The 57,671-nt window shown below is 69.0% G+C and carries 48 protein-coding genes and 1 pseudogene (1 of these 49 cut by a window edge); 25 read left to right on the forward strand and 24 right to left on the reverse strand.

What is annotated here, in order from left to right; all coding sequences use genetic code 11:
- The 3 genes from J8M50_RS46200 to J8M50_RS46210 form a co-directional block, all read right to left on the reverse strand.
- On the reverse strand, positions 1-880 hold the 5' portion of the coding sequence (locus tag J8M50_RS46200) for a rhamnogalacturonan acetylesterase (protein WP_010360821.1). Its footprint begins 149 nt before the window's first position; only the first 880 of its 1,029 coding nucleotides appear in the window; its start codon is at positions 878-880; its stop codon lies off the left edge, out of view.
- A gap of 111 nt (positions 881-991) precedes the next feature.
- The gene (locus tag J8M50_RS46205) at positions 992-2,050 is read right to left on the reverse strand and encodes a glycosyl hydrolase 53 family protein (protein ID WP_010360820.1); all 1,059 of its coding nucleotides are present in this window, start codon (positions 2,048-2,050) and stop codon (positions 992-994) included.
- Positions 2,051-2,753: 703 nt separating this feature from the next.
- Positions 2,754-3,944 carry a glycoside hydrolase family 5 protein gene (locus tag J8M50_RS46210; RefSeq protein WP_199849172.1) on the reverse strand — a complete coding sequence of 397 codons (1,191 nt, stop codon included), beginning with the start codon at positions 3,942-3,944 and terminating at the stop codon, positions 2,754-2,756.
- Positions 3,945-4,026: 82 nt separating this feature from the next.
- On the opposite strand from J8M50_RS46210, the gene J8M50_RS46215 reads away from it, so the two are divergent.
- On the forward strand, positions 4,027-4,794 hold the full coding sequence (locus tag J8M50_RS46215; protein WP_029183378.1) for an IS5/IS1182 family transposase: 768 nt from the start codon (positions 4,027-4,029) through the stop codon (positions 4,792-4,794).
- Between the two features lie 320 nt (positions 4,795-5,114).
- Here the strand turns inward: J8M50_RS46215 and J8M50_RS46220 are convergent, their stop codons facing one another.
- Positions 5,115-5,441: an alpha/beta hydrolase gene (locus J8M50_RS46220; RefSeq protein WP_010360818.1), complete on the reverse strand. Its 327-nt coding sequence runs from the start codon at positions 5,439-5,441 to the stop codon at positions 5,115-5,117.
- A gap of 524 nt (positions 5,442-5,965) precedes the next feature.
- The gene (locus J8M50_RS46225) at positions 5,966-6,934 is read right to left on the reverse strand and encodes a PaaX family transcriptional regulator (RefSeq protein WP_029184721.1); all 969 of its coding nucleotides are present in this window, start codon (positions 6,932-6,934) and stop codon (positions 5,966-5,968) included.
- Positions 6,935-7,276: 342 nt separating this feature from the next.
- Here J8M50_RS46225 and J8M50_RS46230 point away from each other — a divergent pair, with 342 nt between their 5' ends.
- Positions 7,277-7,963 (forward strand): helix-turn-helix transcriptional regulator, encoded by a 687-nt coding sequence (locus J8M50_RS46230; protein WP_010360814.1) that lies wholly within the window; start codon positions 7,277-7,279, stop codon positions 7,961-7,963.
- A 195-nt stretch (positions 7,964-8,158) separates the two neighbouring features.
- Here J8M50_RS46230 and J8M50_RS46235 read toward each other — a convergent pair whose 3' ends face one another.
- From J8M50_RS46235 to J8M50_RS46250, 4 genes are all read right to left on the reverse strand, one after another.
- Positions 8,159-9,913, reverse strand: coding sequence for a DUF5605 domain-containing protein (locus J8M50_RS46235; protein ID WP_010360813.1), 1,755 nt, complete (start codon positions 9,911-9,913; stop codon positions 8,159-8,161).
- A gap of 199 nt (positions 9,914-10,112) precedes the next feature.
- Positions 10,113-10,280 (reverse strand): hypothetical protein, encoded by a 168-nt coding sequence (locus J8M50_RS46240; RefSeq protein WP_010360810.1) that lies wholly within the window; start codon positions 10,278-10,280, stop codon positions 10,113-10,115.
- Positions 10,281-10,498: 218 nt separating this feature from the next.
- Positions 10,499-12,058 carry a glycoside hydrolase family 43 protein gene (locus J8M50_RS46245; RefSeq protein ID WP_010360809.1) on the reverse strand — a complete coding sequence of 520 codons (1,560 nt, stop codon included), beginning with the start codon at positions 12,056-12,058 and terminating at the stop codon, positions 10,499-10,501.
- The gene (locus J8M50_RS46250; protein WP_010360808.1) at positions 12,051-14,894 is read right to left on the reverse strand and encodes a family 78 glycoside hydrolase catalytic domain; all 2,844 of its coding nucleotides are present in this window, start codon (positions 14,892-14,894) and stop codon (positions 12,051-12,053) included. The genes J8M50_RS46245 and J8M50_RS46250 overlap by 8 nt, the downstream gene beginning before the upstream one ends.
- Positions 14,895-15,251: 357 nt before the next feature.
- On the opposite strand from J8M50_RS46250, the gene J8M50_RS46255 reads away from it, so the two are divergent.
- From J8M50_RS46255 to J8M50_RS46305, 11 genes are all read left to right on the forward strand, one after another.
- Positions 15,252-16,259: a LacI family DNA-binding transcriptional regulator gene (locus J8M50_RS46255; protein ID WP_010360806.1), complete on the forward strand. Its 1,008-nt coding sequence runs from the start codon at positions 15,252-15,254 to the stop codon at positions 16,257-16,259.
- Between the two features lie 413 nt (positions 16,260-16,672).
- Positions 16,673-18,172: an ABC transporter substrate-binding protein gene (locus J8M50_RS46260; RefSeq protein WP_029184719.1), complete on the forward strand. Its 1,500-nt coding sequence runs from the start codon at positions 16,673-16,675 to the stop codon at positions 18,170-18,172.
- 31 nt (positions 18,173-18,203) lie between these two features.
- Positions 18,204-19,145: an ABC transporter permease gene (locus J8M50_RS46265; RefSeq protein WP_029184718.1), complete on the forward strand. Its 942-nt coding sequence runs from the start codon at positions 18,204-18,206 to the stop codon at positions 19,143-19,145.
- Positions 19,142-20,917 carry a dipeptide/oligopeptide/nickel ABC transporter permease/ATP-binding protein gene (locus J8M50_RS46270; RefSeq protein ID WP_010360801.1) on the forward strand — a complete coding sequence of 592 codons (1,776 nt, stop codon included), beginning with the start codon at positions 19,142-19,144 and terminating at the stop codon, positions 20,915-20,917. Before J8M50_RS46265 ends, J8M50_RS46270 begins: the two co-directional genes overlap by 4 nt.
- A gap of 1 nt (position 20,918) precedes the next feature.
- Complete coding sequence (locus J8M50_RS46275; protein WP_010360799.1) at positions 20,919-21,776, forward strand: ABC transporter ATP-binding protein; 858 nt, start codon at positions 20,919-20,921, stop codon at positions 21,774-21,776.
- A complete protein-coding gene (locus tag J8M50_RS46280) occupies positions 21,773-23,866 on the forward strand; it encodes a PKD domain-containing protein (RefSeq protein WP_010360797.1) in 2,094 nt (697 codons plus the stop codon). Before J8M50_RS46275 ends, J8M50_RS46280 begins: the two co-directional genes overlap by 4 nt.
- A gap of 455 nt (positions 23,867-24,321) precedes the next feature.
- Positions 24,322-24,630 carry a hypothetical protein gene (locus J8M50_RS46285; protein WP_178865683.1) on the forward strand — a complete coding sequence of 103 codons (309 nt, stop codon included), beginning with the start codon at positions 24,322-24,324 and terminating at the stop codon, positions 24,628-24,630.
- A gap of 124 nt (positions 24,631-24,754) precedes the next feature.
- Positions 24,755-25,423, forward strand: coding sequence for a (2Fe-2S)-binding protein (locus J8M50_RS46290; RefSeq protein ID WP_029184717.1), 669 nt, complete (start codon positions 24,755-24,757; stop codon positions 25,421-25,423).
- 12 nt (positions 25,424-25,435) lie between these two features.
- Positions 25,436-26,416, forward strand: a complete 981-nt coding sequence (locus tag J8M50_RS46295; RefSeq protein ID WP_010360794.1) for an FAD binding domain-containing protein — start codon at positions 25,436-25,438, stop codon at positions 26,414-26,416.
- Positions 26,413-28,617, forward strand: coding sequence for a xanthine dehydrogenase family protein molybdopterin-binding subunit (locus J8M50_RS46300; RefSeq protein ID WP_010360793.1), 2,205 nt, complete (start codon positions 26,413-26,415; stop codon positions 28,615-28,617). Before J8M50_RS46295 ends, J8M50_RS46300 begins: the two co-directional genes overlap by 4 nt.
- A 139-nt stretch (positions 28,618-28,756) precedes the next feature.
- On the forward strand, positions 28,757-29,908 hold the full coding sequence (locus tag J8M50_RS46305) for an XdhC family protein (RefSeq protein ID WP_010360792.1): 1,152 nt from the start codon (positions 28,757-28,759) through the stop codon (positions 29,906-29,908).
- A gap of 37 nt (positions 29,909-29,945) precedes the next feature.
- Here the strand turns inward: J8M50_RS46305 and J8M50_RS46310 are convergent, their stop codons facing one another.
- Both J8M50_RS46310 and J8M50_RS46320 read right to left on the reverse strand, forming a co-directional pair.
- The gene (locus tag J8M50_RS46310) at positions 29,946-30,833 is read right to left on the reverse strand and encodes a helix-turn-helix domain-containing protein (protein WP_162947185.1); all 888 of its coding nucleotides are present in this window, start codon (positions 30,831-30,833) and stop codon (positions 29,946-29,948) included.
- Between the two features lie 845 nt (positions 30,834-31,678).
- Entirely contained in the window at positions 31,679-33,274 is a 1,596-nt protein-coding gene (locus tag J8M50_RS46320; protein WP_010360788.1) for a phytoene desaturase family protein, read from the reverse strand.
- An 84-nt stretch (positions 33,275-33,358) separates the two neighbouring features.
- Between J8M50_RS46320 and J8M50_RS46325 the strand changes: the two genes are divergently transcribed.
- The gene (locus J8M50_RS46325; protein WP_010360786.1) at positions 33,359-33,874 is read left to right on the forward strand and encodes a winged helix-turn-helix transcriptional regulator; all 516 of its coding nucleotides are present in this window, start codon (positions 33,359-33,361) and stop codon (positions 33,872-33,874) included.
- Positions 33,875-34,477: 603 nt separating this feature from the next.
- Here the strand turns inward: J8M50_RS46325 and J8M50_RS46330 are convergent.
- Both J8M50_RS46330 and J8M50_RS50350 read right to left on the reverse strand, forming a co-directional pair.
- Entirely contained in the window at positions 34,478-35,023 is a 546-nt protein-coding gene (locus J8M50_RS46330; protein WP_075692307.1) for a protein kinase family protein, read from the reverse strand.
- The gene (locus J8M50_RS50350) at positions 34,956-35,192 is read right to left on the reverse strand and encodes a protein kinase domain-containing protein (RefSeq protein ID WP_078481544.1); all 237 of its coding nucleotides are present in this window, start codon (positions 35,190-35,192) and stop codon (positions 34,956-34,958) included. Before J8M50_RS50350 ends, J8M50_RS46330 begins: the two co-directional genes overlap by 68 nt.
- Before the next feature lie 825 nt (positions 35,193-36,017).
- Between J8M50_RS50350 and J8M50_RS46340 the strand changes: the two genes are divergently transcribed.
- Complete coding sequence (locus J8M50_RS46340; protein WP_010360784.1) at positions 36,018-36,275, forward strand: hypothetical protein; 258 nt, start codon at positions 36,018-36,020, stop codon at positions 36,273-36,275.
- A 709-nt stretch (positions 36,276-36,984) separates the two neighbouring features.
- Here the strand turns inward: J8M50_RS46340 and J8M50_RS46345 are convergent.
- The 3 genes from J8M50_RS46345 to J8M50_RS46355 all read right to left on the reverse strand — a co-directional run bounded on the left by J8M50_RS46345 (position 36,985) and on the right by J8M50_RS46355 (position 40,733).
- Positions 36,985-38,124, reverse strand: coding sequence for a pyridoxal-phosphate dependent enzyme (locus J8M50_RS46345; protein WP_010360783.1), 1,140 nt, complete (start codon positions 38,122-38,124; stop codon positions 36,985-36,987).
- A gap of 69 nt (positions 38,125-38,193) precedes the next feature.
- The gene (locus J8M50_RS46350; protein ID WP_010360782.1) at positions 38,194-39,207 is read right to left on the reverse strand and encodes an asparaginase domain-containing protein; all 1,014 of its coding nucleotides are present in this window, start codon (positions 39,205-39,207) and stop codon (positions 38,194-38,196) included.
- 50 nt (positions 39,208-39,257) lie between these two features.
- Complete coding sequence (locus tag J8M50_RS46355; RefSeq protein ID WP_010360781.1) at positions 39,258-40,733, reverse strand: amino acid permease; 1,476 nt, start codon at positions 40,731-40,733, stop codon at positions 39,258-39,260.
- Between the two features lie 320 nt (positions 40,734-41,053).
- Between J8M50_RS46355 and J8M50_RS46360 the strand changes: the two genes are divergently transcribed.
- From J8M50_RS46360 to J8M50_RS46375, 4 genes are read left to right on the forward strand one after another with little or no spacing between them, the layout of a single operon-like run.
- Positions 41,054-41,746, forward strand: coding sequence for a helix-turn-helix transcriptional regulator (locus J8M50_RS46360; RefSeq protein ID WP_010360780.1), 693 nt, complete (start codon positions 41,054-41,056; stop codon positions 41,744-41,746).
- Positions 41,747-41,751: 5 nt separating this feature from the next.
- Positions 41,752-42,189, forward strand: coding sequence for a RidA family protein (locus J8M50_RS46365; RefSeq protein WP_010360779.1), 438 nt, complete (start codon positions 41,752-41,754; stop codon positions 42,187-42,189).
- Complete coding sequence (locus J8M50_RS46370) at positions 42,173-43,150, forward strand: ornithine cyclodeaminase family protein (RefSeq protein WP_010360778.1); 978 nt, start codon at positions 42,173-42,175, stop codon at positions 43,148-43,150. The genes J8M50_RS46365 and J8M50_RS46370 overlap by 17 nt, the downstream gene beginning before the upstream one ends.
- Positions 43,147-44,340 (forward strand): alanine racemase, encoded by a 1,194-nt coding sequence (locus tag J8M50_RS46375; protein WP_010360777.1) that lies wholly within the window; start codon positions 43,147-43,149, stop codon positions 44,338-44,340. The genes J8M50_RS46370 and J8M50_RS46375 overlap by 4 nt, the downstream gene beginning before the upstream one ends.
- Here J8M50_RS46375 and J8M50_RS46380 read toward each other — a convergent pair.
- Positions 44,327-44,527, reverse strand: coding sequence for a hypothetical protein (locus J8M50_RS46380; protein WP_178970221.1), 201 nt, complete (start codon positions 44,525-44,527; stop codon positions 44,327-44,329). The genes J8M50_RS46375 and J8M50_RS46380 overlap by 14 nt on opposite strands.
- A 166-nt stretch (positions 44,528-44,693) precedes the next feature.
- Between J8M50_RS46380 and J8M50_RS46385 the strand changes: the two genes are divergently transcribed.
- A complete protein-coding gene (locus tag J8M50_RS46385) occupies positions 44,694-45,098 on the forward strand; it encodes a putative type II toxin-antitoxin system PemK/MazF family toxin (protein ID WP_010360776.1) in 405 nt (134 codons plus the stop codon).
- 297 nt (positions 45,099-45,395) lie between these two features.
- On the opposite strand, the pseudogene J8M50_RS50500 reads toward J8M50_RS46385, so the two are convergent.
- From J8M50_RS50500 to J8M50_RS46410, 4 genes and pseudogenes are all read right to left on the reverse strand, one after another.
- Positions 45,396-46,248 (reverse strand): annotated as a pseudogene (locus J8M50_RS50500) (IS701 family transposase); the annotation flags it as partial.
- Between the two features lie 171 nt (positions 46,249-46,419).
- Positions 46,420-47,246, reverse strand: a protein-coding gene (locus J8M50_RS46400; RefSeq protein WP_370516800.1) for an IS5 family transposase whose coding sequence is annotated in 2 segments (ribosomal slippage) — positions 46,420-46,887 and positions 46,890-47,246 — 825 coding nt in all. Because the reading frame shifts where the segments join, the coding sequence is not laid out codon by codon here.
- Positions 47,247-47,957: 711 nt separating this feature from the next.
- Positions 47,958-48,383, reverse strand: a complete 426-nt coding sequence (locus J8M50_RS46405) for a pilin (protein ID WP_223786444.1) — start codon at positions 48,381-48,383, stop codon at positions 47,958-47,960.
- Positions 48,383-49,321, reverse strand: a complete 939-nt coding sequence (locus J8M50_RS46410; RefSeq protein ID WP_010360944.1) for a hypothetical protein — start codon at positions 49,319-49,321, stop codon at positions 48,383-48,385. Before J8M50_RS46410 ends, J8M50_RS46405 begins: the two co-directional genes overlap by 1 nt.
- Positions 49,322-50,997: 1,676 nt before the next feature.
- Here J8M50_RS46410 and J8M50_RS46415 point away from each other — a divergent pair.
- Genes J8M50_RS46415 through J8M50_RS46435 form a run of 5 tightly spaced genes read left to right on the forward strand, consistent with a single transcriptional unit; the run spans position 50,998 to position 55,841 of the window.
- Positions 50,998-52,257 carry an NAD(P)/FAD-dependent oxidoreductase gene (locus J8M50_RS46415; protein WP_040838879.1) on the forward strand — a complete coding sequence of 420 codons (1,260 nt, stop codon included), beginning with the start codon at positions 50,998-51,000 and terminating at the stop codon, positions 52,255-52,257.
- Positions 52,254-52,982: a DUF1365 domain-containing protein gene (locus tag J8M50_RS46420; protein WP_010360942.1), complete on the forward strand. Its 729-nt coding sequence runs from the start codon at positions 52,254-52,256 to the stop codon at positions 52,980-52,982. The genes J8M50_RS46415 and J8M50_RS46420 overlap by 4 nt, the downstream gene beginning before the upstream one ends.
- Positions 52,979-54,259 carry a class I SAM-dependent methyltransferase gene (locus J8M50_RS46425; protein WP_010360941.1) on the forward strand — a complete coding sequence of 427 codons (1,281 nt, stop codon included), beginning with the start codon at positions 52,979-52,981 and terminating at the stop codon, positions 54,257-54,259. Before J8M50_RS46420 ends, J8M50_RS46425 begins: the two co-directional genes overlap by 4 nt.
- Entirely contained in the window at positions 54,256-55,029 is a 774-nt protein-coding gene (locus tag J8M50_RS46430) for a class I SAM-dependent methyltransferase (protein WP_010360940.1), read from the forward strand. The genes J8M50_RS46425 and J8M50_RS46430 overlap by 4 nt, the downstream gene beginning before the upstream one ends.
- Positions 55,026-55,841 carry a DUF1295 domain-containing protein gene (locus tag J8M50_RS46435; RefSeq protein ID WP_010360939.1) on the forward strand — a complete coding sequence of 272 codons (816 nt, stop codon included), beginning with the start codon at positions 55,026-55,028 and terminating at the stop codon, positions 55,839-55,841. Before J8M50_RS46430 ends, J8M50_RS46435 begins: the two co-directional genes overlap by 4 nt.
- A 66-nt stretch (positions 55,842-55,907) precedes the next feature.
- Here the strand turns inward: J8M50_RS46435 and J8M50_RS46440 are convergent, their stop codons facing one another.
- From J8M50_RS46440 to J8M50_RS46450, 3 genes are read right to left on the reverse strand one after another with little or no spacing between them, the layout of a single operon-like run.
- On the reverse strand, positions 55,908-56,492 hold the full coding sequence (locus J8M50_RS46440) for a hypothetical protein (protein ID WP_010360938.1): 585 nt from the start codon (positions 56,490-56,492) through the stop codon (positions 55,908-55,910).
- On the reverse strand, positions 56,492-57,466 hold the full coding sequence (locus J8M50_RS46445) for a DUF6286 domain-containing Asp23/Gls24 family envelope stress response protein (protein ID WP_010360936.1): 975 nt from the start codon (positions 57,464-57,466) through the stop codon (positions 56,492-56,494). The genes J8M50_RS46440 and J8M50_RS46445 overlap by 1 nt, the downstream gene beginning before the upstream one ends.
- Positions 57,463-57,648, reverse strand: coding sequence for a hypothetical protein (locus tag J8M50_RS46450; RefSeq protein WP_029184736.1), 186 nt, complete (start codon positions 57,646-57,648; stop codon positions 57,463-57,465). Before J8M50_RS46450 ends, J8M50_RS46445 begins: the two co-directional genes overlap by 4 nt.
- Positions 57,649-57,671: the final 23 nt, after the last annotated feature.

The following is a 57,671-nucleotide window of genomic DNA, read 5'->3' on the forward strand; positions in this document are numbered from 1 at the left end:
ACGCGCCGAGGGACTCGACCAGCGTCTTGCTCTTGGTGGTCAGATCGATCACTGGGACGTTCTGCGCAGTGCCGACCGCTCGCATCTCGGCGGGCAGGTCCACTCCGAGGCCGTTGACGTGCAGTGCTGTGGGCGTGAGTCGGCTGCCGTCGAACTGTCGGCGGACCGGCGGGGTCACCAGAACCGGGACGCCGCCCTTCGCACGGACCTGCGTGATCATGGAGGTGAGGTTGCTCCGGAAGGCTGACGCGCTGGTCTGCTTGTCGTTGTGGCCGAACTGGATGAAGACCGCGTCGTTCGCCTTGACCTTCGGCAGCAGCGCCGGGAAGAGCGCCGAGTTCCTCAGGAAGCTGCCCGAACTCTCCCCCGAGTCAGCGTAGTTGGCGACGGATGCGCCGGGACCCACCGTCGGCGTGATCATCTGGCCCCAGCCCGTGTACGGGGCCACGGGCTGGTCGCACACGGTCGAGTCACCGACCAGGTAGGCGACCAGCGGCTGGGCCGCCGGTTTCACGGAGACGGCCGAAACCTGCGGGTTGGTCCCCGCGAACCGGATGTCCAGGCCGGGGTTCCCGGTGCCGCCCTGGCCGGTCGGCTGCCCCTCCGGCTGGCGCACGTTGACCGTGAACGAGTACGTGGCGGCGGCACCGGCCGCTGTCTTCGTCGCCGGAAGCATCAGGCGCCGGGCCTCCACCCACATGTCGGTCGCGGCGGCAGTGGCACCACCGATGGAGACCGTCACGTCGTAGTTGCCGGGTGAGACCGCGTAGTGACACTTGATCGGCGCAGTGCCGGAACAACCGGCCGGCAGTGCCTGCGTCGCGGCATCGGCATGCGCCGCACCGGTGCCGACCAGTGTCGCAAGGGTCAGCAGACCCACTGCTCCCAGCCTGACCCCGTGCCCTTCCAGGCTCAATGTCATGCCCATTACAATCACCAATCCCAGTTCTCGACCGTAGAGTTGCCCGGGTTGAGGTCCATGGCCAGTTGCTCAGGCCTGGGTGAAGCCGTTCATGATCGCGGTGGGCCGCCCGGTGGCGGAGTCCCAGGCGCCCATGTTGTAGCCGGTGAACGGGGACATGCACTCCGGCTCCCAGTAGAAGATGCCCTGCCCACCGTTGGCCTTGAGCGCCTTGATGTAGGCGACCAGGGACGCCCGGGTGGCGGAGACACGGTCCGCCCGGCCCCCGAACTCGCTCTGCAGGAACGGCTTTCCGTACTGCGCGGAGATCCTCTTCATGTTCGCCACGATCCCGGGAGCGAGATCGGCGCTGCCGTAGGAGGAGAACACCGACATGTCCCACTTGCCACCGCCCGCGGCGAAGCGGCTGAAGAACGTCGTCATGACGTCGTACTTCTGCGGCTGCGCCAGGTGAATGCACACCGTCGAGCCCGGCGACACCGCCTTGACCTGGGTGTAGGCGGCGTTGAGCAGTCCGGTCATCTGCGCCCCGTTGGAGACGCTGCCGACGGGGCGGCAGATCCCGCTGTTGATCTCGTTGCCGATCTGCACCCAGGTGGGTAGCACGGCGTTGTTCTTCATGACCGTCATGGTCTGGTTCACGTACGCGCTCATCGCGGTGAGCATCTGGCTGTAGCTCATGGTCCGCCAGGCGGCCGGAGGGTTCTGCACGCCGACGGAGTTCCAGGTGTCGCCGAACATGTAGTCCAGCATGACCGACATCCCAGCGGCCTTGACCCGCTTGGCGAAGGCGGCGACCTCGTTGATGCCGCAGTGCCCGTCGGTCGGGCTGCTGGACGGGTTGACGAAGGTGCGCAGCCGTACGGCGGTGATGCCGTAGCCCTTGAGGATGGTCAGCAGGTCCTGCGTCTGCCCGCCCGCGTTCTTCCACGAGTAGCCGCGCGCCTCCATCTGCGGCGCCCAGCTGATGTCCACGCCGTTGATGAATCCCTCGGCGGCCTCGGCCGGTGGCTGGAGCTCGGCGAAGGCGGCGGCGGTGGCGATCGCACCGGCCGTCGCGGTGGTGGCCCTGAGCAGGGTCCGGCGGGTGATGCGCCCGGCAACTGGTGTGGGGGGTTGCGGAAACATGGTCGGTCCTTTCCTTCTGTCGGCCGCGGGTGCGACGCCGCGGGCGGCGGAGAGAGGGGCAGTGAGAGACCTCCAGGAGCGAGGCGGGTGCTTGGGGCAACTGGCGCTCAGGCCCATGGAGTTCGTGTAGCTGCGCGCGATCCCAGCCGATGCGCCTCCCTCGGAGTGGCAACAACTGAGGCTGGAGTGCTTACGAGTGGCACGTGTCGGAGGGGGCGGCCTTGGCGTGCCAGGGCGCTCCCTCCAGGTCGTGACTGTGAGCGTTCACAGAGGGGGTACATCACGCAGCTTCTCGATCGGGCACGAAGCTGTCAACCATTCCTCACCATCCATGGAAGAAGAAGTGCGCCCCTGTGGGTCGAGGGCTCGCCGTGCCTCGGCCGTGAGCTGCCTGAAACGGCGGGAGTCGGCCCAGTTCAAGTGCCCTTTCAGGGGGAGTGCGACGACGAGGGCGGGGCTGTGCACGGGACCTCTCGCTGGCCCACATCCGCACACGCTCGAACAGAAAGAGCCAACAGAATGGAGGCACTGCTGTCGTCCGTTTGTCGAACGTGCTCCCGGACGTGGAGCAGCGTGATTTCTCCGGCTGGTCGGCGCGCAGTTGATGAGATGACACACCGTGCCGCTTCGCCATCCTGCCCGACTGCGCGCCCACGAGGTATCTAGATAGAGGTACGTACTCGTCGCCGAGATTCGGGTCCTGCTACGTGCCGGACGCAAGGCCGGAGCCGGCAACACGGCCGCTGACGCCATTCATGATGGCGTTGATGATGCCCTGTTGGGTGACCGTGAGGGAGCGGCGGTTGAACAGCCCGAACCCGTACCGATCGGTTGCACCGTTGTCCCAGTAGACGGTGGCCGCGCCGTATTTCTTGGCAGTGGCCACGACGGCCCGTGCGAAGTCCGCGCGATACCTGTTGTTCGACGAATCGAACGATGACTTGTCGATGGCGCCGTATTCGCCCACCACCACCGGATACCCTTTCGAGACGAACACATCGCGCATCATCTTGAGCTGCGCGTCCAGATAGTCTTCCTGTCCCCAGGTCGACGTCCTTGATGGGGTGGTCGCTGCTCGGCCCCATTGCGTGATGGTGCCGTTTTCCTCTCCGGCGAAGTCCCAGGGGCTGTAGTGATGAACGGAGATCATGATCCGTCGCTCATTCGCGGGGATGGAGAGGGAGCGGTACTGGTCGGACGGAAGCGCGAAGCCATAATTCCCTGCGGTGTAATCGATGTTCGTGTTCCAGCCGGCCACGAGCAGCCACCGCGAACTGTTGTTTCCGCCCGTTTTCCGCACGGTGTCCACGAAGATCTGGTTGTAGCTGTTGATGTTCGAGTAGCACGGTTGGGTCGGGCGGCCGTACTGCCCGTCGAACTCCTCGTTCATGGACTCCAGGATCAGGCGCTGGTCGTAGTTCTTGAACCTGTTCGCGATCTGCTGCCAAGCTTTCTCGTACTTGGCCTTGATCGTCGACTGGGAAGGTGAATCACAGATCAGCCAGGAGCCGTTGACGGTCTTGTATCCGTCGCCGTGCATGTTGATCAGCACATGCAGGCCCCTGTTGTAGGCGTAGTCGACGACTTCTTGGACTCTGTTCAGCCAGGAGGCGTTGATCGTGTAATTCGGGCCGGGCCCTATGTATCCCAGGTAGGAGACCGGGATCCTGATCGTCTTGAACCCTGCCGCCCCCACTTTGTCGATGAGGGCCTGGGTCACCGTCGGCTGGCCCCATGCTGTTTCGCTGGGGTATCCGTTGGTGGTGGCTTCGAGTTGGTTCCCCAGATTCCATCCCGCGCCCATGTCGGCCACGATCTGTGAAGCGCTGGACTGTGTCGCGGTATCGGCCGATGCCTGATGCGCCGCGCCGTAAACCGATGCGGTAACTGCCAACAGGACGGCAAGGAAAATGACTCTGATCTTCCCTGCTAAGGGCTGTCCCGTAACTGCTGGTCACGGGTGAGATGATCTTGATGTGTCTGGTGTGATCACGGCGTCGGAGCCGTCCTGGATAGCCCCGTTCACCGGGCTGAGCCCCCGCCTGTTCGGCAAGCTGGTGACCGTACTGCGGCGCGAAGGTGCGGATGCGGTCCGCAAGGGCCGGCCGTGGAGCCTCCCGCTGGAGGACCGGGCTCTGCTGGTCGCGGCGTACTGGCGCACGAACTTGACGATGCGCCAGCTCGCCCCGCTCTTCGGGGTGTCCAAGTCGGCAGCCGACCGCATCATCGACCACCTCGGGCCGATGCTCGCGCTCCAGCCCCGCAAGCGGTTCGCCAAGGACACCGTGCTCATCGTGGACGGCACCCTGGTCCCCACCCGGGACCACACGGTCGCGGAGCAGTCCAAGAACTACCGGTACTCGACCAACCATCAGGTCGTCATCGACGCCGACACCCGCCTGGTCGTCGTGGTGGGCCGGCCTCTCGCCGGAAACCGCAACGACTGCAAGGCGTGGGAGGAATCCGGCGCCAAAGCCGCTGTCGGCAAGACCATGACGATCGCCGACGGCGGCTATCCCGGGACCGGGCTCGTCATGCCCCACCGCCGGCGCAAGGGCGAAGACCTTCCGGACTGGAAGGAAGCACACAACAAGTCCCACAAGCAGGTCCGCGCCCGCGTCGAGCACGTCTTCGCCCGCATGAAGACCTGGAAGATCCTCCGCGACTGCCGCCTCAAAGGCGATGGCGTCCACCACGCCATGCTCGGCATCGCCCGGATACACAACCTCGCCCTCGCCGGATAGACGAGCGGCCCGCACGACGGCCAACCACGCCCGAGACAGCTCGAAGATCATTTACGGGACAGTCCTTAGTGAAACCATGAGCTTTCCTCTCCTGCGTCCTTGAGGGCGTCGGGCCCTCAAGCGGATCCATCTGTGCGTGTGGGAGCGGCCGGAACCGCAGGCTGTTCGGGCGGTGGCGTCCACGCCGGTGTGGAAACGAGCACAGTCGATTGCGCAGCGGCTGACCTCACGGGTGTCCGTGGGTGGCCACGCGTCCTGCACGGCCCGGATGCACGGCGAGCACGGCAGACGCACGCACCCGGGCCGTGCGTGGTTGCTCCTCAATTCAGGGCGGATTCCCAGGTGGTCGTGGGGGAGGTGGCGTCGGCGCGAAGGCGGTCGCGGGCCGCGGAGTCGCCGTACAGACTCCACCGCGTCCAGTCCACGAAGGTGTTGACGATGCGGGAGTCGCCGAAACGGTTGCTGTGGTTGGCGCCGCGAAAGGTGAGGAACTCCATGGCAGCGGTCAGTTCTCGGTACGCCTGGCGGGCGGAGGAGATCGGGCACGTTCCGTCCCGGTCGCCGTGCGTGCGCAGGACCCTGGCGCGGCCCACGCTCGCGGCTCCGGCTGCGCTCAGCATCACGAAACTACGCCGTTGCATGGTCATGAAGACTCCTGGTGGGGGGTGCGGAGCGCTGTTCGGTCAGGTGCCGGGGAGAGGCGTGGGTGATACCGCGGCGGTGAGACTGACCTAGGTGGTGGGGGGAGTTGGTGGTGAGGGTGGTCGGGTCGGTGAATCGCGCACGGTGGAGGACGTTCCGGTCCTGCCCGTGGTGGTCATCGGCGTGGTGTGGCCCTGCCCGAAGAGACGTGGCTAGCCGCTGAACACTGGCCGGACCGTGACTCGTTGAGGGAGCAGTTCCTTGGCGCCCACCCGCTCACCTAGCTGACAGGAGGTGTCGATTCCGCGGAAACGGCGCAGGGGTGCCTCTCCTTCCGCTCGTCGTGCGCTACGCCTCTGGGAGCGTTCCCACATGTCTTTCAACAGGTACATTCCCGATCGGGTGCCGATCTGTCAATCATTGGCGCTCAACTCTGTTGTCTTCGACGCACATTCGACAGATCGCAGGCGCAGGAGGCACGGTGTGACGTCTTCGGGGCCCGCCCGATCACACTCGCGGCGGCCCGCCGTCAGCTGTGGCCGATACCCGCACTCATGCCGGCGATCGTATGGGCCCTGATGTCGGGGTGAGGTCCCTGCGCGAATCGGGTTGCCACGGAGCGGACGTGGTCCTGGGCCGGCTGGAGTAGACCGTCGTACACTGCGACGCAGACTTCCCGCGCCCGTGACCGTGGCCAGCCCGGCGGCAGAAGCCCGATGGGGAGCAGCGGGTCCAGAATGGGGAAATGGCGGTAGGCGTGCATGACCTCGGTCCGTGCGCGCACCGCATCGGCACCGGTGACGCGGTCGGCGCTGATGTGTGCAAGCAAGCCGCTCCAACGATCGATGAAAGCCTGATAGTGCTCGGTAATGCCGGGCAGGTCCCACGCCTGGACCGGGTTGCGGTCGGCCTCCGTGTCCAGTTCCTCCTGCCGCGCGCGGAATACAGTCACCGCTCCCCGCGCCAGGTCGGCCACCTCGATCCGCCCCTTGGGGGTCAGCGGGTGCGGCGACACCCAGAGCGCGTCGTACAGCGGCGCGAATCCGCGCCAGCGCAGCGCGGTGCGCAGTGCGCGCCGCCGCGTGCTCTCCTGTTCCGGGACGGAGAAGGCGATCAGTGTCCACCGACCGTCCCATGAGTCGGGTTGGGTGGTGAAGGTGGCGATCGAGCTGGCGCCGCTCCACAGGTCGACGGCGGCCTCCCGTGTCAGCCGGTAGGAGGTATACCGTCCTTGGCGGCTGCTCTCCAGCACCCCACGGCGCATCAGCCTGCTGATCGTCGTACGGGCGGCGCCCGCGGTCACGTCGAACTCACCGAGCAATGCCACGATCGCCGCCGACGGTAACCACGCCCGGACGGGGAACGTGTAGTCGGCGATCAAGGTCACCGTGAGTCCCTGCGGCGAGACGTTGCTTTGCCAGCCGGGCGATCGCACGGGGCTGACGGCGCCGTCACCCTCGTCGGAGAAGATCTCCTCGAGGTGGGACAGGTTCGGCAAGGTGGGCTCCGGCGCGGTGGACAGGGGCGGCATCACTGTAACGGCAAGCTCGTCGATGACGTGTGGGGGGCCTGCCTCGTGCCGTTGCCTAGCCGCTGCTTCCTGACCGCCTCAACGGCCGTCGTGACTTGGAAGACGCACCCGAAGGTGACTGTTCACGTCCGGCTCATCCCTGCCGGTTCCTGGTCGACGTGCTCACGGGTGCCGATGGTTCGGAGCCCGGTCTGCTCGTACCCCCTAGGTGTGACCGCTCGCGTGGGCGGGGTTGGACACGGCTCGGAGAACGCCTTAGCATTCCTGTCCAAAGATTGAATGCCAGTCCAGTTCATGAGGAGGCGGTTCATGGAGCACCCCGTGACTGGCGGGCCGCAGAACGACACCAAGGGCCCCCGTGCCGCCGCTTCGGACGAGGCCGATGAGCATCTCATCCGCGAAGCGGAGAAGATCGCTGTGGCGTTGGGCCGTATGTTTCCCGGGCTGTGCGAGGTGGTGCTGCACGATCTGCGGGATCCGCAGCAAGCGATCCGGGTGATCGAGAACAACCTTTCCGGCCGGAAGGTTGGGGATTCGGCTACGGAGCTGGGCCTGGCACGCATCGAGGATCCCCGCTACCCGAGCGTCATCCAGAACTATCCCAACCAATTTCCCGACGGTCGGCCGGTGAAGAGCACGTCGATCGGCATCAAGAACGCCGAGGGCCGGTACGTCGCGGCCCTGTGCCTGAACCTTGATGTATCCGTTCTGTCGCCCGTGACGCTGGCGTTGTCGAACCTCGTGGCCACCGACGTCGAGCACCGTGAGCAGCCACTGGAGAACCTGCGGGACCGCAACATGCGCGAGCTGCGCCGGACGGTGGAGGCGCTGGCCGCGGAGCGCGGCGCCACTCCCCGGTCGCTGAGCCGGGACAACAAGAAGGCGCTCGTACGGAAGCTGCAGGGCGAGGGCTACTTCGATCACCGAGAGGCCGCACAGACCATCGCGGACCTGCTCGGCGTGTCCCGGGCCACCGTCTACAACTACGCCAAGTAAGCGGGACACGCACCGACACCGGACCCGCTGCACACCCCGCGCCGGCCTCTGCGTCCGGCCGCGGCCCGCAGCCGGACTCAGGCCGTGGCCTGCTGTTCATCCCCGAAGAGCAGACGGCTGCGCTTGTGGACGAGGAGCCGGCTCTGGATCCGCCGGGCCGGTCCTGGTGGCCGCGGCCCATTTCCTGTAGTGACGTCACTCGCTCCTGTCGTCCACAGCCCTCAGTCGGACCGCGATGTACGGTCGCCCCGGCAGCGTGAGGGTGAACTCGCCCTCATAGGTGCCGGGCAGCTCGGTGACCGTCATGTTCCAGGTGTCGATGATCTCGGCCCGGTAGGTGGTTCCCGGTCGGAGTGTGAAGGAGCGAGCACCGGGCTGCGCCGCGCCGAAGTAGGTGAGGTGGTAGCGGCCCTCGACCCCGCCGGCTGGGAAGTCGGACTCCGAAGGCAGCGGGTCGATGCCGGCGTCCTGGGGGGTCTGCTCCAGGATCGTCCGCAGGAACTCCAGGCGGGGTGTGCTGTCACCCTTCAGAGTGCCGCCCTTCGCCCACCACAGGACGTCGCCGTCGGCCAGGTAGCACTCCCCGTGGGTGACGTATCCGCCGCGGACCACACCGTCCCAGCAGAGGCGGACCATCTCCTGGGGTGTGAGGTTGCCCCAGCCCGCGTCGATGTTCCCTTCGTAACCCATCTCGTCGAGGGTGACGGGCTTGCCCCACTGCTCGCGCCAGGCACGGGTGTCCTCGGGACCGCGCTGGATGCTGGAGTGGGTGACCCAGTAGGCACCGTTTTCGTAGAGCTCCATCCAGTTGTGCACGCTCATGAGGTGATCGTGGGGGTCCCGTTCGCGGATCACGGCAGCGGAGCGGGGCCAGTGGGCGGCGTCCTTGGAGAACATGCAGTCGTATTCATTGGCGAGCGACCACCAGACGTTGGCGTGGGCGCAGAGCCGGGCGACCACGTAGCGCAGATACCGGTTGTCGGCGGCCGGACCCATGTCCGAGAAGCCCCAGCGGTCGTAGGGATGGAACAGGATGAGGTCGGCCTCGACGCCCAGGTCGCCGAGCTGCTCGATGCGCTGCTCGAGGTGGCGGAAGTAGGCGGGGTCGGGTCGCTGGAAATCCCAGCCGGTCTCCGGCGAGCCCTCGAAGGGATAGCGGGGCGGCTCGTTCGTGCTGTGGACGAACGACTTGGGCAGGACGCACATTCTGATCTTGTTGAACGGGCTGTCCGCCAAGGTCTGCAGGGTCTGCTTCTCCAGGTCGTCACCCTGGTTGGTCCAGGCGTAGGCGGTGGTCCCCAGCGGGAGGATCCGGGTGCCGTCGGCGTGGCGGAAGTGGAAGCGGTCGTGCACTCGGACCGGACCGTGGTCGTCAGGACCCGCCGCATCACAGGTGAAGCCGCCCGTGATCCCGTCCAGCGAGCGGGCGTTGCTCAACGTCCGGAAGGACCAGTCGCCTTCCTCGTCCGGCATGAACCGGATCCGGTACACCCCGTCACCGTCGTAGAAGCCGTACGCGGTCAGCGTCCGCTCCCCGAGCCGGAAATCGGCCCGTAGATCGACCTCGGTGAACGGGTTTCCGTGTGCCGGGCCGTGCAGTTCCAGCTCGAACGCCCGCCACTGCCGGACCGTGCTGCGCTGGACGAGCCGGGCGCTGCCGGTCGGCACGTCGGCGGACTCGTAGTCGGGGGACGGCACCACCTCCAGCTCGGCGGGCGGCTCCTCGACCGCCGTCTCCTCCACCGCCGCCAACTCGGCGTAGAAGGCCTCGCGGGCGACGGGGTCGACCCGGAGGGGCCGCACCATGGCGGTCACCAGCTCCAGGCGTCCCCGCAGGAGGGTTGCCCGCATCGGTTCGTTCTCGACGCCGGGCATGTACGTGCGGATCACGGACGCGGCCTGCGGGTTGCGCAGTACATCGGCGAGAACGGATCGGGGTCCGTAGGGCATCTGGAACTCCTGAGGTTCGACCGGGATCGGGCGTCGGGGGCCCGGCCTCGTGGGACGGTGGTCGCAAGGTCCTGCGAGGCCGGCCGAGGAGCGCCGCACGGACGATGTACTGGACGGCCATGGCGTCGTGCGAGCTCTGAGGGCACGCAGGGCAGTCGGGCGGCCTTTGTCGTCGAGGGCGCGCAGGGGTGCCGACGGACTACCCGGTGGAGGGCCCTTCGCTGTCCGTGGCGGAGCGCGGCAGCGACAGAATGGCGTCGTGCGGGAGCGTGACGGGTCGCGCGGCGGTGTCTTTGCCCATGAGGTCGGTGAAGCCGCTGACCTTCGGCTTCACCGACCAGTCGGCGTTGAAGGGTATGCCCGTCATGGTGGCCTTTCTGTCTGACGGGGACGCGGGTGGGGTGCTGACCCATGTGCCCCGGCCTCGGCCGTGACGTCGGCTGGTCACGGTCGGCCGGTGGCCGAAGTGGGGGTGTGGTCCAAGCGACGAGGGCCTCGGCGTCGTCGGCGATGAGACCGGTCGCCGTCGCGTCTTCGGCCAGCCGGAGCGGCCTGCCGGCGTGGCACGGACCGGGATGTTGCCGGTCATGTGCCGCCCTCCCCGTGGTAGCTGAAGTCGGCGAAGTGCACAGTGCCGTGCTCGGCGAACATGCCGGTGACACGGCCGGTGAAGGGCACAGCGGTCTCCACCGACCAGAACCGGCCGTCGCACTCGGCCAGCCGTGTCTCGACGCCCCCGGCATCCACGACGCCGAGCCGGATGGTGTCGCCGGACGGCAGCCAGGGCGCCCTGCCCTCCTCGGGAGCCTCGGTGGCGATACGGAGCACGACCTCGTCGCCGGCCACCTCGGTGCTCCAGGTGCTGACCAGCGTCGGCAGTGCCGCCCGGGCCGTGATCCGGATCCCGTTCCCGGCCGGTGCCCGCTCGGCGACCAGAGCGATGGTGGACTCCTCCTCCAGACGGATACCGAGTCCGCCACGGCCGTCGGCCGGGGCGATCCGGGTCTCCACGACACTGGTCACATGGCGCTGACGGCGACCTACGAAGTCCGGACGGAAGGCGTCGATGCCCCCTGACTCCGCGCTGAGGGTGAGATGGCCGGGGCGCCGCCCGAGGGATGCCACCGACTCCAGTGCCCGGCCCACCGCCAGCCAGCCGGGATCCGCCAGGGCCGCCGGATCGGTGAATACGAAGTGCTCGTCGAGCGGTTCGGTACGCGGGGCGAGGGGAACGGGAGCCGCGTACGGCCAGCCGTCGGCCCACTCCACGGTGGTCACATAGGTCTCCCGGCCCAGTGGGGAGGTGCGTCCCGCCGTCCGGGTGCCGAGCAGTACGAGCAGGTCCTCGCCGTGCGGCCCCCGGACCAGGTCGGCATGGCCGGTGCACTGGACGGGCCGGGCGGTGCCGGAGGCACTGAGGACCGGGTTGTGAGGGGCGCCCTCGAAGGGCCCTTCGATGCCAGGGCCGCGCGCGACGCTCACCGAGTGCCCGTAGCCGGTGCCGCCCTCGGCGATCAGTAGATACCACTGGCCGCCACGGTGGTAGAGATGCGGCGCCTCGGGCGCGACCAGGCCCGTGCCGGACCACAGCTCGCGTGGCTCCTCCAGCATCCTGCCCGTCACCAGGTCGACCCTCGCCTGGAGGATGCCCCGGTTCGACACCACCCGGACGCCGTCCAGGTGCAGGCCGCTGAAGGTGACGTACGCGGTGCCGTGCTCGTCCCACGCGAGGTCGGGGTCGATGCCGTGGATGCCGTCGAGGGAGACTCCGTCGCTCCACTGGCCCGCCGGGTCGGCCGCGGTGAACACGACGCAGCCACGCGGACTGGCGGTCACGGTGACGATGACGTGGAAGTGCCCCTCGTGGTACCGGATGGTGGGAGCCCACACGCCCGCGTTCGAAGGGGTGCGCGCGAGCCGGACCTGCTCCTGGCGAGGGGCGACGTTGCCGATGTGCTCCCAGGCGACGAAGTCGGTGCTCCGGTAGACCGGCAGCGCCGGCAGGTACTCGAACGACGAAGTGACCATGTAGTACGTGCCGTCGACGAGGACGCAGCTGGGGTCCGGGTTGAAACCCGGGACCAGGGGGTTGGGCAGGTCCACGAGGAGTTCCTCGGGGGTCGGTACGGCTTCCCGGTCAGACACGTTCGATCCCATCCGAGAGGAAGGACCGCCGAACCGGATCCAGGATCGTGTGCACGGCCCGGTGGAAGGTCTCCGCGCCGGGATGCGGATCCTGCGGAACGAGTGCCTCGGCGATCTCGGCCGCCGGAGCGTCGAGCCGGCCGGCGAGCGCTGCCGCCACCTGGGTCTCGCCCCGCGGAGCCAGCCCGGTCTCCACCGCGGCGCCGACCACCGCCGCCCAGACACCGGGATCATCCAGCACGTCACGGACCGTGCGGTCGGCCCGCGGCCCGGCCGACGGCCCGGCGGGATCGGGCACCACCCACTGGTGCCAGCCCTGGCCCACCAGGATCGGATCTGCACCACCGGGCAGATGCACCTCGGCGGACGCTCCCACCGGCACCCGCACGTCCAGCCGGAACTCGCCGTCGGCCCGCTCCCAGTCGACGTCGGCCTCTCCGTACGGGGTGAGGTGCCGCGCCGACGCGGAGGTGAGCGCTCCCCATGGGCGCGGTCGCACCAGTATCTTGCGGTAGCCGGGCGCGGCCGGGGCGAGACCAGCCACCTGGCGGTGCATCCAGTCCGCGACAGCGCCGAGCGCGTAGTGGTTGAACGAGGTCATCTCACCGGGGTTGATGCTGCCGTCGGGCAACATGCTGTCCCAGCGTTCCCACACGGTCGTCGCCCCCATGGTGACCGGGTACAGCCACGACGGGCAGCCGGTCTGCAGCAGCAGGCGGTAGGCGACGTCGACGTGACCGGTGGCCGACAGCGCATCGGTGATCAGGGGGGTTCCCACGAAGCCGGTGCTGATCCGGAAACCGCCGGCGCGTATCAGGTCGGCGAGCCGCTGACCGGCCCGCTCGCGCTGCGCCGCGTCGGGCAGCAGGTCCCAGGCGATCGCGAGGGCGTACGCGGTCGGCGCGTCGGACAGGACACGGCCGGTGGAGGTGACGTAGGCGCGGTTGAAGGCCCGCCGTACCTCCTCCGCCAGTGTCGCGTACCGGTCGGCCTCGTCCTGCCGACCCAGCACTCGGGCGGCCTCGGCCACCAGCTGGGCTGAGTGCGCCAGATGTGCGGTGGCGACCACGTCGGGGTCCGCCTTGCCGCGGCCCGGCGCATCCGGAGGCGCGGACGGGTCGAGCCAGTCGCCGAACTGGAAACCGCCGGTCCACAGCCGGTCCGGCCCGGCCAGGGACGCCGCCTTGTCGACCCAGGCGCGCATACTGGGCAGCTGGCGCTCCAGCACGCCTTGGTCGCCGGTGCGCTGATACAGCGCCCACGGGACCACCACGGCGGCGTCTCCCCAGGCGGCCGCGGCCGGCGAGGCGTCGTGCAGGACGTCCGGAATCACGAAGGGCACCGAGCCGTCCGGCCGCTGTTCGGCGGCGAGGTCTGCCAGCCAGGAGTTGAGGAAACCGCCGACGTCGAAGAGGAAGGCCGCGGTCGGCGTGAAGATCTGGATGTCACCGGTCCAGCCGAGCCGCTCATCCCGCTGGGGGCAGTCGGTGGGCACGTCGACGAAGTTGCCGCGAGTGCCCCACACCACGTTCTCGTGGAACCGGTTCAACAGTGCGTGGGAGGAGCGGAACCAGCCTGTGCGCCGCAGGTCCGACGAGATCACGACGGCCTCGATGTCCTCGGGGCGCAGACCGGGGACCCCGGACACCTCCGCGTACCGGAAGCCGTGGAAGGTGAGCAAGGGTTCGAGCTCCTCCTCGCTGGTGCCCGCCACGAGGTAGCTGTCGGTCGCCCCGGCCGTGCGCAGGGGCCGGGTGCCGAGCTCCCCGTGCTCCAGCACCTCGGCGTGCCGGACGACGACCTCGCTGCCGGCCGCCAGGCCACGGACGCGCAGTCGCACCCACCCCACGGCGTTCTGCCCGAAGTCGACCAGGGTGCGTCCGGTGGGGGAGGTCCACACCTTCTGGGCCGACAGCATGTGGGCGACCCGGATGGGTGGTCCCTCCGGTGCGACGAGCCGGTTCAGGTCACTTTCCACCACCTCCACCGAGCCGGTGGCAGGGCGCCAGTCACGGCCCCGGCGGCGCAGATCGGTGCGCTGGCCGTCGTAGAGGTCATCGGTCAGGACCTCGCTCTCGCGGGCCGTCCAGGAGCCGTCCGTGGCCAGGACGTGCACCTGGCCGTCGGTGGTCGTGACCTCGAGCTGGGCCAGCAGCGCGAGTCGGTCGCCGTACTGCGCTCGCTCGCCGCGGAAGCCGAGGCGGCCCCGGTACCAGCCGTTGCCCAGCAGGACGTCCAGCGTGTTGTCGCCGCTGCGCACCAGCTCCGTCACGTCGTGCGTGTGATAGCGGAGCCGGTGGGCGTACGCCGTCCAGCCAGGGGTGAGCACGGCGTCCCCGACCCGCAGACTGTTGACCGTGCCGGCGTACAGGCCGTGCGCGGTGACGTACAGGCGGGCCTTGTGCACATCGCCGGGCACATGGAGGGTGCCGGAGAGCACGGGCGCCGGCATGTGCAGTCCGCCGACACCGACCGGGCTGATGAAGGAAGCGGTCCAGTCCCCTCTCTCGAGGAGGCCCGTCTCCACTACGGCGCGTCCGCTCCAGTGGCTCCACTCCTCCTTGTGGGCGACGCGCACGCGTACGGCCGCGAACTCCCGGGACGCCAGCGGCCGTGCGGGCCAGGGCACGAGAATCTGCTCGGTGCTGTCGACCCGGTACCTCTCGGCGGTCCCGCCCAGGGTCACCTCGACCTCGTACGCGGTCTGCTCGTAGCCGAAGTCCGCGTGGGGGACCGACCAGGACAGACGGGGAGAGCCGGTTCCGACGCCGCGTACCGGAGAAGCGTCGGTGAAGTGTTCGAAGCGAGGCGGGGAGGGGGCGGCAGCCACGACCATGCGGGTCTCCAGATGTCTCATGCGCTTGGTGACCGGGCCCGAAGCGGATGATCATGCGCTCTGCTCGGGAACGCCCGCACGCCTCTGATGGGGTGGCGTGACAAGCCGGTTGTGTGCAACGTTCTACGAATGGGAGCGTATGGAGCGCCCCGAACCCATGTCAAGGACCTGGTGACGCGTCGAAGGGCACCGATCCGTGAGGCAGCGATCTACAGATGCGCTTGTAGCATGGCGTGAATGGACAACAGCTCTGCTGACGCCGGCCCGCGGGGCGACATGAACAGTTCAGGCGAGCGGCAGACGCAGCCGAAAGTCGTACAGGCCGCGGACAGGTCGCGATCCTCCGGTACTCGACGCGTGACGATCCAGGACGTGGCGAAGGACGCGCGCGTCTCGATCTCCGCCGTGTCGAAGGTTCTCCGCGACGCCTATGGCGTCAGCCCCGAGATGCGGGCCAAGGTCACCGAGGCCATCGAACGGCTGGGATACCGCCCCCAAGCAGGTGCGCGCGCCATGCGCGGCCGCTCCTACACCGTCGGCGTGATGCTCGCGGCGCTCTCGCACCCCTTCCAGCCGGAGATCGTCGAAGGCATCACGGACGAGCTGGAGCCCGGCCCGTACCAGGAGATCCTGATCACCGGGGGGCTCGCCGCCCCGCGCCAGCAGCGAAGCATCGAGGCCCTGGCGGACCGGCAGGTCGACGGACTTGTGATCATCACGCCGGAGATCGGCACGGACTGGCTGGAGCAGCTCGGCGCGGAGCTTCCGGCCGTGGTGGTGGCGCGACACGGTGGTGCCGTCCACTTCGACACCGTTGTCGACGACGACCGCGGCGGCGCCCGGCTCATGGTGGACCACCTGGTGGGCCTGGGGCACCGGAGCATCGTGCACACCAGCCATCCCACGGGGAGCCTGGAGAGGCCCTTCGTCCTCTCGCACACGGCACGCCGTGACGGCTACGTGGCCGCCATGAAACGGCATGGCCTGGAACCGGACGTCATCGAGACCTCCTATACGGAAGAGGGCGGATTTCTGGCGGCGGTAGAGGCCCTCGACCGGCCGAGTCCGCCGACCGCGATCTTCGCGGGGGCCGACATCGCGGCCGTCGGTGTCCTGCGGGCGGCGGAGGAGCGCGGCCTGCGGGTTCCCGAGGACCTCACCGTGACGGGCTACGACAACATCAACGCCTCGGCGATCGGCCGGGTCGCCCTCACCACGATCGACCAGTCCGGCCACCTGACCGGCCAGATGAGCGCCCGGCTGCTGCTGGAGCGGCTGACTGGCCGCACTCGGCCGGTTCACTACGTCGTGGCGCCACGCCTGGTCGTGCGTGCCACCAGCGCGGTGCCCTCGCGGCGCAGGTGAGGGCCATGGACGCAGGACGCGGGGCGTTGTGTGCAACGGTGCACTGCCTGTCTTGAACGGGTGGTGAAGGGCCGGTGTCATGCCGAACGCCGGCCGGTGTGCCGACAGCCGAGGCTCGGTCGGCCCGGAAGAGGTAATGGCACGTCAGATGGGTGGCCGGCGGTTAATCTGAAAGACGAGGCTACGGGCGCGTTGCGGAACTGTTACCTGAGAGGGTCCGTGCGTTCCCTTGACTGATTCTCGCGCCCTCCGTACGTTGCGACGTAGAACGTTGTACACATCACTTCGTCCGGTTCGCGCTCCTTCTTCTGGGCGCCCGCGACATCTCTCCTCCGGCCGGCAGCTGCCAGGGCCGCACTTCCTTCGCATCCCAAGGAGTCCCGATGCGGCGCACCACTCGATCCGCTCTCGCAGTGACCACGACCATGAGCCTTGCCGGTCTCGCAGCCCTCACCGGCTGCACCAACGCGGGCACCACCTCCGGGGGCCAGGGCGGGGCCAGGACCACGCTCACTCTCGGCATGACGCAGGACATCCAGGGCTGGGACCCGACGGGCCAGCCCTCCTACCAGGGCTGGGCGGCGTCGGCGGTGTACGACGGCCTCATGCGCTGTGGCGTGAACGGTCAGCCGGAACCGGATGTGGCGACGTCGTGGTCGTTCGCGCCGAACAACATGGGCGTCACGGCCCGTCTGCGGTCGGGGATGAAGTTCTCGGACGGCAGCCCGGTCGACGCGGCCGCGGTCAAGGCGAACTTCGAGTACGCGAAGAAGCACGGCGGCAGCGCCGCCCGCTTCGCGGACATGAAGGTCACCACACCCGACAAGTCGACCGTGAAGATCACCCTGTCGAAGCCGAACCCCCTGCTCACCGCGCGGTTGTGCGAGGTGCGCCTGGGCAGCCCCGAGTTCCTCGCGAGCGGCCGGACGAACAAGGCGCCGGTCGGCTCGGGCCCGTACACGCTGGATGCGTCGGCGACGACCGCCGGTTCGGTGTACGCCTTCACCAAGAACGACGCGTACTGGGATTCCAAGCGCTTCCCGTACAAGAAGCTCGTCATCAAGGTGATCACCAGCGAGACGGCGGCGATCAACGCGCTCAAGACCGGGCAGATCGACGGCTCGCTCATCACGCAGGCGACCTACAGCCAGGCCGAGGCGGCCGGGCTGAAGGTCCAGTGGCAGAAGAGCGAGGTCACCCGTCTGCTGATCACGGACCACCTGGGCAAGCAGGTCCCGGCGCTGGGGAAGGTGGACGTGCGCCGGGCGATGAACAGGGTGTTCGACAAGGACGCCATCGCCAAGAACCTCTACCGCGGCCTGGCCTCCCCGACCGCGCAGATCTTCCGTGCCGGCACCGAGGCTCGTATCGATGACCTCAAGGATCCCTACCCCTACGACGTGACCGCCGCGAAGGCGCTCATGGCGAAGGCGGGATACGCCAACGGATTCACCTTGGAGATGCCCTACTTGCAGGGCCAGGGCCTCGACGCGCTGATGCCGGTGGTCAAGCAACAGCTGGGGCTGATCAACATCAAGGTCAAGCAGGTGACCCTGTCCGGGCCGAACGCCATCGGGGATCTGCTCAGCGGCAAGTACCCGGTGCCCATGTGGGCGCTCGGGAACTACGCAGACTCCCGGCAGGACATCTCCGACTACGTCCTGCCGGACGGCATCTGGAACGTCAAGCACCAGCAGGACGCAACGGTGAACGAGCTCTGGAAGAAGATCGCCGGCGAGACCTCGGAGCAGTCCGCCAAGGATCAGCAGGCCCTCAACCGGTATGTCATCGACCAGGCATGGTTCGTGCCCATGGTGGACACGGGCACGATCTACGCCTCCAACCCCAAGGTCAAGATCAACGAGTCGACCGACCCTTCCGGCCTGCACCCGCAGCTCTGGGACTTCCAGTAGCCCCTGCTGGCATGAGCGATTGGAGCCACGGGTGTTGGTATCTGTACTGAGGAAGCTGATACGCGCAGTGGCCGTACTGCTGCTGGTCAGCTTCGCGACCTTCACACTGATGTACGGCAACGGTCCGGGCATCGCCCGGGCCGTGCTGGGCACACAAGCCACCGATGCCACCGTCCGGGCCGAGGTGGTCGAGCTCGGCCTGGACAGACCGCTTCTCGTGCAGTACGGGGACTGGCTCAAAGGAGTCGTCACCGGCGACTTCGGGGACTCCTTCTTCACGGGGCAGTCCGTCTCGTCGGCCCTGTCGTCCCGGGTACCGGTAACACTCACCCTGATCGTGCTCACTATGCTGCTGACGGTGGTGGCGAGTGTCCTGATCGGTGTCGCCGCCGCCGTCCGCGGCGGGTGGATCGACCGGGTGGTGCAGTTCCTGTCGGTCGTGGGAGCCGCCGTACCGCCCTTCATCGTCGCGATCGGCCTGGTCTTCGCCTTCGCGGTCTCCGTCAGGGCTTTCCCTGCCACTGGGTACGTCTCACCGGACCAGAGCCCCACCGGATGGATCGGATCGGTCACGCTTCCGGTGCTCGCCCTTCTCGCGGGAGCCATCGCCAACTCCGCCGCGCAGTTCCGCGGAGCGATTCTCGACACCCTCTCCCAGGACTTCGTCCGCACCCTGCGGGCGCGCGGGATTCCGGAGTCCAAGGTGGTCTTCCGCCACGTGCTGCGCAACGCCGCGGGTCCCGGTCTGACCGTCCTGAGCCTGCAGACTCTCGGGCTCATCGGCGGCGCCGTCTTCATCGAGCAGGTGTTCGCGCTGCCGGGCCTGGGCGAGTTGAGCAACGGCTCCGCCCAACGAGGCGACGTTCCCATGGTGATGGGGTGCGTGCTGGTGACGATCGTGATCGTGCTCGTCGTGAACCTGCTGGGTGACCTGGTGACGGCGGCGGTCAACCCGAAAGCGAGGACGCGATGACCACGACTCCCACCCTGGAGCCGTCCGGTCTGGGGCAGCCGGCCACCAAGGGACGCTCACTTCTGCGGCGGCTGCTGACCCACCCGCAGGCCGTCCTCTGCGTCGTCTTCCTCCTCTTCGTGGTGTTCCTGGGTCTGTCCAGCTCCTGGCTGGCCCCCCACGGGCAGAACGTGACCGACCTCAGCGCGGTGGACGCCTCCCCGTTCTCCTCCGGTCACCTCCTCGGAGCGGACTCGACCGGACGGGACATCCTGTCGCGGCTGATGTACGGCACCAGGCAGACGATGATCGCCTGCCTGGTGGTGCTCGCCGTATCCCTGGTGACCGGCGTGACCAGCGGCCTCGCCGCAGGCTTCTACCGGGGCAGGACCGACGCGGTGTCGAGCTGGTTCTCCGACGTGGTCATGTCGATGCCGGGCATCGTGCTGATCATCGCGCTGTACGCCCGCACCGGGTCGAACATCGTCGCCACCATGGCCGCCTACGGGCTCATCGTCGCACCCACGTACTTCCGCCTGGTCAGGTCCGTCGTCCTCGGGGTCCGCGGCGAACTCTACGTGGACGCGGCCAAGGTGGTCGGACTCTCCGACCTGCGGATCGTCGGACGCCATGTGCTGTGGGCCGTACGCGCGCCGATCATCGTCCAGAGCTCGTTCGTCCTTGCCTCGGCGATCAGCATCGAGGCCGGTATGGGCTTCATCGGCCTGAGCGACCCGGACAAGGCGTCCTGGGGCGGGGTGCTCCAGGAGGCGTTCGGCAACATCTACAACAACAGGCCCGGCGTGCTCTGGCCCGCCCTCCTCATCACCTTGACCGTCCTGGCGCTCGTCCTGCTCGGCAACGCACTGCGCGACATCCTCCAGTCGTCGGCGCACAGCCGGACGCTGTCCCCGCGGCGGCGTCGCGGACTCGTCCGGCGGGCGCGGGAAGAGCGTGGGCGGGCGGCCTCGGAAGGGGCGGCTGCTCCCGCCGTCGAGGCGGTGCTGTCGGTCCGCGGTCTGCGCATCGGCTATCCGGACGGCGAGGACGGGGTGCGCGAGGTCGTGCACGGCGTCGACCTCGACGTACGGCGCGGCGAGATCCACGGCCTGGTCGGCGAATCCGGCTCGGGCAAGTCTCAGATCGCGTTCTCGGTCCTGGGCATCCTGCCCCGCGAGGCGGTCGTCCTCGGCGGCAGCGTCCTCCTGGACGGTCAGGACCTGCTGGCCGACGAACGGAGGCTGCGCGAGGCCCGGGGCCGGCGCATCGCCTACATTCCACAGGAACCCATGTCGAACCTCGACCCCTGCTTCACCGTCGGCGCGCAGCTTACGCACGGCCTGCGCGCGGTCAAGAAGATCTCGACACGGGAAGCGGAACGGGAACTGCTGAAGCTGCTGGCGCGCGTCGGCATCAAGAACCCGGACCGGGTCTTCGGGCAGTATCCGCACGAGATCTCCGGCGGCATGGCGCAGCGTGTGCTCATCTGCGGCGCGGTGGCCTCCGACCCCGACGTGATCGTGGCGGACGAACCGACCACCGCCCTGGACGTGACCGTGCAGGCCGATGTCCTGGACCTGCTGCGTGAGCTGCGCGACGAACGGGGACTGGCCGTCGTCCTCGTGACCCACAACCTGGGCGTCGTCGCGGACATCTGCGACACGGTCAGCGTGATGCGGGACGGTCACATCGTGGAGCGCCAGGACGTGGACGGGCTGTTCGAGTGCCCGGCGGAGGCGTACACGCGGGAACTGCTCTCCTCGGCACGCCGTGTCGAGATCGCGGAGGTGTGAAGTGGCGGAGCCGGTACTGACGGAGCCGGTCCTGAAGGTCGACAACCTCATCGTCCGTTACGGCGGACGGCGGGGCACCGGAGCCACGGTGATCGACGATGTCTCCTTCCACCTGAGTCCCGGGGAGACCCTGAGCCTGGTCGGCGAGTCGGGGTCGGGCAAGACGACCATCGGCCGCGCGGTCCTCGGGCTCGCACCGGTCACGGCCGGCACGATCACCTTCCGGGGCCAGACCGTCAGCAACATCTCCCGGGCTCGCCGGCGCGAAGTCGCCCGAGACCTCCAGGTCATCTTCCAGGACCCGTACTCCTCGCTGAACCCGTCGATGACGGTCGAGAGCATCCTCGTCGAACCGCTTGTCGCGGCCGGCATGGCAGGCGGCCGGGCACGTGTGCGGGACCTGCTGGACGCCGTGGGCCTCCCGGCCGACTCCGGCGACAGGTATCCGCGCGAGTTCTCCGGCGGCCAACGGCAGCGCGTCGCCATCGCCCGCGCCCTCGCCCTTCAGCCGTCGGTCATCATCTGCGACGAACCCACCAGCGCCCTCGACGTCACCACCCAGGCACGCGTCCTCACCCTCCTGAAGGACATCCAGCGGGAGACGAGCGTGGCCTACCTGTTCATCAGCCACGACCTCGGCGTCGTGAACGAGGTGAGCGACCGCATCGCCGTCCTCCACCAGGGCCGCATCGTCGAGATGGGCAAGGCCCACGACGTAGCGGCCGACCCGCAGCACCCGTACACCCGCAAGCTGCAGACGGCGGCGCCGGTGGCGGATCCGAAGAAGCAGCGTCTGCGCCGCGCAAGGCGGTTGCAGGCAGACACCGCGGAGCTTTCCGACCTCAAGGGGACCTCGTGAACACACAGGGAGCAAACGCCGGCGAGAGGCCCGAGCCGGCCCAGGACAACACGCTGACGAGGCGCCGCTTCGTCCGCAACACGACGGTCGGTGCCGTGATGGTCCTCGGAACATCGGCGATATCGGTCCCCGGCGCATCGGGCGCGTCCCGCCCGCAGTGCGCGGCACTCGTCGGCGGCGGACCGATGTGGGTCACCCCGGGCTGCGACGACCCGACGTACGACCGACCCGTGATCGACAGCGAGAGCGAGCTGACCTCACCGGTACCGCACCGCAAGGTCTCGGGCCACTTCGACGGCACCGACAAGAAGTTCAATCTGTACCTGCCGCCGAAGGGGCAGTGGCAGAGCCGCTTCTTCCACAAGGTGTACCCGCTGACGGACGAGAACGCCGTCGACCAGGACATCGCCTTCGGCGTCGACAGCGGCGCCTACGTCGTACAGACCAACGGCGGCACCGGATACCGTGCGGACGCCGCCGCGGCCAAGTTCTCCCGCACGTACGCGGCGAAGTACTACGGCTCGTCGAAAAAGATCCACGGCTACATCTGGGGCGGCAGCGGCGGCTCGTACCAGACCATCGGCGCCATCGAGAACACCGAGGGCGTGTGGGACGGCGCGGTGCCCTTCATCCCCGGCACGCCGTACTCCGTCCCGAGCAGTTTCACCGTCCGGGCCCTGGCACGGCTCGTGCTGCGGGACAAGGCGCCCCGGATCGCCGACGCGGTGCGGCCCGGCGGCAGCGGCAAGCCCTTCGAGGGGCTCAACGGCGTGGAACGGGCCATGCTGCGCGAGACCACGGAGTTCGGCGTTCCCCTGCGTGCGTGGGAGGACTCCGCCTACGTACTCGGGCTGTCGGCGCCGGACGGGCTTCTCGGATTCACGGCCGTGCTGCGCGCCATGGACCCGGCCTACGCCGACGACTTCTGGAGCAAGCCGGGCTACCTCGGTACCGAGAAGTCAGCTCTCGGCGACATCGTCCGTGGCGCCCGGATCGACCTGCTGACCACGGTCCAGAAGGTCGACCGGGACGCTGGGAACACGCCCACGAGCCTGGTTCTCGCCGCTGCCCCGGTGCAGGTGGACACGACGGGACTCGACTTCACCGTGGTCGGCGGCGACGGTACGACGGTCATCGGGACGCTGCAGGCTTCCCTCGACCCGGCGACGCGCGTCGTCACCCTCGCGAGCGGCAACGACCCCAAGACACTCGCTGCCCTCGACGCCGGGGTCGGGCTGCGCCTCGACAACAAGTGGACCATTGCCTTTCGTGCCTACCACCGCTACCAGGTCCCGACACGCCCCGGCTTCTACGCGTGGGACCAGTACCGGGGCCCCGACGGAGAGCCGCTGTATCCGCAGCGCGCCCTTCAGGTGGGCCCCCTCATCTCCAAGTCCACCAGTGGCGGCGGCACCCACACCGGCAAGATCACCGGCAAGGTCATCGTGGTGGGCAACCTCGTCGACACCGACGCCGACCCCTGGCCCGGCGACTGGTACCGCGCCCGGGTGAGGGAAGCCCTGGGCGGGCGTTACGAGGACGCCTTCCGCCTGTGGTACAACGACAACGCCGACCACCTCGAAGGCCCGGTCACCGGCGCCCGTGCGGCCCGGCTCGTCGAGTTCACCGGCATCCTGCAACAGGCGCTGCGCGATGTGAGCGCCTGGGTGGAGAAGGGCGTGAAACCCGCGCGCACGACGTCGTACGACGTGACCGGCAGCCAGATTTCGGTGCCGGAGCACGCCGCAGACCGCCGCGGAATCCAGCCCGTCGTCGATCTCACCGTCGACGGCACCGACCGGATCGAGGTGCGGGCCGGCACGCCCGTCACCTTCAAGGCCCGCATCGAGGTTCCGCCCGGCGCCGGCCGCGTCGTGCACACCGAGTGGGACTTCGCCGGCACCGGCGACTTCGCGGCGAAGCCGTTCGGACCGCCCCGCGCAACCGTCGAGATCCGACAGACCTTCACCTACCCCGAGCCGGGCACGTACCTCCCCGTGCTCAGGGCGACGGCACAGCGAGAAGGCGACACGGCGACCCCCTTCGCTCAGGTGGGGAATATCGGCAGGGCACGTGTCGTGGTCCGCTGACAGCGCGGACCGGTCTCGCAGCAGCCCGGTTAAGGCGGTGCGCGACACCGACGACCTCGCCGTAGCGACGTCGAAAGCGGAGAAGAGGATGGCCGGGCCGTTGCGCACGTAGTCGTGGGTGGCCGCCGCACCGCTCAGCCTGCTACTGCCAGACGTACGAACGGCAGTGATACATACCGGAGACATCCCAAAAGTTTCTGCTCGTTGTATCGCGCCGGGTGCCGCACAGTGGATGTTGCACCTCGTCGAAGTCCTGGTGAGGCGGATGCCGAGCGTGATGAGTGCCGGCCGCCGCGCTCCTCCGGGACCGAGGGCGTTACCCGACCGCCGCGGCGTGAACCGTGTCCCCCGGAGCCGGCTCGACCGGCACTGCCGGGACACGCAGACCACGACGCCGCCCGGCGGGACTGCTCACCCGCAGCAGTCGTCCATGCACCGAGCAAGGAGATCTCCCATTGTCGCGCCGCCTTCTCCCGGTCCTCGGCAGCCACCGCGGCAACGGGAACCCCGAGTTGCCGGGGCCCCGGGCCGAGGCACGGCTGCCCGCCGACAACGAGCAGCGGTGGTCGTCACTCCCCGGGCATCCGCCCCCCGACTTCGACGATCTGCGGCACAGCAGAGCGCAGCACCCTACGCGGCCCGACCGCGACGGGCACCGAGGCATCGGCGCGCGCGACGGCGTTCTGCACCCACGACGCGCCGCCGGAGCACTTGCCGGGTGGCCGTCGCACACGACCGGAGTCCCCACGGAATTCGCCGCATGACCGACTACGGGGAAACACCACGCCCCCACCCGCACATGAACCGTGCTGACTGGCCGCACGCCGATTCGTCCACATGACGGCAGCTGGTACCGCCGTCCGCCTCCCATCGACCGAGAGAATGGTCATGTCTGCCCAGCCACCCGAGTCAACTGTTCCTCACCCCGAGGGATCTCCCGAGCAGCCAACCGGGGAATTCGCGTCCGCTCCGTCCCGGCGAACGTTCATCACGACCACCACCGCCGTCGGCGGTGCTGTCATGGCGGGCGGTGTGGTAGCCGGACCGTCCGTGTTCGGTGCCGAGTCCGCGGATGCCGTCGAGGCGCCACCCGGCAGCCGTGTCTCCCTGACCGTCAACGGCAAGCGGCACACCGTCACGGTCGACAACCGGACCTCGTTGCTGGACCTGCTGCGCGAGCACCTGAACCTGACCGGCTCGAAGAAGGGCTGCAACGCCGGTGCCTGCGGCGCCTGCACCGTCCTGGTCGACGGCCGTCGGGTGAACTCCTGCCTGACCCTGGCGGTCCGACTGGAGGCCGCCGAGGTCACCACGATCGAGGGCCTGGCCAAGGGAGATCACCTGCACCCCCTGCAGCAGGCGTTCATCGACCAGGACGCCTTCCAGTGCGGCTACTGCACCTCCGGCCAGATCATGTCCGGTGTCGGCTGCATCGACGAGGGGCATACCGGCTCACCCGGTGAAATCCGGGAGTTCATGAGCGGCAACATCTGCCGCTGCGGCTGTTACGTGAAGATCGTGCGCGCGGTCGAGCAGACCGCCGCCGACCGGAAGTGAGGCACGGCTCCCATGCATCCCTTCTCCTACACCAAGGCCGCGGGCACGCGGCAGGCCCTCGACGCGGGCCGCGCCGGCGGCCGCTACATCGCCGGCGGCACCACACTGGTCGATCTGATGCGCGAGACCGTCGAACGCCCCCGCACGCTGGTGGACATCAGCGCCCTGCCCTTGCGCGAGATCACGGTCACCCGGCGCGGGGGCCTGCACATCGGCGCCCTGGTACGCATGTCCGAGGCCGCCGCCCACCAGGGAGTGCGCGCCCTGTACCCGGTGATCTCCCAGGCGCTGGAGCTGAGCGCGTCGGCGCAGCTGCGCAACATGGCGACCATCGGCGGCAACATCATGCAGCGCACCCGCTGCACGTACTTCCGTGACGTGAGCGCCGAGTGCAACAAGCGCAAACCGGGCTCGGGCTGTGCGGCCCTGCACGGAGTCAACCGAACCCACGCCATCCTCGGCACCTCCGACGACTGCGTGGCCACCCACCCGTCCGACGTCGCGGTGGTCTTCGCGGCCCTGGAAGCGACCGTGCACCTGCGGGGACCGGCAGGCGAGCGGACCGTGCCCTTCGCCGACTTCCTGCTCAAGCCCGGCAGCACGCCGAACCGCGAACAGGCCCTGGGCGAGGGTGAGCTGATCACCGGAGTAGAGCTTCCGTCCCTTCCCCGCCCGCTGCTCTCGGGTTACCTGAAGGTGCGTGACCGGCAGTCCTACGAGTTCGCGCTCACCTCGGCGGCCGTCGCCCTGCACATCCGTCACGGAGTCATCCAGGAGGCGAAGGTGGCCGCCGGAGGCGTGGGCACCGTGCCGTGGAAACTCACCGCCGTCGAGCGGCAGCTCATGGGGAAGCGGCCGTCCGACACCCTGTGGACCCAGGCCGCCGAACGGGCCGCGGACGGAGCCCGGCCTCTCCAGCACAACCGCTTCAAAGTCGAGTTGCTGAAACGGACCGTCGAGCGCCAGCTGCGCATCGTGGGAGGTGGCAAGTGAGCAAGCAGCCGCAGTCAGCCGTCGGAGCACCGTTGTCCCGGGTCGACGGACGACTGAAGGTCACCGGCCAGGCCAAGTACGCCGCAGACCACGACATCGACGGCGTCGTCCACGCCGTCGTCGTCGACAGCACCATCGGGCGCGGCCGTATCACCGGCATCGACACCAGCGCCGCCGGCGCCCAGCACGGCGTCCTCGGCGTGATCAGCCACCTCGACAAGCCCACGCTGGCCTACCGCGACAACCCGGGAAACCGCATTCCGGGTCGGCGGCTGCGCGTCTTCCAGGACGACGCCGTCCGGTTCTTCGGCCAGCCGGTCGCCGTCGTGGTGGCGACCACGCTGGAAGCAGCGCAGCATGCCGCCGACCTGGTCGAGGTCTCCTACGACGTCGAGCAGCCGTCGACCGACCTGACCCGCAGCCCGGCCGTGGACGGGCCCGCGCCCTTCGCGCGACCTTACGCGCGAGGCGACGCGAAGGAAGCGCTGGGCTCCGCGGACGTCCGGCTGGAGATGACCTACCGGCTCGCGCGCAACCACCACAATCCGATGGAGACGCAGGCCACTATCGCCCGCTGGGACGCTGACAAGCTCACCCTGTGGGACAAGACCCAGCACGTGATCGGCACGCGGAACGAAATAGCGGCCGTGTTCGGCATCCCGCAGGAGAACGTGCGCGTCCTCTCGCCGTTCATCGGCGGTGCCTTCGGCAACGCCTTGCGGGCCTGGCCGCACGTCACCATCGCGGCCCTCGCCGCCCGAGAGATCGGCCGCCCGGTGAAACTCGCGCTGACCCGCAGGCAGATGTTCTTCACGGTGGGCTACCGGCCCGCGTACGAGTACAAGTTGAGCCTGGGCAGCACCCGGCGCGGGCGGCTGACCGCGATGACCCACGAGATGAAGTACGAGACCTCCCGCTACGAGCAGTTCTGGGAGGCCAACATGGCGCTCGGGCAGATGCTCTACGCCGTGCCCAACGTCAGCCAGAACGTCCGGATCGTGCCACTCGATGTCAGCACCCCCCAGTGGATGCGCGGCCCCGGCTACGGCAGCGCCGCCTTCGTCATCGAGACAGCCGTGGACGAACTCGCCCACAAGCTCGGCATCGATCCGATCGAGCTGCGGCTGCGCAACGAACCCGGCGAGGACCCATCCACGCAGCAGCCCTTCTCCACCCGGCGACTGAGTGAGTGCTTCCGTGTCGGCGCCCGTGAATTCGACTGGCACCGGCGCAACCCCAGGCCACGGTCCACACGGGACGGCGACTGGCTGATCGGCACGGGTGTGGCCACCGGCTGCTACGACGTCTTCCGCGGACAGGCACAGGCCCACGTCAGACTCGATGCGGACGGCACGGCGGTGCTCCAGTCAGCGACCCACGACACGGGCACCGGCACGTACACCTCCATGACCCAGGTCGCGGCCGACGCTCTGGGTCTGGCCGTACGCAACGTCGAATTCCGGCTCGGCGACTCCAGCATGCCGCCGGCCCCTCCCCAAGGTGCCTCGCAGACCATGCTCAGTGTGGGGTCCGCCGTTCAGGACACCTGCGACAAGCTGCGGCAACAGGCCGTCAAACTCGCGATCGAGGACGAGCGCTCACCGCTGCACGGCGTCGAGGCCGGCACCGTCGTGGTCCGCGGCGGACGGCTGCACGTCCAGGGCGACGCCGCGCGTGGGGAGACCTACCGGCAGCTCATCGCCCGCAACAACCTCACCCACCTGGAGGCGCGCGGGTCGTACACGCCGGAGGAGGAGAGGCGGTTCTCGATGTACGGGTACGCCGCGATGTTCGCCGAGGTCGCCGTCGACGCCCGGCTCGGACTGGTCCGGGTGCGGCGGATGCTCGGTGTGTACGACGCGGGGCGCATCATCAGCCCCAAGCTCGCCGAGAGCCAGGCCATCGGCGGCATGGTGGGCGGTATCGGCTCGGCTCTGCTGGAGCACACGGTCACCGACCACCGCGACGGCCGGATCGTCAACGCCAACCTCGCCGACTACCTCGTGCCCGTCAACGCCGACGTCCCCGACCTCAAGGCCGTCTACCTCGACGGGGAGGACTACAAGGCCGCCCCCATCGGCGTGAAGAGCCTCGGAGAGCTCGTGCAGATCGGTGTGGCACCGGCCATCGCCAACGCGGTCTTCCACGCCACCGGACGCCGCGTCCGCGAACTGCCCATCACCGCGGAAGCCCTGCTCTGAACCCGGACGGCAGGGCCCGTCCCCCTACCCCACACGGACGGGCTCTGAACGCCGTCCCGCAGACTGGCCCGCCACCGTGTCCCCTGATCCCCCCGTCGGCACGGTGGCGGGCTTTCCGACTGCCACAGGAGAGCCACTCATGCTGAACATCGCGGACACGCTGTACCGCTGGTGCCGCGAGAACCGCCCCTTCGCCCTCGCGACCGTCGTCGAGGTCAGCGGCAGCGCACCCCTGCCACCCGGCACCGCACTGGCCGTGGACGCCACGGGCGCGGCGGTCGGCAGCATCTCCGGAGGATGCGTGGAAGGCGCCGTCTACGAGCTGTGCCGGCAGGTGCTGGAGACGAACGAATCCCCGGTGTGCACGCGCTTCGGCTACTCCGACGACGACGCCTTCGCGGTGGGTCTGACCTGCGGTGGCGAACTGGAGGTCCTCGTCCAGCGGATCGACCCCACCGGCCGGCCCCACCTCACCACTGCCCTGGAGGAAGTACTGGCAGGCCTGCCCGTGGCCGTGGCACAGGTGGTGAACGGTCCGCAGCGCCTGCTCGGCCGCACTCTGTCCGTTCTCGGCGATGGCAGCGCCTACGACGGGACACTGGGCGACGGGAAGCAGGACCGTGTGGTGGCCACGCAGGTGCGTGCGCTGTTGCGAGCGGGACGGACCGCCCGCGTCGAGATCGGCGGGGACGCCGCCATCTGCCCGGAGAGGGTGACGCTCCTGGTCCACACCCAAGCGCCCCGGCCCCGCATGTTGATCTTCGGCGCCGTCGATTTCGCCGCCGCCCTCAGCCAGGCGGGACGCTTCCTCGGCTACCACACCACCGTCTGCGATGCCCGCCCCGCCTTCGCCACCCCCGAGCGCTTCCCCTATGCCGACGAGGTCGTCGTCGACTGGCCCCACCGCTACCTGGAGCGCACGGAAGCCGACACCCGTACCGCGATCTGCGTCCTCACCCACGATGCCAAGTTCGACATCCCCCTGCTGCGCCTGGCCCTCGGTCTCCCGGTCGGCTACATCGGCGCGATGGGCTCCCGGCGTACCCACGAACACCGCATCGAGCGTCTGCGCGAGGCCGGCGTGCCCGAAGCACATCTGGCGTTCCTGCACTCGCCGATCGGGCTCGACCTCGGCGCCCGCACCCCTGAGGAGACAGCGATCTCCATCACCGCCGAGATCATCGCTCACACCAACAACGGCACCGGCCTGCCCTTGTCCAGCATTCCCGGCCCCATCCACGGTTCCGTCCCGGTGGCCCGGATGTCACCGGCCTCGATGCCGTCCGCATGACGGCCCGCCACATCGTCACCCCGGCCGGATCCGTGTCTCAGACTTGCGGCTCCATCTCCCGACCGGTCAGCGTCTCCAGGGCGTTCTCCGATCGGGAGCCCGGCTCCGCGTGATAGGTGTTCAGCCGCATGGGGGCGCCCCCCGGCAGTGCCATGGGCTCGTGGACGAGGTCGAATTCCCCCACCAGCGGGTGCCGCATACGCACGACCTCGCCGGCAGGGGAACAGCTCACCTCGTGCTGTGCCCACAGTCGCCGGAACTGCTCGCTCTTGTGCGACAACTCGAGGATCAACGCCGAGAGATGTGTGTCCTCGGGGCTTTTGCCGGAGTTCCTCCGCAGTACGCCGGCGATTCTCGCAGCCATGCGGTCCTGTTCGGCGAACCGGTCGCGCGCATCGGGCGAGAGGAAGATCAGCCGGGCCATGTTCCGTTCCTCGCGGGGCAGTTGGGACCAGTCCCCGAAGACGGCAGTGGCGAGCCGGTTCCATCCGAGGATGTCCAGGCGCCGGCTGACGACGTAGGCGGGTACGCCGAGCGTGTCGAGGAGGCTCTGGACGGTGGGCCGTAGCCGCTGCGGCGGGGGCGCGGCAGGCGGTGTGCGGCTCCGGTCGGGCTGGGCCAGCCGGATCAGATGGTCCCGTTCCTCCTCGGTCAGGCCCAGGGCGCGAGCCACGGCGTCCAGCACCTCGGCCGACATGGTTTCGCCGTAACCCTGTTCCAGGCGCGCATAGTACGCGTACGACACTCCCGCCAGCTGCGCCAGCTCCTCGCGTCGCAAGCCGGGTACCCGCCGCCGCTCGTACGAGGGCAGGCCGATGTCTTCGGGCTTGAGCCGGGCCCTGCGAGAACGCAGGAACTCCCTGAGCTCGGCGCGCCGGTCAAGTCCGGCTATCACCTTGTCCTCAGGCGCCGCATGTGAAGACACCGCTGTCCTCCGTTCATCAACCGTGATCGCGGATGTGAAGCAGCGTAGCTTCTCGGCTTGGTCGGCGGGCAGTTGGACGAGATCGCACACGGTGTGGCATCGCCTCCACCCGGCCGAACCGCGCGCCCACGGATTCCGTACTCGTCGCAGAGTTTCCGGTTCTGCTGTGCGCCGGACGGACGGACGGGCCGAGCCGGCCACACGGCTGCCGCCTCCGTTCATGATGTCGTTGATGACGCCCCGCTGGGTCACCGCGAGTCCTGCGGCGAGACGCTGCTCTGCCAGTCCCGCGACTGCACGGGCCCGACGACGCCGTCACCCTTTTCGGAGAAGATCTCCTCGAGGTGGGACAGGTTTGGCAAGGTCGGCTCCGCCACGATTGCTCCACCCGGCGGGACCTGCGCGCACCGGCGACAGCGAACCGTCATCCTCGCCCGCTGACGGCTTGGCGGCGCAGGAAGAGATTCATGGCGCTCATGGTCAGCACCGTCTGTTCGTGCTGGTCGAGGACCTCGATGCCGGTGGTGACGAGACCGCGATCCGGCTTGGAACGCGAGGGAACGGGCCCTGCCGGGCCGCCTGGGGATCGTTGTGGATGTTTTGCGGGTCGAACTCGTCGGCGAACCGAAGGATGTCCTCCCTCGTCATGGTGATGCTGCCGTAGACGTACACGGCACCCGGCACGTAGTCCTCGAAGTACCGGTCCTCGACCGAGGCGGCGAAGTCGGTGTCGCTCAGGGTCGTGGCGGTGCCTGTCGTTCCGCGCGGCGCGGAAGCGGTCCCCGGGTGCCGAGATCCGGTCCGGGCACGTGCGTACGCTGCCTTTCTTGCCTCACTGTCGCCGTTCATCCGGTCACGAGGTCTTCCAGGGCGTCGCGCTCCAGGGCGGCCGAGGCCGCGACGACGCCGCCCATGATGGCGCCGCTGACGCCGGCCGACGCCACGTCCTGGCCGGTGAGGAGCAGGCCGGGGACATGGGTGTGGGCACCGAGGTCACGCAGGGCGAACCGCTGTGGGGTGTGGGCGAGAGACATGAAGTCGCCTTTTTCCCTGCCGAGGAAGTGGTTGAAGCTGAGCGGCGTCGCCAGTTCGGTGTGGTCGATGCGGCCTTCCAGCTGCGGGCAGAAACGGAAGACCTGGCCCAGCAGTTCCTCGGTGAGCCTGTTCTTGAGGCGCTCGTAGTCGGCACCCCGGCGCATCCACGCGCTGTCCGCGTACGGCTCGAACAACGACCAACTGGTCAGCCCCGCGATGTCGATGGTGGTGCGTCCCGGGTAGCGGCTTTCCCACGACGGGTCCTTCACGGACGGGAAGGTGATGAAGTACGTCGGCATGGCGCGGTGCTCGGGGTCGGCCTCGAAGGCGGCTATGTCGCCGTCGATGTCGGGTCCGGCGTGGGCCCAGATGTTGGCCGGATCCAGGTCGAGCCGGTCGCCGGATTCCTGGATCCCGATGTTGAGCATGACGTACGTCTGCGAAGGGCCGACGGCCCGCAGGGAGTCGACGAGCCGGGTGGCTTCGGGAGTCCGGTCCGGCAGCAATCGGGTCATGGTGTTGAGCGCACCGGCGTCACTGATCACCAACGGCGCGAGGAAACTCTTCCCGTCCGCCATGAGAACGCCGCGGGCCGAGCCGCTGTCGTCCAGGATGACCCTCTCGGCCTCCGCGGAGATCAGGACGGTCCCTCCGGCTCCGGTGATGACATCGGTCGCCGTCTCCGCGAGTCGTGCGGAGCCTCCGACGGGGAAGTTCGCGCCGTCGATGTAGTGGCGGATGAGCATGGCGTGCATTCCGAACGAGGCGCGGCCGGGGGCGAGGGAGTAGTCGCCGTAGTGGCCGCTGAGCACCGCGCGCAGCTCCGCGTCGTCGGTGAGGTCGGTGAGGACCTCGGTGACCGTCCGGTCCGCGTACGAGCGGAAGGGTGCGGCCAGGTCGTCGTACAGGGTGTCTCCCACCGCGTGCGGAAGGCTGCGGTGGGCGAGGTAGGGGCGAGCCGCACGGTTCGCCGTGTGAACCATGTCGACGTACCGGTCGATGGCCCCGGACTCGTGGGGGAAGTACTCCTTCATGCGGTCCTTGAACCGCTGTACACCGGACCGGTATTCGTACTCCCGCTCCCCGATGAAGACCCGGTTGTACACGTCCGGCATGGGAGCCCACTCCAGCTTGCCGCCGCTGATGTGGTCGAAGATCCGGCGCAGGCCGCTGGTGGACCGGTGGACGTCGCCCATGTAGTGGAGCCCGGCGTCCCATTCGTATCCGGCGCGCCGGAACGTCTGGGTGGCGCCGCCCGCCGTCGAGTGCTTCTCCAGCACGAGGACCCGTTGCCCGGCCCGGGCCAGGAAGGCGGCTGTGGTCAGCCCACCGATCCCCGATCCGATGACGATCGCGTCCCATGCCTGGCCGGCCGTGCTGCGGTGGTAGCTCTCACCGATGCTCACGTGGTGCCCTTTCATCTGACTTCGAAAAACAGTAGTCAGCCTACGGGGGTGGATAGAATCGAGCAACACACAGGAGAGGGAGACGTGAGCGACGCAGCCGAAGCAGAGACTGAGGGCCATCCGGAACGGTGGCAGCGTGACGCGTGGGACATCGAACCCGACTCGATCAATCTCGCCCTGCGGTCCCTCAGCCCGCGGACCACGGGTGTGATCATCAGGGAGGCCTTCTACGGCACACGCCGCTTCGACGACTTCGAGCGCCACTGCGGCATCAGCCCGAGCGTGCTGTCCGCCCGCCTGAGGGACCTCCTCGCCGACGGCATCCTGGAGAAGACCCGCTATCGGGCTCCCGGTACGCGCGGACGCGACGAGTACCGACTCACCGACAAAGGCCGCGCCCTGCTGCCCATCGTGATCGCCCTCAACGAGTGGGCCGAGCAGTGGATCGTCCCGGCCGGCTCCGCCACCATCTCCCTGCTCCACCACGACTGCGGCAGCCCCGTCCGCACGGTGGTGACCTGTGCATCAGGACACGAGATCACCACACCCGGACAGGTCATCGCGAGGCCGGGCCCCGGGGCCCAGCCTGCGTCCGACTGAGCGGCACGCGGCAGTGCGAGGCGGGCGGGGACGCGGGTTCGGCGTCCCGGTGTTCCTCTGTGCCTATCGCTCCCGCGTCGCCCGGACACTCCCCTGGACGTCGTGCTTCGGGCTCTCTCCCGGCCAGTCCTGGCTGCCGTCAGGGCGTGACGCGGCGCCATTCAGAAGGTGCAGCTGTAGGTTCGTACCGGAGCGCGGAGGCAACAGGGTGCGGCGGCCCTCAGTGAAGCCGGCGCTGGATGGGAGGAGCTCGGCGTCCCCTTGTTCGGCGGGCGTAGCCGTCAGCACCGGGTGAGGGTGGACGGCGCCCCTGTGGACTGGTCACGTTTGTCGCTCAGGCCCAGGATGTCTCGGCCGGTCATCGTGACGACGTAAGTACTGCTGTTGGGGCAGGGGATGTCGGTCGACTCTTCGGTGCGACGGAACTTCCGTCACGTTGCTGACCTGCTTGGCCGTCAGCGTTGGGATTGCCCGGCCCGGTGGCGACCCATGTACCTGCCCAGGTATTGGGAAGCGACGTGGTGGCGGATGGCGGCGAAGGCGTCCCGGGGGACGCGTCATAGTCGGAGAAATGCTGCACGACGAATGTGCCCGCCACGGCTATCAAGGCCACGGCCATGGTCCAGGCGGGCCGCCCGGCAGGTAGGGCGGGACATTCACGGTCGCCCTGCGTGGACAGGCGGCAGGACGGCGGTCCCCCGCGTCGGCGGGAGCCGGGCCGAATTCGGGCTCAGGTGACACAGGCGCTTCAGGCGGCGGTTGCACGGTCGCGGTGATCAACGCGTGCGCCTCCTCTTCCCGCACAGCCAGATCTCTCTCCAGTGCCTCGGGAAGCAGCTGCGGCCAGGTACCGCATCGGCTGCCCAAGCGTTCCAACTTGGCGGGTGTGGCCAGCTGCTCGGGTTCCTTGGCCAGACAGGACCGCAGGAGTGGGATCAGGGTCGCCGGAACGCCGGCGAGGTTCGGCTCCTGATGCACAATGCGGTAGAGCAGCACCACAGGCGAGTACTCCTCGTTCGGGCGGGGAAACGGGCCCCGTCCCGTCGCCGCGTACACGAGCACCGCAGCCAGCGAGAAGACGTCACCTGGCGCACCCGATTCCCCGGCAACCGCATGCTCCGGCGCCAGATAGCCGGGGGTACCGATCACGCCTCCGGTCCTCGCGTGACGCGAGTCCTCCATCGCGCGCGATACCGAAGTCGATGAGCAACGGACCGCGTCCGCGTCGACCCACCAGCACATTGGACGGCTTGACATCTCGGTGGGCCAGCCCCGCCCCGTGTACCGCTCCCAGCGCCCCGAAAAGTTCGGCCGCCAGTAGCTACGAGGCACTGCTCCGGCAGGGACGGCGCCGGCACGTACTTGGTGGCGAGCCACGGAGGGCACTGCCCCATCGGGCTGTAGTCCACCACCGCGGGCGTCCCAGGGGAGCGCACCCGGTGGCTGTTACGAAAGCGGACGCCTCGACACCGTCCGGAACAGGTAGACCCGCCCCAAGCCACCCTCGCCGAGCCGCGCCAGTAGTGGATAGCCACCAACAGCCTCCGGATTGCACTGCCGATCAGATTCAGTCCCGGATCGGCACAACCAAGCGCCGCATCCGCAAACATCAGCACCAAGCATCACCTGTCACTCAGCAGCACACCTTTTTCAGCCACGACTCCCGGCAGTCCGAGAATCTGTACCGCCTGTGAGGGTTTCGGTGTTCGGGCCGGGTGAGCGGCCTTCCAGTGGATGCGCCGGAAGTCGCAGCGGACTGGTCCTCCTGCACGAACTCATCGACGGCGGCCTCGTCCGGTTCGTGGAGAGCGCGCTTCGGGCATTGCCACGCGCAGCTCGTCGGCGGCGTCCCACAACCGGTTCTCGATCTCCCGCTGGGTCACTGCCATCGGTCGGTGGTGTCCATGCTCGTCAAGGGGGGGCGACCCGAAGGCCGTGTGTTCCTGCTGTTCGCTCGGCAGGGTGCGTCCCGCAAGTGGATGCCGGACGCGCTCTGCCGGGTGCGACTCATCAGCGATATCCCTGCCCAGGCCTTTCTCGTCCCGCCGTCCACCGATACGGAGAACCTCTTCTTGTCCGCTCATCCTCTCGTGCTCGTCGTTTCTACCGGCGACGAGACCTACTGCGGCTACTGCCTGGAACGGTGGCCGCCGCGTACGACATCGTCCTGCTCACCGGCACCGAGCCGTCGTGGGAGAAGCCGTTCATCGTCGACCACCCCGCGGTCGACCTGAGAGACCCCGCAGCGCTGCTCGCCGGCGGCCGGGCTCTGGCCGAGCATCATGACCTTGCCGACGTGGTCACCTGGGACGAGTGGCACCTCGTCCTCGGGTGCTGGTACGGGACAACGAGGCGGCCATCGGACAGCGCCGGGAGGGACGGGCGACGAGCCGGTGCATGACGTGCATGGGGACTCCCGGCAGCTGATGATCTGCGGGGCTTGCTGTGAAATTCGGCTACAGGGCCTCAGATCCCACAGTTCTGTAGACCCGTATTTGGAATGTTCCGTTCCGCTGTGACGACTTGGCCTTTCCTGGCCGTCTCATTCGAGGGACACGGCGATTCTGTCTCACGATCGTGGCCCCTCGGCGCTGCCTCCCGGCGCTGCGGAGGTGCCGCTCCAGGATGAGGGCCGGGAGATCGACCCGATCGGCCTCGCCGCCTTCGCCAGTACATCTCAGCAAGATCCGCGGCTTCGGCACCTGGCACGGTCATGATCGTCGCCCGACGCCTCACCCGAAGGTCCGCTCCTGTGACTTGCCCCATGCACCTGCACCTTTGCCATCGAGCAGTCCGGTAGCGTGCACATCCGTGCCATTGACGGCGTCCGGCCTGCTCCAGGCCCTCTGCGCTGAACACCTGAGTCCCCTCGCTTGAGGAGTGATTGCGGCAGGGGTATGGGGTGCGTTCACAGGTGCCTCCGGGGGTAGTTGAGGTGTGCTGGTCCGATGTGCGGTCTGTGCGTGAGGCGGTGCTGGAGCCCCGCTCCGGCTCACCGCATAGGCACTGCTCCAGAGCGGGGCGTGCCGTGGGGGGCACCGGATGAACCCGCCGGTGTCCGGGGCCGCGGCGGTCTGATCTGCCACCGCCTGATGAGAGGCGGGTCAGTGTCAGGCGGGGATGTCGGTGATCAGCTGGCTGAGGGTCTGGCTGGCCTTGAGGCCGGAGCCAGTCAGGACGAGGACGACGGTGTCGTCACGGCTGATGTGGCCGTCGGAGTGGAACTGGCGCAGCGCGGGCAGGACCTGAGCGCTGGTCGGCTCGACGAATACGCCGGTGCGTGCGAGTTCGCCGACTGCGGGCAGGAGTTCTTCTTCCGCCACGGCCGTGGCGGCGCCGCTGTCGTGGATGGCTTGGAGGACTTCCCGGTCGCGCACGGGCCGTGCGATGGCGGTTCCTTCGGCGAGTGTCCGGGGCCAGGTGCGGGCGTCGACGGTGGCGGCGCCACTGTCGAGGGCCTGGACAAGGGGGCAGCACTGTTCGGGTTGGCTGACCAGGACGCGGGGCACCTGGTCGATCTCGCCCGCGCGCTGGAGTTCGGCGAAGCCCATGACGCAGCCCAGGACGAGACTGCCGGCGCCGGCCGGGACGAGGACGGCCGAGGGGGCGCTGAATCCCAGGTCCTCCCAGATCTCGTAGGCGATCAGCTTGATGCCCTGGAGGAACTGGGGGTGCCAGTTGTGGCTGGCGTAGAAGCGGGTGTCGGCGCGGCGGACGGCTTCGTCGGCGACGTCCTGACGGCTGCCGGGGACGAGGTCCACGCTTGCTCCGTGTAGACGGCTCTGCACGATCTTGGAGGGAGAGGTGGATGCGGGGGCGATGATCTGCGCGTCGATGCCTGCTGCGGCGCTGTAGGCGGCGATGGATGCGCCTCCGTTGCCGCTGGAGTCCTCCAGGAGGCGACCGACGCCCTGGTGGCGCAGCATGCTGACCATCACGGAGCTGCCGCGGTCCTTGAAGCTGCCGGTGGGGTTCATGGATTCGACCTTGACAGCGACGTCGAGCCCGGCCAGGGTCCGCGGCAGCAGGGGAGTGCGTCCTTCGCCCAGGGTGACGGGTTCGACTTGGGCCAGCGGGAGCGCGGCACGGTAGCGCCACTGGGTGTTGACGCTGGTGTCTATCTGCCGACGGGTGATACCGGGCAGTGGTTCCATCATGAGCGGGGAGCCGTCGTCGCCGCGCCAGCGCGGCTGGTCCGCTGCGTACCGGTGTCCGCTGCGGTCGGTGAGATGCGGGAAGTCTTTGGACATCTGTAGTGCCGTTCGTTCCTTGAGTAGGTGTTGGTGGGGCTGACGTCAGCGGCGCGCGGGCGCGTTGGTTCACGAGACCGGTTCGGGGATGCTGCCGTGGAGGTCGGCGGCAAGTTCGCCGGCGATATTGGTGCGCACCCAGGTGCTGAACCGGCCGGGAGGTATCTCCTGGCTGAGCAGGAACTGCAGCTTCGCGTACAAGGCTTCCAGGGACATGTCGTCCGCGCCGATCGCCCCGGCTCGGGTGAAGAACTGGGCGGCTGCGTACTTGTTCAGGTTGATGCGGGTGTGCAGGCACTGGCTCATGACGACGACAGGGGTACCGCCCGTGACCAGGTTGCGGATGGCCTGCTCCAGGCCGGGCTCGTCGCAGGGACCTTCCCCGGCGCCGTATGCGCGCAGGATGACGGCGGCCGGGGCGGGGGTCGTCATCGCCCGGAAGCGGGCGGCTGTCATGCCGGGGGCCATGGTGATGACTGTTACGTCGTGGCGCCGGTAGGGGGCGGGATCGGCCCATCCATGGCGTGGCGCGTCGGGCGTGCCGTCGTACGGGTTGACGAAGCCGTGCAGGTCCAGCGCCGAGACCTTGGTGGCACGCATGGCGGGCAGCAGGGTGCCGTCGAAGTACACGCTGACGCCGCTGCCGCCCGAGGCAGCGGCCAAGAGGGCGCCGACCACGTTGCCAGGGGCATCGCTGCCGGGCATGCCGAAGGGGACCTGGGAACCGGTGAACACCACGGGCTTGCCGAAGTCCGACAGCGCGAGAGCGGCCGCAGCCGCCGAGTGGGCCAGAGTGTTGGTGCCGTGCAGGACCACGAAGCCGTCATGGGCGTCGTGGTGCGCGTGGAGGTGGTCGATGATCTCCTGCCAGTGCTCGGGGGTGATGTTGGAGGAGTCGATGACCTCTTCGAGCTGGGCGAAGCCGAGGTCGAGGTCGGCGAGGGAGGCGTCAGTGCCCTGGGCGTGGACAGCCCCTTGGACCTGCGCGTGGATGTCGCCGCCGGGTTCGAATCCGCGGGGCGAGGGGACCATGCCAATGGTGCCTCCGGTGTAGAGGAACTGGACGCGGCGTGCGGTGCGCATGCGGAGTTTTCCTTCGTGTGGTGGGCCGGCCGGGGGCTCGCGGCCGGTGATCAGGCGGGCTCGGTCCCGTCGGGGGCGGCGTCCGTGCCGGGCGCGGAATGCGGTCTCTGTGCAGGGGGCAGAGTGGTGGTGGCGATGCGGTTCCTGATGCGGTACCAGCCGATGACCATGAGCACGCAGATGCCGAGGAACAGCAGGATGGTGGGTTTGCCGATGTCGTCGGCGAACCACATGCCGACGATGACCATGGTCAGGAACAGCACGGTGAGCAGGTTCACCCAGGGAGCGCCGGGCAACCGGAACGCAGGCCGGGTCAGCAGTCCCTGCCGGGCGCGCCGCACGAACAGCCAGTGGCTGACCATGATGGAGATCCAGGTGCCGGCGATCCCGATGCCCGCGAGGTTCATGACGATGTCGAACGCCTGTGAGGGACAGACATAGTTGATGACGACGCCGATCACGCCGAGTCCGGCGGTGATCAGCACACCGGCGAAGGGCACCTGGTTGCGGTTGAGGCGGGCGGCGATCCTGGGGCCGCTGCCCGCGATGGCCATGGAACGCAGGGTGCGGCCGGTGGCGTAGAGGCCGGAGTTCATCGAGGACATCGCCGCGGTGATGACCACGAGGTTCATGGCATTGCCGATGCCCGGCAACCCGAGCGCGGAGAAGAACGTGACGAAGGGTGACTCGGACTTGCTGTAGGCGGTCCAGGGCAGCACCAGGGTGAACAGGAGCACGGCGCCGACGTAGAAGATCGCGATACGCCAGAACGTGGAGTTGACAGCCTTGGGGATGACCTCCTCGGCCTTGTCGCTCTCACCGGCGGCCACGCCGACCATCTCGGTGCCGCCGAAAGCGAAGACCACGCCCAGGGCGAGGGTGATGGCGGGCAGCCAACCACGAGGGAACAAACCGCCGTTGTCGGTGATCAGGGCCGGCCCGGGACTGTGTCCGTCGACCTGGAACTGCAGGAGCACGACGGCGGAGGCCACGACCATGAAGCCGACGATCGCGACGATCTTGATTATGGCGAACCAGAACTCGGTCTCGCCGAAGATCTTGACACTGAGCATGTTCACCGCCACGACCAGCGCCAGGGAGATCAGGGCGAGGATCCACTGGGGCACTGGCTTGAAGGCGTCCCAGTAGTGCAGGTACAGAGCGATGGCCGTGGTCTCGGCCATGACGCTGGCACACCAGTCGATGAAGAACAGCCAGCCGGTGACGTAGGCGCCCTTCTCACCCATGAACTCCCGTGCGTAAGAGACGAATGCGCCCGAGGACGGCCGGTAGACGGCCATCTCGCCCAGGGCTCGCATCATGAACCACGTGAACACGCCGCACACGGCGTAGACGAGGGCCAGGGCCGGCCCGCCCAGCGCGAGGCGCCCGCCGGCCCCGAGGAACAGACCCGTGCCGATAGAGCCGCCGATGGCGATCATCCGGATGTGCCGGGGGCGCAGCGTCTTGGCGTACCCGGCGTCGGCCTGGTCGACGCTGCGATGACATGGAGCCTGCTGGCCCATGGACGGCTGTGGTGGCGTCGAAACAGCCGACGCGGGCTTGTCAGCTGGCTGTTTCGGTGACCGGCCTGCCATCGCTCTGCCTCCATCGTAGGTGAACGGTGTCGATCGACACCTGGAGCTGGACGGGAACTCTAGAACTGGATAGAGTGTCTGTCTATAGTTAGATGAAAGATCTAGATTGGTTTTCGATGGCCTGCTACCCGTGGCCCGTGGCATGTGCATCGCATGCCTTCAGGGCGGACGGCCCGCAGAACACAAGGCGGGTAATGGCGGGGAGCGGGATGAGCGGCAGCAACGACAGTGAGGGAAGGGATCGACCGATGTCCGTGAAGGGCGAAAACCGCGGTGGCCAGGACGATGCGCAGCTGCAGGGCGGGCCGGTGGCGGTGGCAGTAGAGGACGAGCATCTCCTCGCGGAGACCGAGAAGATCGCCGTCGCGCTGGGGCGCATGTTCCCCGGCCTGTGTGAGGTGGTCCTGCACGACCTGCGCGACCCGACCCACGCCATCCGCGTCATCGAGAACAACCTGTCCGGTAGGCAGGTCGGCGACTCGGCCACCGAGCTGGGCCTAGCCCGCATCAAGGACCCCGGCTACCCCAGCGTCATTCAGAACTACGCCAACCAGTTCCCCGACGGACGGCCCGCCAAGAGCACGTCGATCGGGATCAAGAACATGGCCGGGGAGTACATCGCCGCCCTGTGCCTGAACCTGGACGTATCGACGCTGTCGCCGGTCACCCTGTCTCTGTCCAACCTGGTGGCGACCGACCCCGAGAACCGCGACGTCGAGCTGGAGACCCTGCGCGACCGCTCCCGCCGGGAACTGCGTGAGGTCATCGAGACGGCCGCCGCTGAATGCTCCACCACCCCGCGGGCCCTTCACAAGGACGTCAAGAAGGAGCTCGTACGCAGCCTGCACCAGGACGGCTACTTCGACACCCGCAACGCGGCCCAGACCATCGCCGACCTCCTCGGTATCTCCCGGGCCAGCGTCTACGCGTACACGAAATGAGGACGATGACCACCGGTGAGAACACCCTCCACGACGCCGGATCAGGCACGGGCGGGGGTACCTCGACAGCGACGTTCGACAGCGCGCAGCTGTTGCCGCCAGCGGGCCATTACTCGCACATCGCCACCCACCGTGGCGTGGCCTATATCTCCGGCCAGCTTCCTCTGGCGCCCGACGGAACCCGGCTGGCCGACGAGCCGTTCGAGGTCCAGGCCCGGCAGGTGCTGGACAACCTCGACGCCTGTCTGGTCACCGCCGGCTCCAGCCGGGAACGGCTGATCTCGGTCACCGTCCACGTGACCGACATCGCCAACTGGCCTCTTTTCGACCAGCTGTACCGAGCCTGGCTCGGCCCGGTCCGGCCCGCGCGGGCCGTTGCCGGTGCCAAGGAACTCCACTACGGCTCCGCAGTGGAGGTGCACGCAATTGCCGCCCTCGACTGAGCCCCAGGCCGCCACGGGCGAGCTGAGAAGCGGACTGCGCTACGTTCCCGAGGAGCAGACCGCAGCCGTGATCAGCCACGAACTGGCGCTCCAGGCCGCCAAAGAAGCCTTCGAGGCCACCGTCGGCTGCGCGGTGCTGGACACACTGAACGTACACGGATCGGACCCCACGAACCGATACACCGTCAAACCGGCCGCCTCCTCCGCCCACGCAGGGCTGAAGATCGGCACCTACTGGCCAGCAAACGACCGCCACGGACTGCCCAGGCACCACTCCACGTTGCTGATCCTCGACCAGAGCATCGGCCGCATTGCCGCCGTGCTCGAGGCCGGCACCGCCAACGCCTACCGCACCGCGGCCGCCGACGCCCTGGCCGTCGACCTGCTCGCCCGCCCGGACGCGCGCACACTTGCCGTCCTCGGCACCGGCCATCAGGCCGGCTACGACGTACGCGCCGTCGCCCGGGTCCGCCCTGTCGACCTGGTCCTGGCCGTCGGACGCGACCCGGACCGGACCCGGGCGTTCACGGACGCGCTCGCCAGTGACGGGATCTCCGCACGGCCCACAGCGGCCGAGGAAGCCGTCACCAGCGCCGACATCATCATCACCGCGACCACCTCCACCACCGCCGACCCGGCCCTGTTCCAAGCAGAGTGGGTCCGGCCCGGCACTCATGTGTCAGCCATGGGCGCTGACGCCCCCGGCAAACGCGAGTTGCCCGCCGAACTGCTGTCCCGCGCACAGCTTTTCTGCGACATAACCAGCCAGTCCCGCAGGATCGGCGAGTTGCAGCACGCCCCGGCTGACGCATCCGTCACCCAACTCGGAGACGTGCTCACCGGGCGAGCGCCGGGCCGACGCACACCCCAGGACATCACCCTTTTCGACAGCTCAGGCATCGGCCTTCAGGACCTCTACCTGGGCCTGGCCCTCCTTGACCGACTGGACACCGCACCATGACCACGCCGCCCCCGCACCCCGCCCCGACCACCTCCGACACCGTGGGCGCACTCAGCCTGGTCGATCCGGACACCCCGTTCGCGGTGCTGGACACGGACAAGGCCACGCACAACATCGCCAGGCTGGCCGACCACGTCAGCACACTCGGCGTCAGCCTGCGACCGCACCTCAAGACCGCCAAGTCCCTTGCCGTCGCCGCCCTGATCCACGGCGACACCCCCGGACCGATCACCGTCTCCACCCTGGCCGAGGCGGAAGCCTTCGCCGACGGCGGGTATACCGACATCCTCTACGCCGTCGGCATCGACCCGCATAAACTCCCGCGCGTCATCGCCCTGCTGCAACGCGGGATCACCCTCAGCGTTCTGCTGGACAGCACGGAACAGGCCCGCGCAGTGCGGGACGCCTCCGCCGCTGCCCGCACGCCCATCCCGGCCCTGATCGAGGTCGACTGCGACGGCCACCGCGGCGGCGTGACCCTCCAGGACCCCACGCTCGTAGAGATCGGCCGCATCCTCACTGAATCCGACAGCCTCGCCGGCGTCCTCGTCCACGCGGGCGAGTCCTATTTCGCCACCACCCGCGCCGAACAGCACAAGGCCGCCGACCACGAACGCGACGTCGCTGTCGCCGCCGCACAGCAGCTGCGCGAGGCCGGCCTGCGCGTGGACACGGTTAGCGTCGGATCCACCCCGACCGCCCACGCCGCAACCGACCTCACCGGCGTCACCGAAGTCCGCGCCGGCAACTACGTCTTCTTCGACCTCGTCATGTCCGGCCTCGGCGTGTGCGAGGTGGACGACCTCGCGCTGTCCGTTGTGGTCACCGTCATCGGTCACCGCCCCGAACACGGCTGGATCCTCACCGACGGCGGCTGGATGGCCATGTCCCGCGATCGGGGCACCGCCAACCAGCGCGTCGACCAGGGCTACGGGCTTGTAACCGACCTGAACGGAAACCCTGTCCCCCAGCTGCTCATGAGCGGCGCCAGCCAGGAACACGGCATCCTCTCCACCCGAGATGGATCCCCCCTTCCGGACCTGCCCGTCGGCACCCGGCTGCGCGTCCTGCCCAACCACGCCTGCGCCACCGCCGCCCAGCATCACGGCTACCACGTCGTCGACAGCAGCCGGGACACCACCGGCACGCCGGTGATCCAGGCCTACTGGGGGCGTGTCACGGGCTGGTGAGAACACCGGCGGCCAGCGCCGATGCTCTGCCCCCGAACTTGGTGCCGTACGCATCAGGCGTACGCGTGCTCGGGCTCGGCGCGACCTGGATGCCCAGGACGTGGGAACGGGGCGTCAGGCTTTGGTGGGCAACTCGGCCGACCGTGGGACTGATGGTTCCGGTGAAGCGTCCCGCTATCCGGCTCATCAGGCCCTCTAACGGCTCCTGCCGGCAGGCAGGGTCTACGCTGTGACCTGCGGCCACCGCATGATCGTTTGTCTTCACGCGGCGATGATCAACGGTGGTCGCACCCGTCTCCGCACCGCGTCAGGTCGCGCAGCGTCGGCCTGCCGTCCTGTGTATCGGAGGGCTTGTGCAACGTGGCGAAGTCTGGTGGGTCCAGTTCGACGAGCGGAGGTTGGTCGTACTGCTGTCAGGAGACGACGCGTCAGGGTTCCAGGTGATGCAGGTCGTCGCTCCGGCGGGCCTCGACATCAGCGGTCTGGGCATCGAAGTGACGGTCGGCGCCGGTGAAGGGCTGCTGCTCGAAGGCGTGCTGCGGCTCGCGTTCCCGCGTCCGGGCTTCACCCCGTGCACGTGGCTGACCACCGTGTCCCGGGACGACCTGATAGAGCGGGCGGCCGTCTTGTCCTCCAGGAAGCTCAGCGAGATCGACGATGCCCTCCGACTCGCTGAACAAGCACAGGAGCGGACCTCGGCAACGACCACGAAGCTCAGCGAGATAAGGGACGCCCTCCGTCGCGGTGAACTCGGGTAGACGGAGAAGGAGCCGACGCCCGCGACGGCATGAGCGATCTCGGGTGAGGTGATCCACGTTGGGCGCCTGCCGCCTTGACGCCCCTCACCATCGAGATCACGATCTACGGCTGGAGTACTGATACTCCAGCAGTACTTTGACGTTTTCCCTGTTCAGGGGAGGTCTGGATGAGTGTAGTGGGCTGTTGGTCGGCCCGTGTTCTCTTTCCCGGACGGCCCCCCCCGATCGTGTGCAGCCGCCGCTGATAGTGGCAGCGGCGGGCGGCGGCTTGGCGTCGTCTGCGCCAGTGTGACCATGTCAGCGCGCGTTGGCTGGTGAGGTGTTGGTGAACGGCGATGGGTGAGTGGACAGTTGCCAGGAGCCGCCGAACTTCTGCCATGGTGAGGGGCGCGAGGCAGGAACCGTTTCTGCTGCCCCTTTTACTGCGGCATCGGCGGCCATGGAATGCGTGCGCCAGCATGGCCAGGGTGATGTGCCGCGTCCAGCCGGTGTAGCGGCGGACTCCGTACTGGTCGGGGCCGCACTCGTTCTTCGCGGCCTGGAAGGCTTCCTCGATGGCCCAGCGCATCCCGGCGACGCGGACCAGGTGCTCGACCGTGGTGCCGAGCGGTGCGTGGCCGAGGTAGTAGGCGATCTCTCCGGGCTTGCTGATGCTGCGGCGTGCCAGTGCCCAGCGCTGGTGGGTGGGCATCTCGCCGTCGAAGTCCTCGACGGATGTGACCTGTAAGGCGGCTCAGTGGTAGATGCGCGGGCCCTTCGCGCCGTCACCGCACGAGTGTTTCTCCCACGCTTCGTCAGGAGCCTGGGAGAAGAGGTGATCGATGCGTCCGAAGTGCGGCACCTGCTGGGACTTGGGGACCGCGAGCACATGTCCCAGGCCGGTCTCCTCCAGCATGCGGGGCAGTCGCCACTCCTGACCGTAGGCGGCGTCTGCGGTCACCCAGGTGATCGGCAGTGGCGAGGCGATCGCGCGCAGCACTATGGCCTTGGCCAGATCGGGCTTGGTGGCGAAGGCCCGCTCGTCGGGGACGTGGGCGGCCCGGCAGCGGTCGCAGTCGTCGGTCCATGACTTGGGCAGATACAACTCCCGGTCCACCAGGGCGCGTCCACGTGTGGTGGCGTAGGCGGCGAACACGCCGATCTGGAAATTCCTGCCGGGAGATCGGACGGTTCTCTGGGGTTCCGGTGCGGCTTCCTTTCTCGGTGCCCATCTCGATTCCCATCTCGGTACTCATTAGACAGGAAACCCCTGGAGTCGCCTTTGTTGCAGACCAGACGGCTTTTAACTCTTGCCGATGCTCCACGCAACTAAGAGGTTGTCTCACGTGGTGAGTTTCGCGAGCTTCTTGTAGCAGGTCAGGGCGGCTGCGAGGCCGAGGAAGGCGAGGAAGTGCGATCCCTTCCGCTCGTATCGCACGGTGAGGCGGCGGTAGCCGAGCAGCCAGGCGATGGACCGTTCGATCTTCCAGCGGTGCCGGCCGAGTCGCTCGCCGGACTCGATGCCCGGACGTGCGATGCGCGGGACCAGGCCCCGTTCACGGAGCCAGGCCAGGTGGTCGGCGGAGAAGTACGCCTTGTCCGCGCGGATCTTGACGGGACGTCGTCTTCGTGGTCCGCGCCGCGAGCGGACGGCGGGTATCGCCCGGATCAGCGGCTTGAACGCCTGGCTGTCGTGGAGGTTCGCGCCGGACACCGCGAGGGCGAGCGGGATGCCCTGGGCGTCGGACAGGACGTGCAGTTTGCTGCCCTTCTTGCCGCGGTCGACCGGGTTCGGCCCGGTCAGTGATCCCCCCTTTTCGCACGGACGGAGGCCGCGTCGATGATCGCCGAGGTCCAGTCCAGCTCACCCCTGGCGCCGAGTCGGTCGAGCACGGCCCGGTGCAGCCGGCGCCACAGGCCGGCTTCGGTCCAGGCCGTGAACCGGCGGTGCGCTGTCGCCGGGGACGTACCGAACGTCGGCGGCAGGTGCCGCCAGGCACACCCGCTGGTCAGTACGTACACCACCGCCGTGAACACGGCCCGCTCATCACGCGGAGCGGTCCCGCCTCCCTGCGGTCGAGCGACGAACGACGGCAGCAACGGGGCGACCAGCTCCCAGAGTTCATCAGGAACCAGCCGCTTCGACAGATCGGCAGTCACGACCGACATCATGCCGCACGAACATCACGCCACATGAGACAACCTCTAAGTACCCAGAGGGGTCCCTGAGGAGACGTGCGGTGGGGCGGGCGGGTGCGTCGCCGGTCGGCGGAATTTCCCGCATGGAATGAGTTTTTTCTAATTTTCCCGTTCATCCCTCTCTCGATTCAACTTCCTGTTATTTTTCTAGGTGCACCTGGTTCGCCTCTATTTCGGATCGGCGATTCTATCTTTCGATGGGGTGCGGAATTGAAAATGATCGTCATTTGAGGTGCTTTGAATTCCTCTAGGTGAAACGCGCTGGCTGTCCGATTCGGGTTCCATTGCGTTGGAATGGCGAGATAATTGATGGCTGGTCCAGTAGGGGGTTGAGTGCGGACTTGACGATCGTTTTGAAGAAGCCGGTGATCGCGCTGGTGGTCGGCACGGGGGAGGGGGAGGTACCGGGCTGCGGTATGCAGTCCGCCGCTGGGCACGGTGAGGCCGTACCGGATGGTGTCGGTATCGGGCTGGGGGTGGCGGAGGTGGTGGGTTCGGGTGCCGGGGCGGGGCTCGGGCTCGGGTCGGCGACGGCGGTGAACACCGGGGCGCATACCGTCAGGACCACGGACCCGAGGACCAGGGCCCGGCGCAGACGCCGGCGTCTGCGCCGGTTCCGTACCGGGGGATGGTCGCCAAGTGCCGGTGTGGGACGGGGTGGTTGGGCGGAGGGGGTGTCCATCAGGTGCCCACGATCCCTTTGAGGATCTCGACGATCAGCGGTGCGAGTACGACGATGCCGTATCCCCAGCCGGCGCCCCGGAAGGCGATTTTGGCCTTCTCGACCTCGCTCGGGTCGCCGCCGGCCGTCATGTAGCGCAGGCCGCCGATCGACAGGAACACGGTGGCCAGCGTGGCCGCGATGCCCATGATCCAGTTGCGGATGTTGGTGAGGACCTCGTTCACCGACGCCGCCGCTCCCAGGGTCTGTCCGGGTCCGGCCGCTGACGCGGACGACGCTCCCAGAAGGCACACGAGCAGTACGGTCCCCGTGGTCAGCAGCCAGCAGAGGGTCCAGTGCCGGTCCGGGGCAACAGTCCGGTTGAGTGCGGCGCGGCCTCGGGCGGCGGCGTGGCGGAGGTGGCGAAGAAGGGTTGCCTGTCGCATCAGTTCGCCTCCGGAGCCGAAGAGGAAGGGGAAGGGGGTGTGGAACCCCCGCACTTCAAAAGGCCGGATTCCGGGCCGGTTTTGGCCATGCCCGGCGCAGATTTCTCTGCGCGTTCCGTGCGGCGGTCTCCCTGCGGGGCCGTACGGGGCAGAGGCGGAGCTTCGATCGTCGTGCGGGCGGCGGGGTCGTCGTCGTGGTCGTCGCGGGTTTCGTCGTGGAGGAAGGCGGCGAGTCGGGCTTCTGCGCGGCGGCGGGTTTTGTAGGCGGCGTTGGGGGTGGTGCGGTGTCGGTCCGCCCAGTCGGTGACGGTCGTGTCGTCGAGTCGGGTGGTCCCGATGAGGTCGGCCTCGGTCCGGGTGAGGACCGCTTCGCGGACCGCCTGTGCGAGGACGAGGTCGGGGTGGCCCCAGGGGGGTCGGGGGACGGACGGTCCGAACCCCGGTGCGACCGGGGTGGGGGCGGCCAGTGCTTTGGTGAGGGCGGTATGCCCCTGCCGGTAGGCGGCCCACCGCAGTCGCGGCAGGACCCGGGGGCGGATCACGTCGATGGAGGCGAGTCCGTCCAGGAACCCGGAGAGGACTTCGGCCTGGATGTCGGACGGCTCTCCGGGGAAGCGGTCCGAGAGGCGTCGTGCGACTCCGGCGAGGGCGGGCAGTGCCATGCCGGCGCAGGCCAGGACCCAGGCGGCGCCGTCATGCCGCGAGCGGCGTACGAGGTGGGTCCATACGGCGTCGCGGGTGAGGCGGGGGCAGGCGGGGTGGAGGAGCAGGCCGCGCAGTTCGTCGAGGGGGATCGTCCGGTGCGGCAGGCCGTGGAAGCGGTGTCCGTCCACGGTCAGCGTGTCGGGTTCGGTGATCAGCAGGGCGAAGCGTTCCCGGACGGTGTCCAGCGGCAGAACGGGGGTGGTGCGGTGGTGTTCGTGACGGGAGGAAACCATGACCTGGCGCCTCCTCAGGCAGGGGAAAGGGGGACGCCTCTACAGGACCGGATCGGCGCCAAGGGAACGCCAAGCAGCGCCAATTGCCGCCCCGAGGAGGCAGGGGCCGCCCGCTGAAAGGACTGCTGAAAGAGGCGAGGTCAGACCCGGTCCGGGGAGCGCGAGCCGGCTCCCGCGCGGGGGGCGGTCGGTCCGGGTTTTAGGTGTGATGCAGGTGTTCTTTAACCGGCCCTGCCGGACGAGACTCCGGAGGTTCTCCGGTGGGGCGTGGCTAAAACGGGGTTAAATCGCGGTCTTTTGGGGTGCAGGCGACGTGTGGGCGCCTGGCCCGAGGAGACCGCGAATGCGCATCCGCCACCGCACAAGGACCAGCCCCTGCGAGGGTCCGAAGGACCGTCAGGACCGGAAGCCGACCACCCTCGGCCCGGTGGCCGTCGGGCCCCGGTCCGCGAGCGGACTCGATGGCCCGACGGGAGCCGGGCATCGGTCGGCCCTCCGACTCCCGGGCGCTGGGGGAGTTGCTCCACCGACTCGTTGCCGCAGGAACCGGTCCGAGCAGTCCGCATCCGGACCACATCACGGCATCCCCCGTCGCTCGTGCGACTGCGGCTCCCGCTCGGGCGAGACCCGGGAGAGGCTCCGTGAGTCCGCCGAGGACACAGGACGGACTCCCGCGACCGACGACCGGCCGCACTGCCCTCACCACCGACGCACTTGTAATGCGTAGGTCAGAGGTCTCGTCTCTGCGACGGGATCGATGGAGTGATGCTCTGAACTGGTCTTTCAACGGCTTGCGGGGAACGGTTCATGCTGACGAGGCAAGCCCCGGTGGACAGCCGTGCGTGAAGCTCCGTCAGAGATTCTCGCCACCCTGGCCGACGGGTGAAATCCACCGGTCTTTGATGGGGCTGTCGGAGGCGTCGGGACTATGTGGTCCTGACAGTTTCACGTCCAGGGCAAGGTGCGGGCTCGGGCGTGACTGGAGGGCTCGCCCGCCTGCCGTGTTGGAGATCGGTCCGGTCCTGCCGCGCTCGCCTCCGGCCGGTACTCGGGTGGGCAACTGCCGGAGTTGGAATCGGGGCACGACACCGAGTTCGATCCGGTTGCTTCGCCCAAGCGTTGCGGGCGGTCTTGGCCGGACCGTGGGTACGAGGCATACGGCATCAACGGCGGTCGGATGGAGAACGTGTGCCGACGGTTGCGGGCCTGGGCTGCCGAGATCCCCGATGAACGGCTCGACGAGAAGTGACCCAGCCGTCTGTGTCGACCAGAGCGCGAACTGACGCGGGCTTCTTCGCTGCTACGGCGCCGACCATGCTGGGGAGGGGCGTTTGCAGCGATCCCGCGGCGGCATACGTTCGACTCTCCGACCAGCACGAGTATCCCGATGTCCACGCGCGCCAGCTTCGTGATCAGCGACTTCAACGTGCGCACCGCTCAGGGGGAAACCCGGAGACGGTGGCGCTGCGAGAAGAGTGCTCGGGGCGGCCTGAGGAGCGGACAGGGAGCCTGGTACCGAGTGGGTGATCAAGTCCTGTACACCCCTGCCCCTTGGCCTCGCGGTGCGTCGAGGGCGCCCCCGAGGCCCCGGAATCTGATGCGGCTCCTCGCCAATCCGCGATGCGACCTGCTCCGGATTACGCGTGGACCTGATCGCGAGCCTGGGAGGAAAGAGGATGAGGCGGACAGCGGTGGTGGGCTCCGGCGTGGCGGGGCTGACAGCCGCGTACATCCTGGGCCGGACCTGCCACGTCACCCTCTACGAGGCGGACGACCGTCTCGGCGGACACGCGCACACCCATGAGCTGACCTCGTCGTACGACGGGAGTGCGCACCGCGTGGACTCCGGGTTCATCGTGCACAACCGCCGCACCTATCCGCATCTGCTGCGTCTCTTCGACGAACTCGGTGTCGCCACGCAGGAGTCGGAGATGAGCATGTCGGTGCGGTGCGAGGGCTGCGGCCTGGAGTACGCCGGCGCCCGTGGCCCGGCCGGGCTGCTCGCCCGGCCCCGCAGCATCCTGCGGACCTCGTTCCTGCGGCTGCTCGCCGAGGTGCCCGCGTTTCACCGGGCGGCCCGGAAGCTGCTCGCCGGTGAGGGGCGACAGGACCTCACCCTCGGCGAGTTCCTCGACCGGGAGGGCTTCTCGGCCTACTTCCGTGCCCACTTCATGACGCCGGTGGTGTCGGCCGTGTGGTCCTGCGACGCCGCCACCGCCCTGCGCTACCCGGCCGCCTATCTGTTCCGCTTCCTGGAGCACCACGGGCTGCTGTCGGTCGGCGGATCACCGGTGTGGCGTACGGTCACCGGCGGTTCCCGCGAGTACGTCGACCGGGTCGCCAAGCACATCGGCGAGATCCGCACCGGCACCCCCGTCCGGGCGGTGAGCCGCCACGACGACGGCGCCGAGGTGACCGTCGTCGACGGCACCACCGAGTCGTACGACGCCGTGGTGATCGCGGTCCACCCGGACCAGGCGCTGCGCCTGCTCGCCGACCCGACCGACCGGGAGCGGGAGGTGCTGGGAGCGTTCCGCTACTCGCGCAACACCACGTTCCTGCACACCGACACCAGCCTGCTGCCCCGTGCCCGCGGCGCCCGCGCCTCCTGGAACTACCTCATGCCGTCCTGCACTTCGGGCGCCGACCGCGTACGGGTCAGCTACGACATGAACCGGCTGCAACGCCTCGACGCCGCCGAGACGTTCGTCGTCACCCTCGGCGGCGAGGACCGTATCGACCCCGGCCGGGTGCTGGCCCGTATGGTCTACGAACACCCCGTCTACACGCCCGAGTCGGTGGCCGCGCAGCGGCGGCTTCCCGAACTGGCCGGTGACGTCTGCGTGTTCGCCGGTGCCTACCACGGGTGGGGGTTCCACGAGGACGGCTGCCGCTCCGGCGTCGAGGCCGCCGCCGCGCTGGGGGCACGCTGGTGAACGCCGCCCTGTACACGTGCACGATCCGCCATGTCCGGACCACCCCTCGGCGGTACACGCTGCGCCACCGCACGTACATGTGGCTCATCGACCCCGACCGCCCGCCCCGACTGCCCCTCCCGCTGCGGCCGTTGGCCCGGTTCGACCCGCGCGACCACTTCACCGGCGACCAGCCGTCCCTCCGTGCGGGCCTCGACGCCTTCCTCACCGGGCACGGGATCGACCTGGAGGGCGGTCCGGTGGTGATGCTCACCCACGCCCGGGTGTTCGGGTACGTGTTCAACCCGATCACTCTCTACTGGTGCCATGGCCCCGACGGTGAACCGCGCTGCGTGGTCGCCGAGGTCCACAACACCTACGGGGGCCGCCACGGCTACCTCCTGCACCCGGACGGGACCGGGACGGCCCGTGCCGACAAGGAGCTCTACGTCTCGCCGTTCTTCCCCGTCGACGGGCGCTACCGCATGAGGCTGCCGCACCCGGGACCCCGGCTCGGCCTGACTCTGCACCTGGACCGCGAGGGCGGCCGAGCCCTCACGGCCACTGTGCACGGCATCCGCCGCGCGGTGACCGTCCCGAACCTGCTGCGGCTGGCCGTGCGCCATCCGTGGTCCACCCTCGCCGTGTCGGCCGCGATCCGCTTCCACGGCATCCGCCTCTACCTGCGGGGCCTGCCCGTCCAGCCCCGGCCCGACGACCACCGCACCCCGGAGAACGTGACATGAGAACCGCGGACCACCGCAGCACCGCCGACACGCCCGTCGATGCCGCGCGCTGGCCGGACGTGGCCGCCGTACCCGCATCCTCGTGGCCGCGTACCGCCATGACCGGCGCGTTGGTCCGCCGGGCCCTGGACGGGCTGCCCGTGCGGGCCCGGTTCGCCGGCCGCGACGACGCGGGACGGGGCGGCCCGCTGCTGGAGGTGCGCGACCCGGCCGCCTTCCACGCCCGGATCGGCACCGGCGGCCTGGTCGGGTTCGGCGAGTCCTACATGGCCGGGGAGTGGGACGCCCCCGACCTCGTCGCCGTCCTGACCGTGCTCGCCAAAGACCTGGCCGAGCTGATCCCGGCCCCGCTGCAACGCCTGCGCGGACTGTGGGCCTTGCGGCACCCGCACGAGGAACGCAACACCCCCGACGGCTCCCGCGCCAACATCAGCCGCCACTACGACCTCTCCAACGACCTGTTCGCCCTCTTCCTCGACGACACCCTCACTTACTCCTCGGCCGTCTTCCGAGGCTTCCCGGCGAGCTGGGACCTCATGGCGGCGGCCCAGCACCGCAAGATCGACCGGCTGCTGGACCTCGCCCGTGTCGGCGAGGGCACCCGCCTGCTGGAGATCGGCACCGGCTGGGGCGAACTGGCCCTGCGCGCGGCCTCCCGAGGCGCCCGCGTCACCTCGCTCACCCTCTCCGCCGAGCAGCGGGCCCTTGCTCTGGAACGCGTGCGCGCGGCGGGCGTCCAGGACCGCGTCGCGGTCGAGCTGTGCGACTACCGGGAGGCGGGCGGGGAGTACGACGCCGTCGTCAGCGTGGAGATGATCGAGGCGGTCGGCGCGGAGTTCTGGCCAGCCTACTTCCGCACCCTCGACGAACGGCTCGCCCCGGGCGGCCGGGTGGCGCTCCAGGCGATCACCATGCCCCACACGCGGATGCTCGCCTCCCGCGACACCTTCACCTGGATCCACAAGTACGTCTTTCCCGGCGGCCTCATTCCCTCCACCGAGGCGATCGAGGACACCGCCCGCGAGCACACCCGGCTCCACCTGTCCCGCCGGGACGCCTTCGGCGCCCACTACGCCGAGACCCTGCGGCTGTGGCGCGAGCGGTTCACGCACCGCGCCGACGAGGTCGACGCCCTCGGCTTCGACGCGACCTTCCGCCGCCTGTGGACCTTCTACCTCGCCTACTCCGAGGCCGGATTCCGCTCCGGCTACCTCGACGTCCAGCAGTACCTGTTCACCAAGGAGAACGAGGAGATCAAGGAGAATCCCGCCCGATGAGCACCCTTGCCCGGCCCGGTGCCGCCCACCTGCTCACCGCCTTCGTCGAGGACGCGCTGCGCCTCGCGCAGGCGTACGTCACCGGCGAACGCGATGTCGAGGGCGACCTCGTGGAGGGGCTGCGGACCATGTGGGCGGCCCAGCGGGAGCGGGGCCCGCGCCCGCCCCGGCCGACGTCCACCGACCGGGCCGTCATCAGCCACCACTACGACCTGTCCAACGACTTCTACGGCCCTCTCCTCGACGAGACCATGGCCTATTCCTGCGGCTACTGGGCGAGCGACGAGCCCGGCTTCACCGCCGTCACTCTGGCCCGGGAGCAGGCGGCGCACGTGCGCGGGCAGGTGCGCGAGCGCGGGCTCGCCGAGCGGGTGGAGGTGGTATGCCGGGACTACCGGGACATCCGGGGTGGCGGATACGACGCCGTCTCCACGGTCGAGATGGGTGAGCACGTCGGCGATGCCGGGTACCCGGCGTTCGCCGCCGCACTCAACCGGCTCGTCCGGCCGTGCGGGCGGGTGCTGGTGCAGCAGATGTCGCGGGGGCCGGGTGCCCCGGGCGGCGGGGCGTTCATCGAGGCGTACATCGCCCCAGACATGCACATCCGTCCCCTCGGCGAGACACGGCTGTGGCGGCTCTATCTGGTCGGCGCGGCACTGGCCTTCGAAGAGGGACGGATGGGCGTCGACCAGATCCTCGCCGTACGGCCGGGACCCGTCGGCGCGGCCGGGATGCCGTCCACCTCAAGCGCTTGGTACGAAGACCTGTGAACACCTTCCCGTGGAGTGTGTTCGCGCTCAACCTGGCCTGGGGTGCCGCCGCGGCTCTGGCGGTCATGCTCGTCACCTTCGCCGTCGCGCTCCGCGTGGGCCTGCACCGGATCGTGGACGTGGCCTGGGGGATCGGGTTCACAGCGGTGGCGGCCGTGACCTTCGTGGCGTCAGCCGGGCACGGCGATCCCGTACGGCGGCTGCTGGCGACCGTGCTGACGGCGGTCTGGGGGCTGCGCCTGGCGGTGCACATCGCCCGCCGGGGCCGGGGCCACCGAGAGGACCCGCGCTACGAGGCGATGCTCGCGAAGGCGCCCGGCAGCCGCGACGCGTACGCCCTGCGCATGGTCTACCTGCTCCAGGGCGCCCTGGTGTGGCTGGTGTCCCTGCCCGTGCAGGCGGCCCAGTACGTGCCCGGCCGGCCGTCGTTCCTGGCCTGGGCCGGAGTCGCGCTGTGGGCGGCCGGGGTGGGTTTCGAGGCGATCGGCGATGCTCAGCTGGCCAGGTTCAAGGCCGATCCCGCCCATCGCGGGCGCATCATGGACCGGGGACTGTGGGCGTGGACCCGGCACCCCAACTACTTCGGTGACTTCTGCGTCTGGTGGGGTCTGTTCCTGCTCGTCTGCGACTCCCCGGTGGCGGCTGCCGTGTCCGCCGTGTCGCCCCTGGCGATGAGCCTGCTGCTGACCCGGGGCAGCGGAAAGCGGCTACTGGAAAGGCACATGGCAGACCGGCCCGGCTACGCCGAGTACCGGGCCGGCACCAGCGGCTTCTTCCCCCGGCCGCCGAAGCGCGGCACACGCCGGGGGTGACGGTGACGGGTCGGCCGCAGGACAAGGTCGCTTACTCACGACGCGAGACACGGCCCCGCCCACGGTTCAGCGGACACGGGACTTCCCGCGCGACAGCGTGCTCAGCCGGATGCGGGTGTACGAGGTGTACGGCGCGGTCGCCCGCTCGGCCTCGGTGATCACGGCGTGGAGCGGGGGCAGGACGGCGTGCGGAGGTGTGCCCGGGTGCAGCCAGACTCGTAGACCGACGTCCAGGCGTTGCCGTCGGCGGGGCAGCACGCGTGCCCGGGCGCGGGCTACCCCGGGTACGGTCGCGGCGCGTGTGGTCATGGCCTCTGCGAGGGCTTGGGTACGGACGGCGGAGCCGGGAGCAGGCAGGGCCAGGCGCCGGGTCGGGCCCGAGCGGAGCTGTGCGAGGGCCCCGTACACGAGGAGCACGGTCAGGGCGATCGTCGTTGCCAGGACGGTGGGGGTCCACCAGTCTTCGGCACGGAGCTGTGCCAGACGGGTGCGGTCCAGCAGGACGGTGTCCGTGCCCGTGGCCGGCCACCACGAGGGCAGCCGCTCACGGAGGGGGCCGCCGGTCTGGGTGAGCCATCCGCCCGTCAGGAGCATGGTGAGCCCGGCGGCGGCGAGGACGGTCCGGTTGACGGTCGTACGGGCGCGGCTCATCACATGTCGCCTTCCGGGGTACGAGCGGACATTGGCACGGGCCGGTCGGGAGTGTGACCACGGGGTGCCTCCCGCACCGGATGGAGAGGCGGGCCCCAGACCGGCTCCGGGACGACGGTGACCCGCAGCCGGGGGACGCGACGCAGGTCGCAGGCGGTCAGGGCGGTTCCGGCGGCGGATGCGACGGCGTCCCGCGTGTTCGCCCGGTCGCCGAAGCGGAGACCGGCCCGGACGCTGACGCGGCGCCTGCGCACCCGTACGCGTACCGCTCCGGTCCCCGGCACGTCCGCCACCGAGTCACGGACCAGCGACCGCACTGCGGAACGGTCCACCGCCGCGTCCACACGGGCTGTGGACGCGGCGACCGTGGACTGGTGGCGCCGGCCAGGGGTCACCGCGAGCAGGATCAGCCAGGCACCGAGCAGGGCGGTGAGCGCGCCGACGGCGACCACGGCCGGATCCCCGGGCCCGTGCCCCGACAGCCAGTCCACGGCCCGGACTCGCCAGGGCGCGACCGCCCGGTGAGAGGTGTGCACCTGGACCATGTCGAAGGCGAGCGCACCACAGGCCGCCGCGGCCGTCGCCGTGAGCACGGCGACGGGGACCCGGCGCTGGGACCACCAACGGCGGGGCGTACGACCCTCATCGCTCCGGGGAGCGGGGGACACAGGTCCCCGGAGCGCGGCCAGCGAGGTGACCGTGATCCGCGTGGATGTCACGTCCAGCCCCGTCAACTGCCCGGTACGCGCGGTGACATGACGCTGGACGTCCCGCACGGTGTCGGCGAGGGGAGCCGGGTAGGGCAGCGTCATCCCCAGGGAGAACTCTGCCCGCCCGCCGTGCACGGACGCCGTGGCCCCGGCCGCCCGGGAGGCTCCCCGTCGCGGGAGTGTCTCGGTGGCCGCCTGCTCGGCGATCCGGCGCACGGCCCGTTCCGAGACGGTGGTGGTGCCCCGCTCGGCCGGGGCCGTCATCGGTGGTTCCGCTCGAACGCGTCGCGTACGTCCTGGACGCTGCCGCCGCCCTCGATCCACCGGCCCAGCGCCCAGCCCAGGCCGCCGAGCGCGGCCACGAGCAGGAAGGCGCCGAACCCGCCGAAGAAGCCGGCGAACGCCAGCGCCATGCCCGCGGTCATTCCCACCACTGGTGTGCTCATGTCCCTTTCCCTCTCACCTCGTA

This window comes from Streptomyces acidiscabies, from assembly GCF_020010905.1.
Classification (GTDB): Bacteria; Actinomycetota; Actinomycetes; order Streptomycetales; family Streptomycetaceae; genus Streptomyces; species Streptomyces acidiscabies.

What these genes read in the sequence shown, in the direction of transcription:
- J8M50_RS46205 (WP_010360820.1), bottom strand. Translation starts at nt 2,050, where the DNA reads ATGTTTCCGCAACCCCCCACACCAGTTGCCGGGCGCATCACCCGCCGG.
- J8M50_RS46220 (WP_010360818.1), bottom strand. Translation starts at nt 5,441, where the DNA reads ATGACCATGCAACGGCGTAGTTTCGTGATGCTGAGCGCAGCCGGAGCC.
- J8M50_RS46230 (WP_010360814.1), top strand. Translation starts at nt 7,277, where the DNA reads ATGGAGCACCCCGTGACTGGCGGGCCGCAGAACGACACCAAGGGCCCC.
- J8M50_RS46235 (WP_010360813.1), bottom strand. Translation starts at nt 9,913, where the DNA reads ATGCCCTACGGACCCCGATCCGTTCTCGCCGATGTACTGCGCAACCCG.
- J8M50_RS46240 (WP_010360810.1), bottom strand. Translation starts at nt 10,280, where the DNA reads ATGACGGGCATACCCTTCAACGCCGACTGGTCGGTGAAGCCGAAGGTC.
- J8M50_RS46250 (WP_010360808.1), bottom strand. Translation starts at nt 14,894, where the DNA reads ATGGTCGTGGCTGCCGCCCCCTCCCCGCCTCGCTTCGAACACTTCACC.
- J8M50_RS46270 (WP_010360801.1), top strand. Translation starts at nt 19,142, where the DNA reads ATGACCACGACTCCCACCCTGGAGCCGTCCGGTCTGGGGCAGCCGGCC.
- J8M50_RS46290 (WP_029184717.1), top strand. Translation starts at nt 24,755, where the DNA reads ATGTCTGCCCAGCCACCCGAGTCAACTGTTCCTCACCCCGAGGGATCT.
- J8M50_RS46295 (WP_010360794.1), top strand. Translation starts at nt 25,436, where the DNA reads ATGCATCCCTTCTCCTACACCAAGGCCGCGGGCACGCGGCAGGCCCTC.
- J8M50_RS46305 (WP_010360792.1), top strand. Translation starts at nt 28,757, where the DNA reads ATGCTGAACATCGCGGACACGCTGTACCGCTGGTGCCGCGAGAACCGC.
- J8M50_RS46345 (WP_010360783.1), bottom strand. Translation starts at nt 38,124, where the DNA reads ATGTCCAAAGACTTCCCGCATCTCACCGACCGCAGCGGACACCGGTAC.
- J8M50_RS46350 (WP_010360782.1), bottom strand. Translation starts at nt 39,207, where the DNA reads ATGCGCACCGCACGCCGCGTCCAGTTCCTCTACACCGGAGGCACCATT.
- J8M50_RS46355 (WP_010360781.1), bottom strand. Translation starts at nt 40,733, where the DNA reads ATGGGCCAGCAGGCTCCATGTCATCGCAGCGTCGACCAGGCCGACGCC.
- J8M50_RS46360 (WP_010360780.1), top strand. Translation starts at nt 41,054, where the DNA reads ATGTCCGTGAAGGGCGAAAACCGCGGTGGCCAGGACGATGCGCAGCTG.
- J8M50_RS46365 (WP_010360779.1), top strand. Translation starts at nt 41,752, where the DNA reads ATGACCACCGGTGAGAACACCCTCCACGACGCCGGATCAGGCACGGGC.
- J8M50_RS46375 (WP_010360777.1), top strand. Translation starts at nt 43,147, where the DNA reads ATGACCACGCCGCCCCCGCACCCCGCCCCGACCACCTCCGACACCGTG.
- J8M50_RS46380 (WP_178970221.1), bottom strand. Translation starts at nt 44,527, where the DNA reads ATGAGCCGGATAGCGGGACGCTTCACCGGAACCATCAGTCCCACGGTC.
- J8M50_RS46405 (WP_223786444.1), bottom strand. Translation starts at nt 48,383, where the DNA reads ATGCGACAGGCAACCCTTCTTCGCCACCTCCGCCACGCCGCCGCCCGA.
- J8M50_RS46410 (WP_010360944.1), bottom strand. Translation starts at nt 49,321, where the DNA reads ATGGTTTCCTCCCGTCACGAACACCACCGCACCACCCCCGTTCTGCCG.
- J8M50_RS46415 (WP_040838879.1), top strand. Translation starts at nt 50,998, where the DNA reads ATGAGGCGGACAGCGGTGGTGGGCTCCGGCGTGGCGGGGCTGACAGCC.
- J8M50_RS46425 (WP_010360941.1), top strand. Translation starts at nt 52,979, where the DNA reads ATGAGAACCGCGGACCACCGCAGCACCGCCGACACGCCCGTCGATGCC.
- J8M50_RS46430 (WP_010360940.1), top strand. Translation starts at nt 54,256, where the DNA reads ATGAGCACCCTTGCCCGGCCCGGTGCCGCCCACCTGCTCACCGCCTTC.
- J8M50_RS46440 (WP_010360938.1), bottom strand. Translation starts at nt 56,492, where the DNA reads ATGAGCCGCGCCCGTACGACCGTCAACCGGACCGTCCTCGCCGCCGCC.
- J8M50_RS46445 (WP_010360936.1), bottom strand. Translation starts at nt 57,466, where the DNA reads ATGACGGCCCCGGCCGAGCGGGGCACCACCACCGTCTCGGAACGGGCC.
- J8M50_RS46450 (WP_029184736.1), bottom strand. Translation starts at nt 57,648, where the DNA reads ATGAGCACACCAGTGGTGGGAATGACCGCGGGCATGGCGCTGGCGTTC.